This is a genomic window from Micromonospora sp. DSM 43699 (genome assembly GCF_055517075.1).
Genome location: NZ_JBTMMT010000010.1, coordinates 1 through 57,671, shown reverse-complemented (window position 1 = coordinate 57,671; position 57,671 = coordinate 1). Strand labels below are relative to the sequence as shown.

The 57,671-nt window shown below is 73.3% G+C and carries 42 protein-coding genes and 1 pseudogene (1 of these 43 running past the window's edge); 24 read left to right on the top strand and 19 right to left on the bottom strand.

Translation table 11 applies throughout. From position 1 onward, the window contains the following. Positions 1–870, bottom strand: the 5' portion of a protein-coding gene (locus tag AC0AIB_RS07825) for an NHL repeat-containing protein (RefSeq protein WP_465096318.1). The gene continues 261 nt to the left of window position 1, outside the view; 870 of the gene's 1,131 nt are visible here — the first part of the coding sequence; its start codon is at positions 868–870; its stop codon lies off the left edge, out of view. Between the two features lie 183 nt (positions 871–1,053). On the opposite strand from AC0AIB_RS07825, the gene AC0AIB_RS07820 reads away from it, so the two are divergent. From AC0AIB_RS07820 to AC0AIB_RS07810, 3 genes are all read left to right on the top strand, one after another. After that, entirely contained in the window at positions 1,054–2,787 is a 1,734-nt protein-coding gene (locus AC0AIB_RS07820; protein ID WP_442930722.1) for an ABC transporter ATP-binding protein, read from the top strand. Then, positions 2,784–4,517 carry an ABC transporter ATP-binding protein gene (locus AC0AIB_RS07815; protein WP_465096317.1) on the top strand — a complete coding sequence of 578 codons (1,734 nt, stop codon included), beginning with the start codon at positions 2,784–2,786 and terminating at the stop codon, positions 4,515–4,517. The genes AC0AIB_RS07820 and AC0AIB_RS07815 overlap by 4 nt, the downstream gene beginning before the upstream one ends. Before the next feature lie 86 nt (positions 4,518–4,603). After that, positions 4,604–5,308, top strand: a complete 705-nt coding sequence (locus tag AC0AIB_RS07810; RefSeq protein WP_328346866.1) for a VOC family protein — start codon at positions 4,604–4,606, stop codon at positions 5,306–5,308. Positions 5,309–5,414: 106 nt separating this feature from the next. Here AC0AIB_RS07810 and AC0AIB_RS07805 read toward each other — a convergent pair whose 3' ends face one another. Together AC0AIB_RS07805 and AC0AIB_RS07800 are read right to left on the bottom strand one after the other, a co-directional pair. Beyond that, entirely contained in the window at positions 5,415–5,723 is a 309-nt protein-coding gene (locus AC0AIB_RS07805) for an STAS domain-containing protein (RefSeq protein WP_328346864.1), read from the bottom strand. Continuing rightward, positions 5,720–9,829: a SpoIIE family protein phosphatase gene (locus AC0AIB_RS07800; protein WP_328346862.1), complete on the bottom strand. Its 4,110-nt coding sequence runs from the start codon at positions 9,827–9,829 to the stop codon at positions 5,720–5,722. The genes AC0AIB_RS07805 and AC0AIB_RS07800 overlap by 4 nt, the downstream gene beginning before the upstream one ends. Positions 9,830–10,419: 590 nt before the next feature. Here AC0AIB_RS07800 and AC0AIB_RS07795 point away from each other — a divergent pair. Beyond that, positions 10,420–11,436, top strand: a complete 1,017-nt coding sequence (locus tag AC0AIB_RS07795) for a LacI family DNA-binding transcriptional regulator (protein WP_328346860.1) — start codon at positions 10,420–10,422, stop codon at positions 11,434–11,436. 71 nt (positions 11,437–11,507) lie between these two features. Here the strand turns inward: AC0AIB_RS07795 and AC0AIB_RS07790 are convergent, their stop codons facing one another. Continuing rightward, positions 11,508–13,166, bottom strand: coding sequence for an FAD-binding dehydrogenase (locus AC0AIB_RS07790; protein ID WP_465096316.1), 1,659 nt, complete (start codon positions 13,164–13,166; stop codon positions 11,508–11,510). Between the two features lie 96 nt (positions 13,167–13,262). Between AC0AIB_RS07790 and AC0AIB_RS07785 the strand changes: the two genes are divergently transcribed. The 9 genes from AC0AIB_RS07785 to AC0AIB_RS07745 all read left to right on the top strand — a co-directional run bounded on the left by AC0AIB_RS07785 (position 13,263) and on the right by AC0AIB_RS07745 (position 25,467). Next, a complete protein-coding gene (locus tag AC0AIB_RS07785; RefSeq protein ID WP_465096315.1) occupies positions 13,263–14,531 on the top strand; it encodes a PucR family transcriptional regulator in 1,269 nt (422 codons plus the stop codon). 32 nt (positions 14,532–14,563) lie between these two features. Then, positions 14,564–16,201 (top strand): copper resistance CopC/CopD family protein, encoded by a 1,638-nt coding sequence (locus AC0AIB_RS07780; RefSeq protein ID WP_328346856.1) that lies wholly within the window; start codon positions 14,564–14,566, stop codon positions 16,199–16,201. Positions 16,202–16,305: 104 nt separating this feature from the next. After that, entirely contained in the window at positions 16,306–17,559 is a 1,254-nt protein-coding gene (kynU, locus tag AC0AIB_RS07775; protein WP_465096314.1) for a kynureninase, read from the top strand. A gap of 79 nt (positions 17,560–17,638) precedes the next feature. Continuing rightward, a complete protein-coding gene (locus AC0AIB_RS07770; protein WP_328346852.1) occupies positions 17,639–19,204 on the top strand; it encodes a Na+/H+ antiporter in 1,566 nt (521 codons plus the stop codon). Positions 19,205–19,344: 140 nt separating this feature from the next. After that, positions 19,345–20,583, top strand: a complete 1,239-nt coding sequence (locus AC0AIB_RS07765; protein WP_328346850.1) for a helix-turn-helix domain-containing protein — start codon at positions 19,345–19,347, stop codon at positions 20,581–20,583. A gap of 186 nt (positions 20,584–20,769) precedes the next feature. Beyond that, positions 20,770–20,937 (top strand): hypothetical protein, encoded by a 168-nt coding sequence (locus AC0AIB_RS07760; RefSeq protein WP_328346848.1) that lies wholly within the window; start codon positions 20,770–20,772, stop codon positions 20,935–20,937. Continuing rightward, positions 20,927–22,126 (top strand): helix-turn-helix domain-containing protein, encoded by a 1,200-nt coding sequence (locus AC0AIB_RS07755; RefSeq protein WP_465096313.1) that lies wholly within the window; start codon positions 20,927–20,929, stop codon positions 22,124–22,126. The genes AC0AIB_RS07760 and AC0AIB_RS07755 overlap by 11 nt, the downstream gene beginning before the upstream one ends. Positions 22,127–22,284: 158 nt before the next feature. Then, positions 22,285–24,012: a pectinesterase family protein gene (locus AC0AIB_RS07750; protein ID WP_465096312.1), complete on the top strand. Its 1,728-nt coding sequence runs from the start codon at positions 22,285–22,287 to the stop codon at positions 24,010–24,012. 69 nt (positions 24,013–24,081) lie between these two features. Continuing rightward, positions 24,082–25,467 (top strand): carbohydrate-binding protein, encoded by a 1,386-nt coding sequence (locus tag AC0AIB_RS07745; RefSeq protein WP_465096311.1) that lies wholly within the window; start codon positions 24,082–24,084, stop codon positions 25,465–25,467. Between the two features lie 146 nt (positions 25,468–25,613). Here AC0AIB_RS07745 and AC0AIB_RS07740 read toward each other — a convergent pair whose 3' ends face one another. The 3 genes from AC0AIB_RS07740 to AC0AIB_RS07730 form a co-directional block, all read right to left on the bottom strand. Next, entirely contained in the window at positions 25,614–27,443 is a 1,830-nt protein-coding gene (locus AC0AIB_RS07740; RefSeq protein WP_465096310.1) for a right-handed parallel beta-helix repeat-containing protein, read from the bottom strand. Positions 27,444–27,653: 210 nt separating this feature from the next. Continuing rightward, positions 27,654–29,849 (bottom strand): carbohydrate-binding module family 20 domain-containing protein, encoded by a 2,196-nt coding sequence (locus tag AC0AIB_RS07735; protein WP_465096309.1) that lies wholly within the window; start codon positions 29,847–29,849, stop codon positions 27,654–27,656. A 237-nt stretch (positions 29,850–30,086) separates the two neighbouring features. Beyond that, on the bottom strand, positions 30,087–31,526 hold the full coding sequence (locus AC0AIB_RS07730; RefSeq protein ID WP_465096308.1) for a pectinesterase family protein: 1,440 nt from the start codon (positions 31,524–31,526) through the stop codon (positions 30,087–30,089). A gap of 203 nt (positions 31,527–31,729) precedes the next feature. On the opposite strand from AC0AIB_RS07730, the gene AC0AIB_RS07725 reads away from it, so the two are divergent. The 7 genes from AC0AIB_RS07725 (at position 31,730) to AC0AIB_RS07695 (ending at position 38,289) form a co-directional block, all read left to right on the top strand. Next, a complete protein-coding gene (locus AC0AIB_RS07725; RefSeq protein WP_328346834.1) occupies positions 31,730–32,662 on the top strand; it encodes an STM4015 family protein in 933 nt (310 codons plus the stop codon). A gap of 6 nt (positions 32,663–32,668) precedes the next feature. Further along, a complete protein-coding gene (locus tag AC0AIB_RS07720; protein WP_328346832.1) occupies positions 32,669–33,619 on the top strand; it encodes an STM4015 family protein in 951 nt (316 codons plus the stop codon). A gap of 1 nt (position 33,620) precedes the next feature. Further along, complete coding sequence (locus AC0AIB_RS07715; RefSeq protein WP_465096307.1) at positions 33,621–34,718, top strand: STM4014 family protein; 1,098 nt, start codon at positions 33,621–33,623, stop codon at positions 34,716–34,718. Beyond that, positions 34,706–35,509, top strand: coding sequence for an STM4013/SEN3800 family hydrolase (locus AC0AIB_RS07710; RefSeq protein ID WP_465096306.1), 804 nt, complete (start codon positions 34,706–34,708; stop codon positions 35,507–35,509). Before AC0AIB_RS07715 ends, AC0AIB_RS07710 begins: the two co-directional genes overlap by 13 nt. Beyond that, entirely contained in the window at positions 35,503–36,831 is a 1,329-nt protein-coding gene (locus tag AC0AIB_RS07705; protein ID WP_465096305.1) for an STM4012 family radical SAM protein, read from the top strand. The genes AC0AIB_RS07710 and AC0AIB_RS07705 overlap by 7 nt, the downstream gene beginning before the upstream one ends. Beyond that, a complete protein-coding gene (locus AC0AIB_RS07700) occupies positions 36,828–37,850 on the top strand; it encodes an STM4011 family radical SAM protein (protein WP_465096304.1) in 1,023 nt (340 codons plus the stop codon). Before AC0AIB_RS07705 ends, AC0AIB_RS07700 begins: the two co-directional genes overlap by 4 nt. Positions 37,851–38,103: 253 nt before the next feature. Next, a complete protein-coding gene (locus tag AC0AIB_RS07695; protein ID WP_328346822.1) occupies positions 38,104–38,289 on the top strand; it encodes a hypothetical protein in 186 nt (61 codons plus the stop codon). Between the two features lie 110 nt (positions 38,290–38,399). Here AC0AIB_RS07695 and AC0AIB_RS07690 read toward each other — a convergent pair whose 3' ends face one another. The 7 genes from AC0AIB_RS07690 to AC0AIB_RS07660 form a co-directional block, all read right to left on the bottom strand. Continuing rightward, on the bottom strand, positions 38,400–39,893 hold the full coding sequence (locus tag AC0AIB_RS07690; RefSeq protein WP_328346820.1) for an MFS transporter: 1,494 nt from the start codon (positions 39,891–39,893) through the stop codon (positions 38,400–38,402). Next, complete coding sequence (locus AC0AIB_RS07685) at positions 39,890–41,674, bottom strand: IucA/IucC family protein (RefSeq protein ID WP_465096303.1); 1,785 nt, start codon at positions 41,672–41,674, stop codon at positions 39,890–39,892. Before AC0AIB_RS07685 ends, AC0AIB_RS07690 begins: the two co-directional genes overlap by 4 nt. Further along, positions 41,671–42,246: a GNAT family N-acetyltransferase gene (locus AC0AIB_RS07680; protein ID WP_465096302.1), complete on the bottom strand. Its 576-nt coding sequence runs from the start codon at positions 42,244–42,246 to the stop codon at positions 41,671–41,673. The genes AC0AIB_RS07685 and AC0AIB_RS07680 overlap by 4 nt, the downstream gene beginning before the upstream one ends. After that, positions 42,243–43,535: a lysine N(6)-hydroxylase/L-ornithine N(5)-oxygenase family protein gene (locus AC0AIB_RS07675; protein ID WP_328346815.1), complete on the bottom strand. Its 1,293-nt coding sequence runs from the start codon at positions 43,533–43,535 to the stop codon at positions 42,243–42,245. Before AC0AIB_RS07675 ends, AC0AIB_RS07680 begins: the two co-directional genes overlap by 4 nt. 46 nt (positions 43,536–43,581) lie before the next feature. Next, positions 43,582–45,111 carry a pyridoxal phosphate-dependent decarboxylase family protein gene (locus tag AC0AIB_RS07670; protein ID WP_465096301.1) on the bottom strand — a complete coding sequence of 510 codons (1,530 nt, stop codon included), beginning with the start codon at positions 45,109–45,111 and terminating at the stop codon, positions 43,582–43,584. 173 nt (positions 45,112–45,284) lie between these two features. Further along, the gene (locus tag AC0AIB_RS07665) at positions 45,285–46,529 is read right to left on the bottom strand and encodes an MFS transporter (RefSeq protein WP_465096300.1); all 1,245 of its coding nucleotides are present in this window, start codon (positions 46,527–46,529) and stop codon (positions 45,285–45,287) included. Further along, complete coding sequence (locus AC0AIB_RS07660; protein ID WP_465096299.1) at positions 46,526–47,236, bottom strand: siderophore-interacting protein; 711 nt, start codon at positions 47,234–47,236, stop codon at positions 46,526–46,528. The genes AC0AIB_RS07665 and AC0AIB_RS07660 overlap by 4 nt, the downstream gene beginning before the upstream one ends. A 58-nt stretch (positions 47,237–47,294) precedes the next feature. On the opposite strand from AC0AIB_RS07660, the pseudogene AC0AIB_RS07655 reads away from it, so the two are divergent. Together AC0AIB_RS07655 and AC0AIB_RS07650 are read left to right on the top strand one after the other, a co-directional pair. Then, positions 47,295–49,361, top strand: a pseudogene (locus AC0AIB_RS07655) (penicillin acylase family protein); the annotation flags it as partial. Positions 49,362–49,397: 36 nt separating this feature from the next. Beyond that, positions 49,398–49,958, top strand: coding sequence for a GNAT family N-acetyltransferase (locus AC0AIB_RS07650; RefSeq protein WP_465096342.1), 561 nt, complete (start codon positions 49,398–49,400; stop codon positions 49,956–49,958). Positions 49,959–50,060: 102 nt separating this feature from the next. On the opposite strand, the gene AC0AIB_RS07645 is transcribed toward AC0AIB_RS07650, so the two are convergent. Then, a complete protein-coding gene (locus AC0AIB_RS07645; RefSeq protein WP_465096298.1) occupies positions 50,061–50,825 on the bottom strand; it encodes an SDR family NAD(P)-dependent oxidoreductase in 765 nt (254 codons plus the stop codon). 54 nt (positions 50,826–50,879) lie between these two features. On the opposite strand from AC0AIB_RS07645, the gene AC0AIB_RS07640 reads away from it, so the two are divergent. Further along, positions 50,880–51,482, top strand: coding sequence for a TetR/AcrR family transcriptional regulator (locus tag AC0AIB_RS07640; RefSeq protein WP_465096297.1), 603 nt, complete (start codon positions 50,880–50,882; stop codon positions 51,480–51,482). A 97-nt stretch (positions 51,483–51,579) separates the two neighbouring features. Here the strand turns inward: AC0AIB_RS07640 and AC0AIB_RS07635 are convergent, their stop codons facing one another. From AC0AIB_RS07635 to AC0AIB_RS07620, 4 genes are all read right to left on the bottom strand, one after another. Continuing rightward, entirely contained in the window at positions 51,580–51,759 is a 180-nt protein-coding gene (locus tag AC0AIB_RS07635; RefSeq protein WP_465096296.1) for a hypothetical protein, read from the bottom strand. Positions 51,760–51,908: 149 nt separating this feature from the next. Further along, positions 51,909–53,681 carry a WD40 repeat domain-containing protein gene (locus AC0AIB_RS07630; RefSeq protein ID WP_465096295.1) on the bottom strand — a complete coding sequence of 591 codons (1,773 nt, stop codon included), beginning with the start codon at positions 53,679–53,681 and terminating at the stop codon, positions 51,909–51,911. Next, positions 53,678–55,588 (bottom strand): nSTAND1 domain-containing NTPase, encoded by a 1,911-nt coding sequence (locus AC0AIB_RS07625; protein ID WP_465096294.1) that lies wholly within the window; start codon positions 55,586–55,588, stop codon positions 53,678–53,680. The genes AC0AIB_RS07630 and AC0AIB_RS07625 overlap by 4 nt, the downstream gene beginning before the upstream one ends. Before the next feature lie 31 nt (positions 55,589–55,619). Further along, positions 55,620–55,982: a hypothetical protein gene (locus AC0AIB_RS07620; protein ID WP_465096293.1), complete on the bottom strand. Its 363-nt coding sequence runs from the start codon at positions 55,980–55,982 to the stop codon at positions 55,620–55,622. A gap of 36 nt (positions 55,983–56,018) precedes the next feature. Between AC0AIB_RS07620 and AC0AIB_RS07615 the strand changes: the two genes are divergently transcribed. Further along, positions 56,019–57,419 (top strand): DUF4153 domain-containing protein, encoded by a 1,401-nt coding sequence (locus AC0AIB_RS07615; protein WP_465096292.1) that lies wholly within the window; start codon positions 56,019–56,021, stop codon positions 57,417–57,419. Positions 57,420–57,671 lie beyond the last annotated feature (252 nt).

Here is a 57,671-nt window from a genome sequence, read left to right as displayed (position 1 = left end):
TCCGGGGGGCTGGTCGGCGGTCTCGGAGACGGTGAGCAGCCACCGGCCGTCCCCGGAGTAGCTGACCGACTCGCCCTGCGGCTCGTCGGGCAGCGCGACGACCCGGGGCGTACCGGTGGTCAGCGCGGCCACCACGTCGCCGTCGGTGACGTCGAACTCGAACGCGTCGGCATAGGTGCGCAGCACCACCCGCCGGCCGTCCGGCGCGGTGGCCCCGCCGGTGACCAGTCGACGGCCGAAGAACGAGTACGGGTTCGCGGTCGTGGTGGCCGGCAACCGCAGCTGCCCCGCACGCGCCAACGGCACCGTCACGCCGGCCCGCAACGGCCCGGTCGGGACGTACACACCTGCCTCTCCGCCCTGCTTGGTCACCACCACCGGCCGGCCGTCCCCGTCGACCAGCAGCGCCTCCGCGTCGTGCGCGCCGTCGGGGTACGTCAACCGGTGCAGCACCGGCCGGCGGGCCCCGGGGGACAGCTTCCACAACCCCACCGTCGCGCGGGTCCGGTCGTTGTCACCGATGTCGGCCACCCAGATCGTCCCGTCCGCGCCGACCACCAGGTCCTCGGTGTCGCGGGGCCGCGACGGGTAGGCCACCGTACGCACCACCGCGCAGCGGGCGTCGAGGAAGAAGATCCGCCGCCGGGACGCCTCGTCGGAGCCGTCGTTGACCATCACGAAACCGGATTCGGTGGCCACCATCCCGGAGATCTCGGTCAACCGCTCGTCGCGTACCTGGCACACCGGGGTCGCCGCAGCCGCCAGCGCAGGGCCCGGCAAGGCCGCCTGCGCAGGGCCCGGGACTACGGTGAGCGCGGCGAGCACGGTCGACCAGCCGGCCCGTGCGGGCGGCCATCCTCGCCTCGTCATCGATTTCTCCCCCGCCGCACCGGTGCCGGTGACCCGCCGCCGAAGATCCGCAGACAAGGAGCTTGTCCGCTCACCGTCCGCCCCGTCAACGTCTCCCCCGGGGCGATCCGCTGAGGCGTACGCCACCGCGCCGGAACACCGTACGGGCCGGTACGTGCGGCGGTCGGTGACTAGCCTGATGCGGTGCCCCCACACCTGCCCCACCCGGACCCCGGCACTCCGGACACGGCGGGGCCGCTGCGGTACATCTGGTGGCTGGTCCGCTGCCAACCGGGGCGGGTGCTGCGCGGCGCGTTCTTCGGGACGGTCTGGATGGTGGGGCTCTCGGTGCGGCCCTACCTGATCGCCCGGGCCGTCGACGACGGGCTGCGGACCGGCGACACCCGGGCGCTGCTGGGCTGGGTCGCCGCGATCGTCGCCGCCGGGGTGGCGGTGGCCTGGCTGGGCGTCATGCGGCACCGGACCATGACGTTCATCCGTGAGGACGCCAGCGCCCGTTCGGCAGCCGTGCTGCTGCGTCAGCTCGCCCGGACCGGTGCGGTGCTGCCCCGCCGGCTCGCCGCCGGTGACGTCGCCACCGTCGGCGGGTACGACATCGTGCGTACCTCCCAGGTGCTCACGATCACCGGTCCCGGGGTGGGCGCCGTGCTGGCGTACGCGGTCGCCGCCGTGGTGCTCTGGTCGATCGACCCGCTGCTGGCGCTGGTGACGCTGCTGGGGGTGCCGGCGGTCGCGCTGGCCATCGGGCCGTTGCTGCGCCGGTTGGAGCGGGCCGAGTCGGTCTACCGGCAGCAGCAGGGCGAGTTGACCACCCGGGCCGACGACATCGTGGCCGGTCTGCGGGTGCTCGCCGGGGTCGGCGGTCGGCACCTGTTCGCCCGCCGGTACGCCGCGCGGTCGCAGCGACTGCGGGCCGAGGGGTACCGGGTGGGCGCGGTACTCAGCTGGGTCGACGCGCTGACCATCGTCGTCCCCGGCGTCTTCCTCGCCGCGGTGGTGTGGCTGGCCGCCCGGATGGCCGCCGAGGGTGGGATCACCGTCGGGCAACTGGTGGCCGTCTACGGGTACGTGGCGGTGCTCGTGGTGCCGGTCTGGTTCCTGCTGGAGGGCAGCTACCAGCTGATCCAGGGGCGGGTCGCCGCCCGGCGGATCGTCGACCTGCTCCGGCTCACCCCCGACCCGGTGGGCGGCCCGGCGACCCGCGCCGCCCCGGACGGCCCGGCCGAACTGCACGACCCCGACAGCGGACTGACGGTCACCCCGGGTCGCCTGGTCGGCGTCGCCGCCGACGACCCGGCCGACGCGGTGGCCCTGGCCGACCGGCTGGGCCGCTACGTCACCAGCACGGTCACCTGGGGCGGGGTACCGCTGACCAGCGTCGGGCTCGACGAGGTACGGGCCCGGATCCTGGTCGCCGACCACGACGGGTACCTCTTCGCCGGCACGCTGCGACAGATCCTGCGTGGCCCGGACGACGCCGTCGACGACGTCCGGATCGACGCGGCACTGCACGTGGCGTCGGCCCGCGACGTCGCCGAAGGGCTGCCCGACGGCCTCGACACCCCGATCGGTGACCGGGCCCGTACCCTCTCCGGCGGTCAGCGGCAACGGGTCCGGCTGGCCCGCGCCCTGGTCGCCGACCCGGAGGTGCTGATCCTGGTGGACCCGACGTCGGCGGTGGACGCGCACACCGAGGCCCGGGTGGCGCAGCGCCTGCGGCAGGCCAGGGCCGGCCGGACCACTGTCCTGCTGACCACCTCGCCGGTGTTGCTCGGCCACGCCGACACGGTCGCCCACCTGTGCGGCGGTCGGGTCACCGGCACCGGCCCGCACACTGCGCTGCTGGCCGACGACGCGGGATACCGACGGCTGGTGTCCCGCACCGGCGGGACCGACGACGAGCCGGTCGTACGATGACGAAACTCCCGGTCGCGGGCCCGGCGGTGGTCCGGCGGGCCGCCCGCGACGTGCTCGCCGGCGACCGGTGGGCGGTCGTCGGCGTGCTGGCGCTGCACGGTGCCGCCGCCCTCACCGGACTGGCAGCGCCGTGGCTGATCGGCCGGATCGTCGACGAGGTCACCGCCGGCGCCGGCACCGGCGCGGTGGACCGGTTGGCGCTCGCCAACGCCGGTTGCGTGTTGGCCCAGGGGTTGCTCGCCCGCTACGCCCAGTACGCCGGGCACCGGTTCGGTGAGCGGGCCGGGGCCCGACTGCGGGAGGACTTCGTGACCCGGCTGCTCGGCCTGCCCGTCTCCGTGGTGGAGCACGCCGGCACCGGTGACCTGGCCACCCGGGGCTCGGTGGACGTGTCCACGGTGGGCACCATGCTGCGCGACGTGGTGCCGGTGCTGGTCATCGCGGGAACCCAGCTGACGCTGCTGTTCGGCGCGGTGTTCCTGCTGGACCCGTTGCTCGGCCTGGTCGCGCTCGCCGGACTCCCGTCGATCTGGGCGGCGTCGCGCTGGTACCTGCGCCGGGCCACCCCGGCCTACCTGACCGAGGGGGCGGCGACGGCGGAGCTGACCGAGGCGCTGACCACGACCGCCGAGGGCGCGCGCACCGTCGAGGCGCTGCGGTTGGGCGATGGCCGGGTCGCCCACGGCACCGCCCGCATCGGCACGGTGTGGGCCGCCCGCCGCGCCACCCTCGCCCTGCGGTCGGTGGTCTTTCCGGTGGTGGAGGGCAGCTATCCGCTCCCGATCGCGGCCGTGCTGCTCACCGGGGGCGTCCTGCTGTCCCGGGGACGGGTCAGCCTGGGCGAGGTGGTCGCCGCCACGCTCTACCTGCAACAGGCGATCGAACCGCTGGACCGGCTGTTGCAGTGGGTGGAGCAGGCACAGCGCGGCATCGCCTCGTTCGCCCGGGTGCTCGGTGTCGGGCAGGTGCCACCCGAGCCGCGCGGCCGGTCGGCCGTGCCCGCCGGCCGGGCGGTGGAGGTGCGCGGGGTGACCTTCCGCTATGCCGGCGGCCCACAGGTGCTGCACGGCATCGACCTGACGGTCGCCCCGGGCGAACGACTGGCCGTGGTCGGCCCGTCCGGGGCGGGCAAGTCCACGCTGGCCCGGCTGCTCGCCGGGATCGACGTGCCCGGTCAGGGTGTGGTGAGCCTCGGCGGTGTCCCGGTCACCGACCTCGACCCGGCCGAGCGACGCCGCCGGATCGCCCTGGTCACCCAGGAACACCACGTCTTCATCGGCTCGCTGCGCGACAACCTGGCGTTCGCCGCGCCGGGTGTCACCGACGCCCGGATGCGGGCCGCGCTCGCCACGGTCGGCGCCGACTGGTACGCCGACCTGCCGGACGGTCTCGACACCGCGCTCGGCGACGGGGTGCGGGACCTAGGCCCGGCCGACGCCCAGCAGTTGGCGCTGGCCCGGCTCGTCCTCGCCGACCCCGACATCCTCGTTCTCGACGAGGCGACCGCCGCTCTGGACCCGACGACCGCCCGACGTACCGAACGGGCGCTCGGTGCGGTGCTGGCCGGACGGACGGTCATCGCCATCGCGCACCGGCTCAACACCGCGCACGACGCCGACCGGGTGGCGGTGCTGGAGGACGGCCGGATCACCGAGATCGGCAGGCACGACGACCTGGTCGCCGCCGACGGCGACTACGCCGCCCTCTGGCACTCCTGGCACCGCCGCTGAATCGACCCCGCCCCCGCCCCGGACGCCCCGGCCCGGCCCGGCGCAATTCCCTTGTCGTCGCGCCGGGCCGTGTCTACGGTGCGGTGATGCTCTCGCGACCACTGACCGTGACCTTCGATGCGCACCATCCGATCCGACCTGCACGCTTCTGGGCCGGCCTGCTCGGCCGCGACGTCGTCGAGGAGGTCGGCGGCGGAGTCCTGCTGCCCGGCACGGACACCCAGCTCGGCCTGCGGTTCGTGTCGAGCGGGACGGAGCAGGTCGGTCCGAACCGGCTGCACCTGCACCTGACCAGCGCCGACCCCGACGACCAGCAGCGGCAGGTGGCGACCGCGCTGGATCTCGGCGGCACCCACCTCGACGTCGGCCAGCGCCCCGAGGAGGGGCACATCGTGCTGGCCGATCCCGAGGGCAACGAGTTCTGCGTCATCGCGCCGGGCAACCGCTTCCTGGCCGGCTGCGGCCTGCTCGGCGAGGTCTCCTGCGACGGCACCCGGGAGGTCGGTCTCTTCTGGAGCGAGGCGTTGGGCTGGCCACTGGTGTGGGACCAGGACCAGGAGACCGCCGTCCAGTCACCGCACGGCGGGACGAAGGTCGCCTGGGGTGGTCCGCCGGTGGCCCCGAAGCAGGGCCGGAACCGGCAGCGCTTCGACCTCGCGCCCGACGGTGACCCGGAGGCGGAGGTCGACCGGCTGGTCGCGCTCGGGGCCGCCCGGGTCGAGGTCGGCGCGGACGGCGTCGTCGTACTGGCCGATCCGGACGGCAACGAGTTCTGCGTGACGGCGGGCTGAGCGCCACCCGGCCGCCGGATGATCTCGACGGGCGGCCCGGGTCTCGTACCGGTGGCGGGTCCTTCCGGCGCGACGGGCCGGCGACCGACGCTCGGTCACCGGTAGATCAGGTTTGGGATCCCGACAGCGTCACCGTGGTGAGCTCGCGCAGACCGGAGATGGTCAGGACGCTGTCCAGCAGCGGATTCGCCACCACCTCGAGGCGGTCGACGTGGGCGAACAACGCCGCGAGCGCGGCGCTGTCCAGATACTCCACGGCGGACAGGTCCACGGTCAGCCGGTGCCCGTCGACGACGGCGTCGGCGATCGCGGCCCGGAACAGGTCGGCGTTGCTCATGTCGATCTCACCGACGACGGTCAGCACCGGGGTACCGTCCGCCTGGAGGCCGGTGACCAGGTCCAGAGGCGTGTTCATGCGGGAATCCTCGTGTGCAGCTCGACGGTGGTGCCGGCATCGGTGGTCTGGATCTCGACGTGCGCCATCAACGCACGCATCAGGTTGATGCCGCGGCCCCGGTCGTGATCGATCTCGGGCACCTTCCACCGACCGGAGTCGGCCACCCTGACGAACAGGTCGGCACCGGCGGCCACGGCGAGCAGGCGGATCAGCCCGGGTCGGGCGTCGCGGTGGCCGTGCTCGACCGCGTTCGCGCAGGCCTCACCGGTGGCCACGAGCACGTCCTGGGCCAGGTGCGGGTCGGCGCCGGTACGACGCAGCCACTGTCGCAGGGTGGACCGCACCGGGGCCATCTGCGACCGGTCGGCGGGAAACGACAGCTCCAGCGGCGCTGGATGACGGTAGAGCAGCAGCGCGATGTCGTCGTAGCCGCCCTGCGGGGTCATCCGGCTCATCACCCGGTCGGCGAGCTGCTCCACCCCGGCGGTGTGGTCCTCCCGCACCGCGGAGGCGGCCTGCGCGATACCGGTGTCGAGCGACTGGCGGCGCCGTTCCACCAGACCGTCGGTGTAGAGCAGCAGCACGGCGCGGGGTGGGACGAGGCTCGTCGCGTCGGGACGACCGCCCCGGGACGGAATCCCCAACGGGCTGCCCCGCCCCCCGGCCAGCAGCTCGGTACGACCGTCGGGGTGGGTCAGGATCGCGGGCGGATGCCCGGCGCTGCTGTACGTCAGCTTCCCGGTCTCCGGGTCGAGGATGCCGCAGAACATCGTGGTGCAGGCCGCCCCGGGCAGCATCCGGGCGAACCGGTCCAGCGCGGTGAGCACCTGCGCCGGGCTGGACGCCTCCAGCAGCAGCGCCCGGCAGGCACTGCGCAGTTGCCCCATCACGGCAGCGGCGGGCAGACCCCGGCCGACGCAGTCGCCGACGACGATGCCGATCCGACCGTCCGGCAGGTTCACCGCGTCGTACCAGTCGCCACCGACCTCGAGCGGGCGGGTCGCCGGCTCGTACCGGACGGCGAAGCCGTCGGGCAGGTCGGCTGGGCCGAGGATGGCGCGTTGCAACGCCACCGCCACCTCACGTTGCTGGTCGGCGGCGTGGGCCCGCTGCAACGCCTGCCCGAGTGCCCCGCACAGAAGCAGCAGCAGCATCTGGTCCTCGGTGCCGAACCCCCGCGCCGGGTCGAGTTCGAGCCAGATCACCAGCGGCCCCTGCGGCGAGTCGACAGTGGTGCCGGCACCGGCCGGTCGAACACCGGTGGCCGGGTCGATGGTGATCCGCAACGGCGGCTGCGACCGGAGAGCGGTGATCGTGTCGCGGACCGGGCCGGGGAGCTGCGCCCAGTCGGAGGCGGCCGTGGCGGTCAACGTCGGTGCACCGCTCGCTTCCCAGTGGGCGGCGAGGACCCGACGGGCCTGCCACAGATGGCGCAGCTCCTCCACCCCGGCGTGCAACACCTCGGTGGTGCTGGCTGCCCGGGACAACCGCTGGTTGAGTGCGCTGAGGGCGGTTTCCCGCTGCACCGCGTACCGTTCGGCGGTGACGTCGCGGATGGTGCCGACCACCATCCGCCGGCCGTGGTCGTCGGTGACCGCGTTGAAGGCGACGGCCGTCCAGAGCCGGTGGCCGTCACGGTGTCGCAACGGCACCACGAAGGAGCCGTGGGGCACCGTCATGGCCTGGGCGAACGCGTCGGCCACCAACCGGTTCGCCGACGGGTCGGTCGTGCCGTCGGGCCACCACGGATAGCGCGGACGGTACGGCACGCCCTCCGGGCCGTACCCGAACAGGTCGGCGAAGGCGGTGTTCATCTCGACCAGCGCGCCGTCGGCGTCGAGGACGAAGAAGCCCTCCTGCAACGAGTTGATCATCGCGGCCCGCCAGTTGGCGTGGTGGTTGCGCAACCGGGCCAGGTCGACGTTGGCCCGGACCCGGGCCAACAGTTCCTCGGCGGAGAAGGGCTTGACGAGGTAGTCGTCGGCACCGGCCTCCAACCCCTCGACGGCTGCCTCCTGGCCGGCGCGGGCCGACAACAGCAGCACCGGCACCCCCATGGTGCGGGGCTCCGCGCGGAGCGCGGCGACCAGTTCGAGGCCGTCCAGGCCGGGCATCATCACGTCGCTGACGATCAGGTCGGGCAGCTCGGTCCGGGCGCGGGCCAGGGCGGCGTACCCGTCGCCCACCGCGGTGACGTCGTAGCGCGAACGCAGCAGGCGGTGCAGGTACTCGCGCATGTCGGCGTTGTCGTCGGCGATCAGCACCCGGGGCCGGTCGGCGCCGGCGTCGTCGGGCCGGTGCGGGTCGGGCAACGGCCGGTCGCCGGTGTCGTCGGCGGGCAGCCAGCGCAGCGCCTCCCGGACGAACGGTTCGGCGCTGTCCGACGTCGCCGGCGTCGCGGTGCCGGTGACGACGTGCTCGGCGGGCAGGTGGGCGACGCCGAACGGGAGCCGGACGGTGAAGGTGGTGCCCACGTCCGGGGCACTGTCGACGGTGATCGTGCCGCCGTGCAGGCCGACCAACTCCTTGACCAGGGCCAGTCCGATACCGCTGCCCTCGTGGGACCGGGACCGGGCCTGCGGCACCCGGTGGAAGCGCTCGAACAACCGGGGGATCTCGTCGGCCGGCACCCCGATGCCGGTGTCGGCGATCTGCACCGCCGGTATGCCGTCGTGCTCGGCCACCGAGACCCGGATGCCACCGTGGAAGGTGAACTTCAGGGCGTTGCTGAGCAGGTTGAGGACCACCTTCTCCCACATCGCCCGGTCGACGTGGACCGGCCGGGACAGTGGTGGGCAGTCCACGTCGAGGGTGAGGCCGGCACGTTCGACCGCCGCCCGGAACACGCTGGCCAGCTCGGCGGTGAACCGGGCCAGGTCGACCGGCTCGTAGCTGGCCTGCATCCGGCCGGCCTCGATGCGGGAGAAGTCGAGCAGCGCGGTGACCAGCTTGCCCAGCCGCAGCGCGTTGCGGTTGATGACCTCCAGCTCGGCGCGAACCTGCTCGTCCTGGTCGCCCAGGCGGGCGCGCAACTCCTGCAACGGTCCGTTGATCAGGGTGAGCGGGGTACGGAACTCGTGGCTGATGTTGGAGAAGAACGCCGTCTTCGCCCGGTCCAGCTCCACCAGCTCCTCGGCCCGCTGCTGCTGCACCTCGTAGGCCACCGCGCCGTTGATCAACGCGGCGGTCTGCTGGGCCACCAGGTCGAGGAAGGTGCGGTAACCGTCGTCGAGCGCCCGGCCGGCGCTGGCGGCCAGGACGATGACGCCGATGTCCTCGGCACCGGTCTCGCCGTGCAGCGGCAGCACCACCGCCTCGGTCGGTGCGGTCTGCCAACCACCGGTAGGCAGCTCACCGACGCTGGTGAGGACGTCGGTGAGCTGGGCCGGCAGGCCGTCAGCGAGGACGGTGGCCACCGGCCACACCGGCGGAGCCGCCCCGGTGGACCGGTCGACCTCACCGGCCAGGGTGCTGGCGGCCAGACTCAGGTCACCGTCACCGGTACGCAGGTGCACCGCCGCGTACGGCACGTCGACCCCGGCCCGGCCGAGCGAGGTGGCGACCAGTTCACACGCCTCCCCCACGGTGCGGGCGGTGCCGGCCTGCGCGCCCAGGTCCTGCAACGCGGCGAGCCGGCGTTGGCCGATCACCCGCTCGGTGGTGTCGCTGACCGCGGTGAAGACACCGCGTACCACACCGTCGTCGTCGTGCAGCGGGCTGTAGGAGTACGTCCAGTAGGTCTCCTCCCAGTACCCGTGCCGGTTCATCGGCAGCAGCAGGTCCTCCGACCAGGTCGCCTCGCCGGTCTCCACCACGCCGCGCAGCATCGGCCCGATGATCTCCCAGATCTCGGGCCACACCTGGTCACCCGGCTTGCCCAGCGCGGGGTGTTTGCTGCCGAGCAGCGGGCCGTAGGCGTCGTTGTAGATGAACCGCAGCTCCGGCCCCCACCACACGATCATGGGGAAGCGGGAGGTCAGGCAGATCCGGGTGGCCGTACGCAGACTCGCCGGCCATTCGTCGACCGGGCCGAGCGAGGTGGCGGACCAGTCGAAGGCACGCATCCGCGCCGCCATCTCACTGGTGCCGGTGAACACGGAACGCCACGCCTCAGCTTCGGCCATCGCCGCCCTGTCCTCCCGCACGTCTCGCGCAGGGACGACCCCGTGTCCGCAGGTCGTCGCCGGCCACCGGCAGAGTCTCCTGCCGTTGCGGCACAGCATGCCGTATGAGCAGCCGGAGCAGAAATCGGGCACCGCCCCCGGCGGGGTCGAGCGGGGAACCCGATCCACCGACCGTTGGTCCGCCCGATGGCAGCCGACCGCGCCGCCGGGCCGCGCCGCGCCGCGCCGCGCCGCGCTCGATCCACGATGTAGTGGGATCCGAAGGGGCCGAGGCCACTACATCCTGGATCGAGCGCGGTGGCGCAGTGGGCGCGGTGGCGCAGTGGCGCGGTGGCGCGGTGACGCGGTGACGCGGTGACGCGGTGACGCGACATCTGCCTGGCGCCGGCGTCGGCGTGCCCGACCGGCCGGCGGACAGTCGTTTCGGGAAAGTTTCGAATTCCCCACCGTCCGGCGGTACGCCTCGACACCGCCGCACGGCGAACGGCGGGCGCGGACCGGCCGAACCGCCGATCCGGCCAGGCCGACCCCCGACTTCCGAAACTTTCGGGCTATGCTGCCCGCGGGCGCGTGACTGTGAGGAGATGGGCATGGCGGAGGACCGGGCGACGCTGTCGGAGATCGCGACGGCCGCGGGGGTGTCCGTCCCCACCGTCTCGAAGGTGCTCAACGGTAGACCCGACGTCGCCCCGGCGACCCGGCGTCGCATCCAGGACCTGCTCGACAGGCGGTCGTACACCGCCCGCCGGGCGCCCTCGATGCCCGGTGCCGCCGGCCTCATCGACCTGGTCTTCCGGGATCTCGGCAGCCCCTGGGCGATGCAGATCCTCGACGGCGTCGAGGAGTTGGCCTACCGGGCCGGCGTCGGTGTGGTGGTCTCCGCCGTGCACGGCCGCAGCCGCAGCCGCCCCGACCGACGGTGGATCGAACAGCTCTCCAAGCGCCGCTGCGACGGGGTGCTGCTCGTGCTCTCCGACCTGTCCCCCAGCCAGCAGGGTCAGCTCAACGAGCTCGGCATCCCGGTGGTCATCATCGACCCGGCCGGCCAACCCGGCGCCGGCATCCCCTCGGTGGGCGCGACCAACTGGTCCGGGGGCGTGGCCGCCGCCGAACACCTGCTCGACCTGGGCCACCACCGGATCGCCGTGATCGGCGGGCCACCGACCGTGCCGTGCAGCCGCGCCCGGGTCGACGGGTACCGGGCCGCGATGAACGCCGCCAACCGCAAGATCCCCGCCGGGTACGTCCGGCACGGCGACTTCACCTCCCCGTCGGGCTATCGGGAGATGAACGCCCTGCTTGACCTCGCCCAACCGCCCAGCGCCGTGTTCGCCTGCGCCGACGAGATGGCGTTGGGCGCCTACGAGGCGCTCTACGAGCGCGGCGCCCGGGTTCCCGACGACATCAGCATCGTCGGCTTCGACGACCTCGACTCCGCCCGCTGGGCCGCCCCGCCGCTGACCACCGTCCGCCAGCCGCTGGCCGAGATGGCCGGCATGGCGACCCGGATGCTGTTGTCGCTGATCGCCGGGGAGGGGCTGGACAGCCATCGGATCGAGCTGGCCACCCCGCTGATCGTCCGGCACAGCACCCGACGCCTGCCCTGATCCCACCCGCGCCGAAACCGCAACGCCACGACCACGTCGAAAGCGCAACGCCACGCCTGGAACGCCGACGGTCAGCCGGCCGTCGCCGCCGCGGCCCGACCGGCGGTACGGCCGGAGAAGAGACAGCCGCCGAGGAAGGTGCCCTCCAGCGCGCTGTAGCCGTGCATGCCCCCGCCACCGAAGCCGGCGACCTCGCCTGCGGCGTACACCCCGCCCAGCGGTTCCCCGTCCGGGCGCAGCACCCGGGCGGACAGGTCGGTGTGCAGCCCGCCGAGACTCTTGCGGGTGAGCACGTGCAGCTGGACCGCGATCAGCGGGCCGGCCGCCGGGTCGAGCAGCCGGTGCGGGGCGGCCACCCGGATCAGCCGGTCACCCCGGTAGCGACGGGCCCCCCGGATCGCGGTGAGCTGGGCGTCCTTGCCGAACGGGTGGGCGACCTCGCGGTCGCGCGCCTCGACCAGGGCGGTCAGCGCGGTGGTGTCGAGTTGCGGTCCGCCGGTCTCGGTGGCCAGCTTGTTCATCCCGGCCACCAGCTCCGGCAGGGTGTCGGCGACGACGAAGTCGGCCCCGTGCCGCTTGAACGCCTCCACCGGCCCGGGTGCGCCCGGCCGGACCCGTTGCAGCACCTGCCGTACGCTGCGGTTGGTCAGGTCCGGGTTCTGCTCGGAGCCCGACAGCGCGAACTCCTTCTCGATGATCTTCTGGGTGAGCAGGAACCAGCTGTAGTCGTGGCCGGTGGCGCGCAGGTGCCGCAGGGTGGCCAGGGTGTCGAAGCCGGGGAACAACGGCGCCGGCAGCCGGGCCCCGGTGGCGTCGAGCCACAGTGAGGACGGGCCGGGCAGGATCCGGATGCCGTGTTCGGGCCAGACCGGGTCCCAGTTGCGCAGCCCCTCGGTGTAGTGCCACATCCGGTCCGGATTGATCACCTGCCCACCGGCGGTCTCGGTGATGGCGAGCATCCGCCCGTCGACGTGGGCGGGGACCCCGGCGACCATCCGGGTCGGCGGGGTGCCGAGCCGGGCCGGCCAGGCCTGCCGGACCAGGTCGTGGTTGCCGCCGATGCCACCCGAGGTGATGATCACCGCCTGCGCGCCGTGGCTGAAGTCGCCGACGACCTCCCGGGAGCTGCTGCGCCCGCGCGGCGCGTCGTCGGGGGCGAGGACCGCGCCGCGTACCCCGGTGACCACGCCGCCGGTGGTGACGAGTTCGTCGACCCGGTGCCGGAACGCCAGCGTCACCCGGCCCTGCGCGACGGCGTCGTGGACCCGCCGGGCGAACGGCTCGACCACGCCGGGGCCGGTGCCCCAGGTGACATGGAACCGGGGTACCGAGTTGCCGTGCCCGTGGGCCGCTCCCCCGCCCCGCTCCGCCCAGCTCACCACCGGGAAGACCCGGTGACCCATCGACCGCAGCCAGGCCCGCTTCTCCCCGGCGGCGAAGTGCACGTACGCCTGCGCCCAGCGGCGCGGCCAGTGGTCCTCCGGCCGGTCGAACGCGGCGCTGCCGGTCCAGTCCTGCCAGGCCAGCTCGACCGAGTCACGGATGCCCATCCGCCGCTGCTCGGGCGAGTCGACGAAGAAGAGCCCGCCGAACGACCAGAAGGCCTGCCCACCGAGGTTGTCCGCCGATTCCTGGTCGAGCAGCTGCACCCGACGGCCCGCGTCGGCGGCCTCGACGGTGGCGACCAGGCCGGCCAGGCCGGCACCGATCACGATGACATCCGTGTCCATCCGCCGACCCTACGTACGAGGGTGCCAAAATTATCAGTGCCGGGGCGCAGAATCCGCCTCCGTAGTTGTCACCTGGATGACAAAGGGAGGCCGTCCGTGTCGGATGCCCTGCTCGACATCGCGCCCGGCCTCGCCGGTCTCGCACCTGCAGTCGGCGACCACCTGCGGGGGCTGCGCGGGCCTCTGCACGAGCGGATCCTCGGCACCGTCCGGGCCGCGATGGCTGCCCAGGGCCGGTCGCTGACCGGTGGACAGGGGCAGGGGCTGGCCCTGGGGGTGCAGACCGCCGTCGACACCTTCGTCGACGCGGTCGCCGACCCCGGCCGGGAGCTGACCGGCACCCGGGAGGTGTTCCACGCCCTGGGCCGCACCGAGTACCGCGAGGGCCACCGGGTGGACGCGCTACGCACCGTGCTGACCCTCGGGGCCCGCGACATCTGGGCCTTCCTGGTGGAACACGCCACCGCAGCGACCCGGGTCGCCACCCGGCAGGCCGGGCCCGCCACCGCGCCGACCGGCGGGGGCATCGGCCCGGCACCCGCCGACCTGTATGTGATCGCCGGGGCGCTGTTCGGCTACGCCGACGCGCTGGCCGGTGCCGCCGCCGAGGGGTTCCTCGACGAGCAGCGGGACACCGCCCAGGACTGGGCCACCATCCGACGTCGCCTGGTCACCCTGCTCGTGCAGCCCGATCCGCCGACCGAGGCGGTGCTGCACGCCGCCGCCGACGCGGCCCGCTGGCCGTTGCCGGCGACCGTGGCGGTGCTCAGCGTGGACGGCACCGACGCCGAGCACCTGGCCCGGGGCATCGGTGCGGGCGCGGTGGCCGCCGTCATCGGCGACGCCGTCCGGGTGGTGCTGCCCGATCCCGGTACCCCGGGTCGGCTCGACCGGGCCCGGCAGGCGCTGGCCGGGCGGCGGGCGGTGCTCGGGCCGGCGGTGCCGCGGCACCGGGCGCGGTTGTCGTACCGGCTGTCCCGCCGGGCGTTGACCCTGCACCAGCAGGGCGCGCTCGGCCCGGAGCCGGTGGTGTCCTGCGACGACCAGCTGCTCACCCTGCTCACCGCGTGGGAGCCGGGCCTGGCCGGACACCTCGCCGACCTCGTGCTGGCCCCGCTGGCCGGGCTCCGACCGTCCACCCGGCAGGCCCTGGCGGAGACCCTGCACGGCTGGTTGCGCCGGCAGGGGCAGGTGGTCGCGGTCGCCGAGGACCTGCACACCCACCCGCAGACGGTCCGTTACCGGATGCGGCAGCTGCGCACCCTGTTCGGTCCGGCCCTGGACGACCCGGACGCCCGCCTCCTGCTGACCCTCGCCCTGCACCAACGACCGACCGGCGAGGCAGATCATTCCACCGCCGGTTGAACCATGTGATCACGAAATACGAACCACTGTGTGTGCGTACCACCCGTTCCGCCGTGCTGCTGGGGTTGCTCCTCGCGCTGCTGTCCGTACCGCTGACCCCGGCGACGCCGGCCGCCGCCCACGCCGCGCTGGTCGCCACCAGCCCGGTCCGGGACGCGGTGATCGGTGCCCCACCCGGCGAGGTGGTGCTGGTCTTCAGCGAGGCGGTCTCCCCGGTCGTCGGCCGGGTGCAGGTGCTCGGCCCGGACGGGCGACGGGTCACCGCCGGGGATCCGGTCGCGCAGGGAGCCACGCTGCGGATCCCGGTGCGGGTGCCGGACCGGCCGCTCGGCACCTACCTGGTCAGCTACCGGGTGATCTCGGCCGACAGCCACCCGGTCGCCGGCAGCTTCGCCTACTCCGCCGGTGCGCCGTCGGCGACTCCCCCGGAGCCGGTGGCCGTGGACGAGCGGCCCGCCGGCGCGTGGACGCCCGCCGCCCGGTTCGTCGGCTACCTGGGCCTGGTGCTGGCGGTCGGCCCGACGCTGCTCGGTGCCGCACGCTGGCCCCGCCGTCGTCGCCGGCGCGCGGTGACCACCACCGGGTACGTCGGCCTGGCCCTGGTGGCCGTGGGCACCGCCGGGTCCTGGGTGGCGCAGGCCGCGGACATGGTCGGGGTGCCGGTCGGCGGCCTGTCCCGCGGCGACCTCACGGCGGTGGCGGGCAGCGACATCGGGCCGGTGCTGGGTGCCCGGCTGGCGCTGACCGGCCTCGCCGCCGTGCTGCTGCCGGCGGTGGCCGGCGGGCGGGCCGGTCGCGGCCGGCGGGCGGTGCTGGCGGTGGTGGGCCTGGTCGGGCTGGTCACCTGGCCGCTGGCCGGGCACCCGGTGGCCTCACCACTGCCGCCGGTGAGCATCCTGGCCGACGTGGTGCACCTGGCCGGGATGAGCGTGTGGTTGGGCGGGCTGTTCACCCTGGCGGTGTTCCTGCTGCCCGGCACCCACCGGCGGGTGCTGGCCCGGGTCCTGCCGGCCTGGTCGCGGTGGGCGACCATCGCGGTCGGGTGGCTGGTCGCCTCGGGCGTGGGGCAGGCCGCGATCGAACTCGGCCGGCCCGCGGCGCTGTTCGGCACCGGCTACGGGCGGCTGCTCTGCGCCAAGGCGGCGCTGCTCGCCGCCGTGCTCGGCGTCGCGGCCGGGCAGCGGCGGATGGTGCGCGGCGGTCGGGCCGCCGACCGACCCCGCCGGGTGGCGCGGGCCGCCGGGGTGGAACTCGCCGTCACGGCGGTGGTGCTGGCACTGACCGCCGTGCTGGTGCAGACCCCGCCCGGCCGGACCGCCGACACCCAGGCCGCCCGCGCCAGCCGCGAGGGCGTCGCCCAGACCCTCACCAGCGGTCACTACACCCTCCAGTTCGACATCTATCCGGTACGGGTGGGCGTGCCGAACTCGTTGCACGCCTACGTCTACACCCCGCAGGGGCAGCCGCTGCCGGTGGTCCAGTGGACGGTCAGCCTCGCCCTGCCGTCGGCCGGGATCGAACCGATGGCCGTACCGGTGGAGAGCCCGGAGCCGCACCACGGCAGTGCCGAGATCAGCCTGCCGGCGCGCGGTGAGTGGACGATCCGGTTCACCGTCCGGACCAGCGACATCGACCAGGCCACCGTCACCGCCACCGTCCCGGTCGGCTGACCTGGCCGGGGTACGGGGTGGGCGGCCCACCGGCCGTTACCGGGTCGACGGGCCGATCGGCTAGCCTGCATCGACCCGGGTGACCCCGGCGGAGGGAGGACACCATGGCCGAGCAGACGTCCCGACAGGTCGTGCAGGAGTGGGACGCCGCCGACCCGATCGCCGGACTACGCGACCGGTTCGTGGTGGACGACCTGCTCTACCTCGACGGCAACTCGCTGGGCCGGCTGCCGGCCGCCACCGCCGACCACCTGGCCGGCCTGGTGCGTGGCGGCTGGGGCACCGAACTGGTGCGGAGCTGGCCGACCTGGATCGAGTGGCCGCGCCGCATCGGCGACCGGATCGCCAGCCACGCGCTGGGCGCCCGGGAGGGTGAGGTGATCGTCTCCGACTCCACCTCGGTCAACCTCTACAAGCTGGCCGCCGCCGCCCTCGACGCCCGGCCCGGCCGGCGGACGATCCTGGCCGACGCCGAGGAGTTCCCCACCGACCGGTACCTGCTGGAGGGGTTGGCCGCCCAGCGCGGGCACACCCTGCGGCTACTCCCCTCCGACCTGGACGAGGGGCTGGACCAGGACACCCTGACGGCGGCGCTGACCGAGGACGTGGCGCTTGTGGTGCTGTCGGCGGTGTCGTACCGCTGCGGGGCGCTGCTGGACGTGGCGGCGGTGACGGCCGCCGCCCGCCGGGTCGGCGCGTTGGTGCTGTGGGACCTCTCGCACGCGGTCGGCTCGGTGCCGCTGGACCTGACCGCCGCCGGTGCCGACCTCGCGGTCGGCTGCACCTACAAGTACCTCAACGGCGGCCCCGGCGCACCGGCCTTCCTCTACGTCCGGCGGGAGTTGCAGGAGTCGCTGCGGCAGCCGATCTGGGGCTGGTTCGGCCAGCGCGACCAGTTCCGGATGGGTGCCGGCTACGATCCCGCGCCCGGCCCGGAACGGTTCCTGGTGGGCACCCCGCCGGTGCTCGGGATGGCCGCCCTCGACCCGGCCCTGGATGTGCTGGCCGACGCCGGGATGGACCGGGTCCGGGAGAAGTCGGTACGGCTCGGTGAGCTGATCATCGAGCTGGCCGACGCCTGGCTCGTCCCGCACGGCTTCCGGCTCGCCTCCCCCCGGGATCCGCGCCGACGCGGCGGGCACGTGTCGCTGCACCACCCGGAGGCGCTGCGGATCTCCCGCGCCCTGGTCGACGCCGGGGTGGTCGGCGACTACCGGGTGCCCGACCGGCTGCGGCTCGGCCCGGCGGCGCTCTACACCCGCCACGTCGACGTGTGGGACGCGATGGACCGGCTGCGGGACGTCGCCGAGCGGCGGGCCTGGGCCGAGCTGCCGGCGGAGCCGTCCCGGGTCACCTGAGCCACGGCGGGTAGATCCCGGATTCCCCCGCGTCGCCGCCGACTTCGTACCAGCATGTCGGGTGGAGGCGGGGGGTGCCGTGGAGGTCCTGGTCCTGATCGTGGTGCTGGCCGCCACCGTGCTGGTCGGCACCACCATCGGCGGCCGGTACCGGGTGGCCCCGCCGGTGCTGCTGATCACCATGGGTGGGCTGCTGGCGCTGCTGCCGCCGCTGTCGGAGGTGGTGCTGGCACCCGAGGTGGTGCTGCTGCTCTTCCTGCCGGCAGTGCTCTACCGGGAGAGCCTGGTGATCAGCCTGCGGGAGATCCGGTCGAACCTGCTGGTGATCGCCTCGCTGGCGGTGGCGCTGGTGGTGGTGACCATGGTGGCGGTGGCGCTGGTCGCCAAGGCGCTGGGGATGAGCCCGCAGGCCGCCTGGGTGCTGGGCGCGGTGCTCGCCCCCACCGATGCGGCGGCGGTCGCCGGCCTGGCGAAGCGGATGCCCCGCCGGATCCTGACCACGTTACGGGCGGAGAGCCTGGTCAACGACGGCACCGCGCTGGTGCTGTTCTCGGTGACGGTCGGGCTGATCGTCGGCGGCACCGCGCCGGGGGTGCTCGGGTTCCTGGGCCGGTTCGTCGGCTCAGCCGGTGGTGGGATCGCCGCCGGGTTGGCCGTCGGCCTGGTGGTGGTGCTGATCCGCCGCCGGCTGGACGACCCGCTGCGGGAGGGCGCGTTGAGCGTGCTCACCCCGTTCGCCGCGTTCCTGGCCGCCGAGGTGGTGCACGCCAGTGGGGTGCTCGCCGTCGTGGTCGCCGGGCTGCTGCTGTCGTACGCCGGGCCGAGGGTGATCCGGGCCCGGTCCCGGGTGCTGGCGTACGCCTTCTGGGACCTGTCCACATTCCTGATCAACGGCGCGCTCTTCGTGTTGCTGGGGATGCAGATCCCCCGGGCGGTGAACCACGTGACCAGCACCTCGCTGGTGCGGTCCGTGGCCATCGCCGCCTCGGTGACCCTGATGGTGGTGGTCGTCCGGCTGACGTGGCTGCAACTGTTCTCGTACGGCCTGCCGGTGGTGGGCCGGGGGGCCGAGGTGAGCCGGCGGGTCCGGGTGGCGGCCGGGTGGGCGGGTTTCCGGGGTGCGGTGTCGCTGGCCGCCGCCCTCGCGGTGCCGGTCACCACGGCCACCACCCACGCGCCGGTGCCGGAACGCGATCTGATCATCTTCTGCACCGCCGTGGCGATCGTGTCGATCATGCTGGTGCAGGGCACCACCCTGCCTGTGGTGGCCCGCTGGGCCGGCCTGCGCGGCGACGAGGCACGCGGCGACGAGGTCCGGCACGCCCACCGCCGGGCCACCGAGGCGGCGTTGACCGCGCTGCCCCACGTCGCCGCCGACCTCGAGGTCGATCCGGAGATGGTGGACCGGTTGCGCGCCGACTACCAACGGCACCTGGACCTGGTGACGGCGGCCGGCGGCGGGCAGGAGGCCGACCGGGCACAGGAGTTGGACGCCCAACTGCGGCTGGGGGTGCTGGAACACAAGCGGCGCGAGGTCACCCGGCTGCGCGACGACAACGAGATCGACGACACCGTGCTCCGGGAGGTGCAGGCGACCCTGGACATCGAGGAGATCCGCCTGCTCGGCCCCCAGACCGAGGACTGACCGCCACGTCGACAGACCCAGAGGATGGACGCGGAGGGTAGGCACCCGGACACTTCCTGCGCTCGACGCTGGGTGTACCGTCCGAACTGGCAGCCACCGGGCGAGGCTGGCGGCTGCTCGTTGCGTTGGCGGGAGAGGCCATGGCCATACCGACGGTGGGTGAGCGGCTCGCGGGAATCCGGCGTGAGTCGAGGCTGACCCAGGAGCAGCTTGCCGAGCGGTCGGGCGTCAGCGTCGAGGTGATCCGGAAGCTGGAGCAGGGCAGCCGCGGTGCGGCCCGACTCGACACGCTGCATGCCCTCGCCCGCGCCCTGGAGGTGTCGACGTCCGCGCTGCTGGGTGACGCGTCACAGGCCGCCGCGCAGGGCGAGCCGGGTCACCGGCAGTTGTCGTTGGCGGAGATCCGCCGCGTGGTGGCCCCGGTGCGTGGGATCGACGGCACTCCCCTCGTGCTACCGATGGACGAGCCGCCCGACCTCGACACGCTGCGCCGGAACCTGCACGCCGCCGATCGGGTATACAACGCCGGTGACTACGCGGTCGCGCTGCGGGTGGTGCCGCCGTTGCTGGTGAACGTGCACGCCGCCGTCGGTCTTGCGGGCAGCGAGCGGCAGGATGCCGCGTATGACCTGCTGGCCCGCACCCAGCACGTGGCGGGTGGTCTCCTGATCCAACTGCGGGCCGACGACCTGGCGCAGACGGCGTTGTCGGGAGCGCTCGACGCCGCCCGGCGGTCCGGGGACCGGGTGGTGGCTGCCACAGTCATCCGGACGATGTGCTGGCTGCTGATGCGCCAGGGACGTATCGGTGAGTCGGCCGAGTTGGCAGTGGCGACCGCCGACGAGGTGGAGCCGCGACTGTCCCGGGCAACCCCGGCCGAGCTGGCCGGCTGGGGGTGGCTGCTGCTGAGTGCCGCCGCCGCGCAGGCGAGGGACAACCGACCGGACGAGGCGGCGGACCTGATCGGCGTCGCCGCTGCCGCCGCGGCACGGATCGGCGAGCGGGTGCCGGCGTCGGATCACCTGATGCTGGTGGGCGGCTTCGACACCGCCAAGGTGCAGATGCAGCGGGCGGAGGCCGCGGCCGTGGCGGGGGACGCGGGCCGGGTGCTGGAACTGTCGGCCCTGGTGCCGCCCGTGCCCACTATCAGCACCTCGGCCTGGCGGCGGCATCGACTCGATCTGGCCTGGGCCTATGCGCAGTTGCGGCGGTATGGAAAGGCGACGGCGGTGCTGTCGCAGTTGCGGGACACCGCGCCCACCTGGCTGCGGCAGCAGCGGTACGCGGGGGACATCGTGGACACCATCGTCGCGGGTCGCCGTCGCGCGATGACTGACGAGTTGGCGGAGCTGACCAAGCTGATGGACGGCGCACGCTGACTGGTACGGCGCGTCCGAGGTGGCGAGAAGCGATCTACGAATCGCACCATTCGCACCTGTGAAACTACCCTGAGTCACTACAGCCTGTGTTTCGGTCACCTGCTCGTTGAAGTGGGTGACCGACGCAGGACGCGGCGTGATGTCATTCCAGGAGCGTGCCGCCGCGCCCCTATCGATGGAGGCAGCATGCGGGATCAGGGCGACAAGCCGGTGGCGAGCCGGGGTGAGCAGATCCAGGCGGCGGAACATGAGGAAGCAAAGCAGCGGCTTCTCGCGCAGGCCGAGGCCGAACGGATACCGGCCGAGGAGACCACCCGGGCGGTGCCCGACCGGCGGTGGCGTCGTGGACAGTAGCGAGGTGTTGCCGGTGGGTCGGCGGGTGGCGTACTGGCGGGGGCGGCGCAACCTGTCGCAGCAGGTGTTCGCCGACCGGCTGGGCAAGTCGAAGAGCTGGGTGGACAAGGTGGAGCGGGGTGTCCGCACACTGGACAAGATGTCGACGCTCCAGGAGATCGCCGCCGTGCTGCGGATCGATCCGGCGGTGCTGCTCGGTCGGGACGTACAGCCGGCCGAGGTGACCGGGCGGGCGGCGGACGTCGCGCGGATCCGGGTGGCCCTGTCCCGGTACGACGTTCCGCTGGCCCGACCGGCGGGCGGGCGGCCGGTGCCGCCCGTCGGCCAGGTGGCGCGGCAGGTCGCACACGCCTGGACGACCTTCCAGCATGCCCGGTACCCCGAGCTGGCAGCTCTGCTGCCTGGGCTGCTGGCCGACGTCGAGCGCAGCCACGCGGCGGATCCGGCGGGTCGGGCGGCACTTGTGGAGACGTACCGGATCACCGCATCGCTGCTGGTCAAACTGGCCGTACCGGACCTGGCCTGGCTGGCGGTGGACCGGGCGATGAGCGCCGCCGCCGGTGACCCGGCCCTGGTCGCCGCCGCAGCGGTGCAGCTCGGCCAGGTGCTGCGCGCGTCCGGCCAGGCCCGGGTGGCGAAGTCGGCGATGCTGGCTGCCGCGTACCGGATCGCCCCGCCGGAGATCGAAGGCGGCGCACCCGCGGAGCTGTCCCTGTGCGGGACGCTGCTCCTCCAGGCGGCCATGGCTGCCGCCAGCCACGGGGACGGCGCGGCGGTGGTCGACCTGCTCGACGAGGCCGCCACCCTGGCCGCCCCCGTCGGCGACGGGCAGGACCACCACCGGACCGGCTTCGGGCCGACCGCCGTGGCGGTGGCGCGAGCCGCCGCCGCTGTCGAACTGGGCGACACCCACGGCGCGGTGACCCGGCACGAGGAGGTCACCCGGCGCGACGGCTGGCGGTGGCTACCCGTCGAGCACCGGGCCGCGCACCTGGTCGACGCGGCCCGCGCCTACCTCCAGGGTGCGGACCCGGTCAGCGCAGGCCGGGTCCTGGTCGACGCGGACCGGATCGCCCCCGCCGAGATCCGCCACCGGCCGGCGGGCCGGGACGTGCTCGCCCGGGTCGCCCGGGAGCCCGCCGCCCCGGCGAGCCTCGTCCGCCTCGCCGCCGCCCTCGGCGCGGACTGAGGAAGACCTCCCAGCAGGAGCGTGCAGGCCCTGGACGGCATCTCTCCCCCGACCCCGAACGCATTGACAGTCGTGCGTGGGCGGGGTTACGGTGCGCCAGGAAAGCGCTTTCACGCACCGTTGCCCACCTCCACCCCGTCCCCGGAGGTTCATCCGCCATGCGCAGAAGCCGCCGCCTGCTCGCCGCCGCCGTCGCGGCGCTCACCACCACGCTGCTGGCCCTCACCCCGCTCGGCGGGGCACAGGTCGCCCACGCCGCCACCCTGTTCAGCGACGACTTCTCCGGCGGCGACCTCGCCGGCTGGTCGCGGTCCGGCGGCACCTGGTCGGTGGTCTCCGACGACAGCCCGGCGTTGCAGCAGGCCAGGGACGGCACCGACGCCCGACTCTTCGCCGGCGACGCGTCCTGGGCCGACCAGGCCGTCCAGGCCCGGGTGAAGCCGCTGACGCTGCCCGGCAACGGCCTGGTCGCGCTGCTCGCCAGGGCCAGTGGCGCGACGAGCTACTACCGGCTCGCCGTGCTCCCCGGCGACCAGGTCCGGCTGGAAGCGGTACGCAGCGGCCGGGTCACCCCGCTGGGCACGGTGTCCCACCCGGTGACGGTGGGGAGCTGGCACACCCTGCGGATCGAGGTGGCCGGCACGGTGGTACGCGGCTGGGTCGACGGCGTCCCGGTCGGCACCGGCACCGGCACGCTGACCGCGACCGGCCGGATCGGCGTACAGACCGCGTACGCCACCGCCCGGTTCGACGACGTGGTGGTGACCCGGGGCGACACCGCCCCGACCAGCGCGCCGCCGACCCCCACCGCCACCCCGACCGTCGCCTCGCCGAGCCCGACGGCCTCGCCGACGGACACCGCGCCGCCCAGCAGCCCGCCACCGACCAGCCCGACGCCCACGCCGACCGGCACCGCGCCGGGCGACGGGTCCTCGGTGGTCGCCCCGGACGGCAGCGGGGACTTCACCAGCGTGCAGGCGGCGGTGGACGCGGTGCCGACGGGCAACACCCGCCGACACACCATCACCATCGAGCCGGGCACCTACCGCGAGGTGGTGTCGGTCCCGGCCAACAAGCCGTACGTGTCGTTCGTCGGGTCGACAGGTGACGCCCGCGACGTGGTCATCGTCTACGACAACGCCTCGGGCACCCCGAAGCCGGGCGGCGGCACCTACGGCACCTCGGGCAGCGCCACGGTGACCGTCGACGGCAACGACTTCACCGCCCGGCACCTGACCTTCGCCAACGACTTCGACGAGGCGGCGCACGACTACAGCGCCGAGCAGGCGGTGGCCGTGCTCACCCGGGCCGACCGGCTGGTCTTCGACGACGTGCGGTTCCTCGGCAACCAGGACACGCTCTACCACAACAGCGCCAGCGTCGACGCAGTCGGCCGGGCGTACTTCCGCGACTGCTACGTCGAGGGCGACGTCGACTTCGTCTTCGGCCGGGGCACCGGGGTCTTCGACCGCTGCGAGATCCGGTCGCTCGACCGGGGTTCGACGAGTAACAACGGGTACGTCACCGCCCCGTCCACCATGATCGGCAACCCGTACGGCCTGCTCTTCACCGGTTGCACGCTGACCACCGACTCGGCGGCGGCGCAGAGCGTGCACCTGGGTCGGCCGTGGCACCCGAGCGGGAACGTCGACGCGATCGGGCAGGCGGTGTTCCGCGACAGCGTTCTGGGCGCGCACGTGAAGGACTCCCCGTGGAGCGACATGTCCGGCTTCTCGTGGCGTGACGCCCGGTTCTTCGAGTACCGCAACAGCGGCCCCGGGTCGACGGTCACCACCGACCGGCCACAGTTGACCGACGCGCAGGCCTCGACCTACACCCCGCAGCGGTACCTGGCCGGCACGGACGGCTGGAACCCGGTCCCCTGACCGGCAGTCAGGCATTTACTTTTAACAAAGTTAACTGATAACCTCCCGCCATCGACGAGGAGGTATGTCATGCGACTTCGACCTGCGACGACGGCCGTGCTGGCCGGTGCGGTACTGCTCGCCGCCGCACTGCCCGTCACGAACGGTTTCGCCGCGCCGACCACCACCACGGGTAACGCCGGCGCCCTGGTGGCCTGCTCCGCACCGGCCTGGGCCGAGGGCGTCAGCTACCCGGCCGGCACCCGGGTCAGCTATCTCGGCCGTCTCTACGAGTCGCTGGTCACCCACACCCCGCCGGCCGGCGCCGGCTGGAACCCGGCCGCCGTCCCCGCGCTCTGGCGTGACCTGGGCGCCTGCACCGGCACCCCCTCCCCCACCCCGTCACCCACCGTCGTCCCCACCCCGTCGCCGACCCCCACCGCCACGCCCACCCGCCCGCCGACCCCGACATCCACACCCACCGCCACCCCCGGCACGACGACACCGCCGCCCGACGGCACGGGCTGCGCGCTGAAGCCCCGGCCGACCGGCAAGGTGCTCCAGGGCTACTGGGAGAACTGGGACGGCGCGGCGAACGGCGTCCACCCGCCGCTGGGCTGGATCCCCCTCACCGACGCGCGGATCACCGGACACGGCTACAACGTGGTCACCGCCGCCTTCCCGGTGATCCGCGCCGACGGCACGGTGCTATGGGAGGACGGCATGGACGCCACCGTCAGGGTGCCCACCCCCACCGAGATGTGCCAGGCCAAGGCCGCCGGTCTGACCGTCCTGCTGTCGATCGGCGGGGCCACCGCCGGCATCGACCTCGGCTCGGCGGCCGTCGCCGACCGGTTCGTCGCCACCGTGGTGCCGATCCTCAAGCGGTACCACTTCGACGGCATCGACATCGACATCGAGACCGGGCTGACCGGCAGCGGGGACATCACCCGGCTGTCCACCTCGCAGGCGAACCTGGTCCGCATCATCGACGGCGTGCTGGCCCAGATGCCGGCCGGCTTCGGCCTGACCATGGCCCCGGAGACCGCGTACGTAACCGGCGGCAGCGTCACCTACGGCTCCATCTGGGGCGCGTACCTGCCGGTCATCAAGCGGTACGTCGACAACGGACGGCTCTGGTGGCTCAACATGCAGTACTACAACGGCAGCATGTACGGCTGCGCCGGTGACTCGTACCCCGCCGGGACGGTGGCCGGCTTCACCGCGCAGACCGACTGCCTCAACGCCGGCCTGGTCGTCCAGGGCGTCACCATCCGGGTCCCGTACGACAAGCAGGTGCCCGGCCTGCCCGCGCAGCCCGGTGCCGGCGGCGGCTACCTGGCACCGGCCTCGGTGGCCCAGGCGTGGAACACCTACCGGGGTGGCCTGAAGGGGCTGATGACCTGGTCGGTGAACTGGGACGGGTCCAAGGGCTGGACGTTCGGCGACAACGTCCGCACCCTCCAGGGACGCTGAGCCCCGCCTCAGGGACACCGGCCGACCGCGCCGCCCCTACCAGGTGGCCCCGACCACGCCGACCGGAACCGGTGGACCGGTCCCGGTCGGCGGGCGGGGCGGCCGGGCTCCCGACGGTGCGGGCGGGGGCACGGCCGACAGGTGGCTCAGAGTCGGGCGCCCACGTCGGCACCGTTGGCCGGGCGCAGGAAGTTAGACGGCGGGATGGACCCGTCGGCCGCCCGGGGACCGGTGATGGTCGACGGGTCGGTGCCGACCAGCGGCCAGCTGCCGCCGAGGTTCCAGGAGTTGTCGGCCCCGGTCGAGGAGCCGAGCGACACGTCAGGGGTGTTGCCGACCGCCAGGTTGCGGCGGAGCTGGGAGGTCGAACGGGACACGTCGAAGCCGGCTTTGCCGTTGCGCCACGCGGTGTTGCGCTCGAAGACCAGCGTGCCGGGGTTGCCGTTGTCGATGAATCCGCCGGCCGAGTTGCCCCAGGCCATGCTGTTGCGGGTGACATGGTCGACGGCCGGACGCGGGTCGTTGCCGCCACCGTGCTTGAAGCCGTTGCCGTCCCCGGCGTAGTCGGGCAGGTTCCAGTAGTTGTAGCCGTTGTCGTAGGCGGCACTGTCCTCGATCAGGATCGGCGACAGGAAAAGCCAGGCGTCGAACCCGTCGTCGGAGTTGCGCCAGAGCCGCGCGCCGCGCACCACGTTGCCGGTGCCGGAGCCCTCCTTGATGGCCAGCCCGTCGGCGCTCTCGCCGTTCTTGCGGGGGTCGCGGTTGCCGTAGCTGTCCAGGTCGATGATCTGGTTGTCGCTGGACGCGCCCTGCAGGTGCAGCCCGGACTCGTAGTTGTCCCTGGTGATCAGGCGCTCGTAGCTGCCGTGGTTGGTGTCGACGCCGAAGATCCCGTACGGACCGTGGACGATCTCCAGGCCGACGAACCGCCACCAGTCGCCCTCGACGTGCAGCGCACCCCGGTCGGCCCGGGGGATGCTGGAACCCACCGCGCCCGGGGTGTACGGCATGTTCTCGCCGTCGATCACCACCTTCTCCCCCTGGTAGCCGGTGAGGGTGATCGGTTGGCCCGGGGTGCCGTCCTTGAGGATCTTGATGGTGCTGGTCGGCGCGTAGGTGCCGCCGCGTACCGCGATGGTGGTGCCGGGCTCGGCCAGGTCGTGCGCGCGCTGGATGGTGCGTAGCGGCCGGGCCGGCGTGCCGGGGTTGGCGTCGTCGCCGTCGGTGGCGACCACCAGTACGACGGCCCCGGCCGGCGGCGTGGTGGCCGGCGGGGTCACGGGCGGGGTGGTGGCCGGCGGGGTGGGGCTCGGTGGCGGGGTGTGGGTGGGGGCCGGCGGTGTGGTCGGCGGGATGTCGGCGTTCCTGACCAGGACGTCGTCGAAGGACGCCGACGAGTACGCGGTCTGCAACCCGATCCGGCCGGCCCCGATCAGCGAGCTGGCGACCTCGCCGACGAAGACCCCGTCGACGCGGCCCCGCACGGTGCCGCCGGTGACCTCGACGGCGAGGGTGTGCCAGGTGCCGGTGGCCACGGGGTGGGAGATGCCGGCCAGCACGGTGACCGCGCCGCCGTTCACCGCCTGCAACTGCACCTGGTCGCCGGGCAGCAGCGCCAACCGGTAGTAGCGCGTCGACCCGGCCGCGCGGGCCAGCAGGCCGACCTGGCCGCCGGGGCCGAGGCTGAGCGGTTTCACCCTGGCCTGGACGAGGTAGTCGGTCCAGCCGATGCTGCCGGTGAAGAGCCGGGCGTTCTCGCTGCCGACGTTCGACTGCCGGACGGCCGGGGATCCGTCGGTGACGACTCCCCAGGTGCCGCCCGACTTCGACCAGCCGGCGGTGTCCCCGTCGGTGAAGTCGTCGCTGAACAGGGTGGCGGCGGAGGCGGTGGCGACCGGTCCGACCAGGAGGGCGGTCACGGGAACGAGCACCGCGGCGAACAGCAGGGCCAGCCGACGCTGGCGGGACGGTCGCATGAGGCTGTACCTCCGACGGTGGGCGGTGGGGGTGGCGGCGGAGAGAAAGCGCTTTCCTGGACGATACGAGCATGCATCGACGTCCGTCAACCTCGTATCCCCGCCGATCCGGCCGTACCCCACCGCCGTCGGCGCCGGACCGGCGCCCCGGCACCGACGGCGCGACGGCCGACCCCCGGGAAGGGGACCGGCCGCCGCACCCGCCCGACGTCACCACCAGGTGTCGTTGGCGCTCCAGGCGCCGGTGGACCCGGTGGTGGCGCTGCGGTTGCCACCGGACTCCCAGGTCACCGTCCCGTCGGGGTTCTTCTTCAGGTACTTGTACTCGACAGTGGTGTTCGGCGGCAGGGTGACCGTGGCCCGCCACAGCGGGTAGGCGGCCGAGGAGAGCGCCACGGCGTTGGCCGGGTTCCACGAGCCCAGCGCCGCGATGCTGCCCACCAGGTAGACGTTCTGCCCGTACGAGGTGGTGGCGTTGACGGTGAACGACGCGCCCGCCGCGGTGCCGGCCGGGTCACCCCGGAAGGTGTCGGTGACCGTCGCGGTGCCGCCGGTCGGCGTGGTCAGCGTCCGGTTGCTCCCCGACTCCCAGGTCACCGCGCCGGCCGTGGTCTTCTTGACGAACTTGAACTCCACAGTGGTGGCCGCCGGCAGGTCGACCACCGCCCGGTAGACCCCACCGCCCTGGGCGGTCAGCCTGACCGCGCCGGCCGGGGCCCACGAACCCAGCGCCGGGACGCTGCCCACCACGTAGGCGTCCTGGTCACCGGCGAGGGACGCGGTGACGGTGAAGGTGGTGGCGACCGTACCGGCGGGGGCGGTCGGGGTCGGCGTGGCGGTGGGCGTGGGTGTCGCGGTCGCGGTGGGCGTCGGCGTGCTGCCGCCCTTCGCGTTGACGTGCAGCGCCACCGCGCCGTTGGCGGGGATCTGCACGGTGGCCCGGCCGCCGGTGACGGTCACCGTCGTTGCGGTGCAGCCGGCCGCGCCGCGCGCCCCCGAGATCACGTCGCAGTACGACCCGTCGGCCAGGCCGGTGGTGAAGGTGGCGGTGCTGGCCGAACCGGAGTCGTTGATCCCGATCCAGGCCCGGTCGCCCCGGTGGAAGCCGATGACGTTGCTGTTCACCACGGTGAAGTCGGAGACGGTCCGGACCGACCTCGCGGCGTTCGCCCAGCCGACCATGCCCTTGATCCCGGTGGACCGGGTCAGGCAGTTCCAACTGCTGCCGCAGACGGCGTCGGCGACGAAGCCGTTGCCGTCGGCAGGCGGCGACTGGTTGCGGTTGGACCAGGAGAAGCTGTCGTAGACCGACGGCTTGCCGTGCGGGTAGGCAAGCGCGAAGTAGTTGGCCAGGACGTAGTCGCTGCCGTCGCGGTAGGACAGCACCACCCCGTCGCGCTCCAGGTCGTGGTTGGTGACCATGGCGAACACGTTCGCGCTCGGCGCGTCGAGATTCCAGCTCCCGACGTTGGCCAGGTTGGCGATCGAGCCCTGGAAGGCCGACTTCAGGCCCTTGGCGTACCCGAAGTCGAGCACGTCGCCGTTGCCGATGAAGGCGCGGGCCTTGAGAGCGTCGTTACCGGCGCCGTCGAAGATCTCCTGGGCGACGTACGGACGCTTGTTCTCGGCGGTGGTGTTGCGCAGCTTGCCGAGGATCGCGGCGAAGTCGTCCTTCTTGACGTGCTTGACCGCGTCCACCCGGAAGCCGTCGACGCCGAGGCCGATCAGGTCGTTGAGGAAGCCGGCGATCTTGGTGCGGACGCTGTCCTTCTCGGTGTAGAGGTCGGTCAGGGACAGCAGCTCGCAGCTGGTCACCTGGGCCTCGTTGTTCCAGTCGTTGATCGCGCCGGAGGTCGGGCAGTTGTCACCCGGGCGGTGGAAGTCGCCGGTGCCGTAGGGCACGGCGGGGAAGCTGTAGCCGGGTCCGGAGAAGTCGGTGCCGGCGTAGCCGACTACCGACTCGGGGTTGTTGGCGCCGGCCATGTGGTTGACCACCGCGTCGACGTACACCCGCACGCCGGCGTCGTGGCAGGTGGTGACCATGTCGGCGAACTGCTGGCGGGTGCCGAACCGGCTCTCCAGCCGGTAGGAGACCGGCTGGTACACCTCGTACCACGGGTGTACGCCGTCGGGGCTGGTGGGCAGGCTGACCGACTCCTGCGGCGGGGCGACCTGGACCGCGCCGTAGCCGGCCGGGCCGAGGTGGTCGGTGCAGGCCGAGGCGACGGAACGCCAGTTCCATTCCCAGAGGTTGGCGGTGACCTCGCTGTCGTTGAGGGCGACGGCGGCGGTCGCGGGGGCGGCGGCCGGCAGCGCGCTCAGCGCGGCGAGGGAGGAGGCGGTGACAGCGAGGGCGAGGAGACCCCGTCGCAGACGGGTTCCCCGGGGGACGCGGGGTGTGGACATCAGGAGTGGACCTGCTTCCGGGGGTCGAAGAGGCACTGGTGGGTGTGGACGACTGTCCGGTGGAGAAGACGATGCAGGACGCCTGCAAGATTCTGCAATACCTTGCAGCAAACTTTCTGCAATCCCTCGGAACCATCCACACCCACCCACTGCCAACCCCGGCTCGACGCGTTGATCAAGAGGTTCACGTCATCCACCGTGATCAACTTGACGTAAACCTCTTGATCAACGGCTCTGTTAGAGGGGGTTCCAGCCGTCGGTGCCGGCCAGGTAGCGCTGCGGGGTGTAGGTGGTGGCCTGGGCGTCGGTGAGCTGGGGGCGGTTGCCGTTCGTGCCGGCGCCGGGGCCGGTGTTGCGGTACTCGCGGAAGCGGGCGTTCTGCCAGACGTTGCCGGACATGTCGATCCAGGGCTGGGCGGTCTTCATGGTCGCGCTGAGCGACGACTCCCGGTAGAGGACCTGGGCGTCGGGCCCCCACGGACGACCGAGCTGGGTGGTGTTGTTCGTCGCTCCGGTGATCGTCGAGCGGTAGATCAGCATCCCGTACGTCTTGCTGGCCGGTGTCCGGGCGGCGGTGATCGGCCCGCCCGTCGACCGCTTCTCGTAGATCGAGGTGCTGTCGATGACGATCGTGCCACCGCCGAAGATGAAGTCGACGGTGCCCTCCACGTAGGAGTTGACCACGTACGCCCGGGTCTTGTCGTTGACCAGGAAGGTGTCCTGGTCACCGAGCAACCGGACGTTGCGCAGCACCGCCCGGTCGGCGTTGAGGTGCAGCGCGACCGCCTGCTGGTCGACCCCGGAGGAGTTCTCCACGAAGTCGTTGGAGATGGTGAGGTTCTCGGCGACGAAGTTCGCGCCGTCGACGAACATGCTGGCGCTGTTGAAGGTGCCGTAGGTCGTCCCGTCCGGCTTCCGGGTGCCGGCGGAGTTGTGGTAGACGAGCACCACGTTCGACGGCGACGAGCCGAGCCCGCGCAGGGTGATGTTGGGCTTGTTCGAGGCCACCCGGACGACCTCGCGGTAGGTGCCGGCCTTGATGGTGATGGTGACCCGGCTCGAACTGTTCGCCGGCACGGCGTCGATGGCGGCCTGGACCGTGCGGTACCTGCCGCTGCCGTCCGCCGCCACCGTCGGCGTCTCCGTCGCCGGGGGCGTGGTCGGCGGCGGGGTGGTCACCGGCGGCGTCGTCGGGGGTGGCGTGGTCGGGGGCGCAGTGGTCACCGGCGGGGTGGTGGGCGGCGCAGCCGTGGTGGGGGTGGTCGATCCGGTGCAGGCGGTGCCGTTGAGCGTGAAGGCGGTGGGGCTGGGGTTGCTGCCGGTCCAGGTGCCGTTGAACCCGACGTCGATGCTGCCGTTGGTGGCGATGGCGGCGTTGTAGTCGAGGTTGGTGGCGACCACGTTGCCGCTGGCCGGGCTCGCGGTGAAGCCCCAGGCGCTGGTGACGGTCTGCCCGGCCGGGAAGGTCCAGCCGAGACGCCAGCCGTCGACGGGGTCGCCCAGATTCTTGATGGTGATGGCGGCGGTGAAGCCGCCGGCCCACTGCGCGCCGACCTGGTAGGTGACCTGACAGCCGGCGGCGGCCTGGGCCGAGACGGCGGTGACGACACCGGCGACGAGGGTGGTGGTGACGGCGGTGGCGACGATGGACGCCGCCCACCGGGTGCGATTTCTCACGAGAGGACTCCCCGGGTATCCGAGCATGGACAGCCGTGGGAGCGCTGACACGACAGTTGCACACCCGGCCCTGTCTGTAAAGCGTCACCGGCCGGGCACACCCGGTGGCCCGCGGACGATCCGGCTCCACCGGCGCTGATCATCTTGTCGGGCGGCCCTGTTACGGTCGCGCCGCTGTCGCACCAGTCGAGCCGGAGGTAGGCGTGATCCGTTCGCACATGTCGTCGTTCGCCGGAATGCCGGTGGTCCCCTTCACACCGGGGATGACGCTGCCCGACGACCCGTCGGCCGTCGCCTGGCGGCTGGAGGTCGAGGACTTCGAGGCCGACCCGGAGGAGTTCGCCGGCCTGGTCGCGGCGCTGCGGGCGGAGGTTCCCGGCGAGGCGGTCCGCGCGCTGGTCGTCGGCGAGTGGGGCTCGGCGTACGAGCGGGCACTGCCTGTCGACCTGCTGGCCGACGCGGCGAAGGACTGGACCGCCCTGCGCGCGGTGTTCCTGGCCGACCTGGTCAGCGAGCAGTGCGAGATCTCCTGGCTCACCCACGGCGACCTCACCCCGCTGCTGACCGCCTACCCCGAGCTGGAGGTGCTGTGGGTACGCGGGGGCAACGAGCTGAGCCTGCAACCGGTCCGGCACACCCGGTTGCGGGAGCTGGGCTTCCAGACCGGCGGCCTGCCGGCCGGGGTGACCCGCGCGGTGGGCGACTGCGACCTGCCCGCGCTGCGCCGGCTCGACCTGTGGCTGGGCCGGCAGGACTACGGCGGCGACACCGGCACCGATGATCTGGCCGCCATCCTGGCCGGTGACCGGTTGCCGGCGCTGCGGCACCTGGCGGTCTGCAACGCCGAGTTCGCCGACCTCGTCGCGCAGGCGGTGTCCGCCGCCCCGGTGGTGGCCCGGCTGGAGGTGCTCGACCTGTCGATGGGGGTGCTGACCGACCCCGGCGCCGAGGCGCTGCTGGCCGGGCAGCCGCTGACCCACCTGCGCCGCCTCGACCTGCACCACCACTTCCTCTCGCCCGAGGTCGCACAGCGGCTGGTGGACGCGCTGCCCGGCGTCCAGGTCGACCTGGACGACCCGCAGACGCCCGACGAGTACCACGGCACGATCTACCGGTTCACCGCGGTCGGGGAGTGAGCGCCGATGAGCTTCGGTTCCCACGCAGAGACGTTCGCCGGCCGGCCGGTGGTCGAGTTCCCCGCCGACGGGCCGCTGCCCGTCGTCAACGGCGAGGTCTGCTGGCGGATCGCCGACTGGCACTTCGACGGGAACACCCGGCAGGACACCCTGTCGGCGCAGTTCCGGGACCGGTTCGACCGGTTCGTCGAGCAGGTCGGTGACCGTGTCGAGGCGCTGGTCGTCGGGGCCTGGGGATACGCGGCGTTCCACCACGCCCCGATCGCCCAGCTCTGCGCGGCGGCCCCCCGGTTGCCCCGGCTGCGGGCCCTGTTCCTCGGCGACATGACCTCCGAGGAGTGCGAGGTCTCCTGGATGCGGGTCGGCGACGTCAGCCCGTTGCTGACCGCGTACCCGCAGTTGGAGGTGCTGCGGGTACGCGGCGGGGAGGACTTCACCTTCTCCCCGGTGCGCCACGACCGGCTGCGCAGGCTGTCCGTGCAGACCGGTGGGCTGTCCCGGGAGTTCGTCGGCGCGGTGCTCAGCTCGGAGCTGCCCGCGCTGACCGACCTGGACCTGTGGCTCGGCACCGACGACTACGGCGGGAACACCACCGTGGCCGATCTGGAACCACTGCTGGCCGGCAAGGTCTTCCCGGCGCTGCGCCGGCTCGGGCTGCGTAACGCCGACATCACCGACGATCTCGCCGCCGCGCTCGCCACCGCCGCCGTGGTGCCCCGGCTGGAACGGCTCGACCTGTCGTTGGGCACCCTCGGCGACGACGGGCTCGCCGCGCTGCTGGCCGGGCAGTCCCTGACCCACCTGACCGCCCTCGACCTGCACCACCACTACCTGTCGGAGGAGGCCGCCAACCGGGTGGTCGCCGCGTTGCCCGGCGTCGAGGTCGACGTCTCCGAGCCGCAGGAGCCGGACGAGGACGACGGCGAACTCCTGCGCTACACGGCGGTGTCGGAGTGACATGCGACTGACCGTGGTGGGCAACCCCGACAACCGGCGGGTCGCGCTGTTCCGGCGGGCCGTGCGCGACACGGGGTTGCCCGATCCGGCGGTGCTGCCCTGGGCGCGGGTGCTCACCGGGGCAGCCCCGCCGGACGTCGACACCCTGGTCCGGGTCGACTCCCCCGGCGAGGACGCGGAGGTGGACCGACTGCTGCGCGGGGCGGCCACCCAGGCAAGGCACGGTGAGCTGGTCGGCCTCGCCGACACGTACGCCGGGCTGGTGGCCGGGATGGGCCGGGTGGCCGCCGGCGGCGCGACGCTGCTCAACCACCCGGACGACGTGGCGGTGCTGTGCGACAAGCGGCGTTGTCACGCGCTGCTGTCGGCGGCCGGGGTGCCGGTGCCGGCGGCGCTGCCCCCGGTGGAGGGCTATCCGCAGATGCGGGCGGCGATGGCGGCGGCCGGCTGGAGCCGGGTGTTCGTCAAGCCGGCGCACGGCTCGTCGGCGGCCGGGGTGATCGCCCTCGCGGTCGGGCCGCGCCGGGTGCAGGCGGTCACCACGATCGAGACCACCCCGGACGGGTTGTTCAACTCGTTGCGGCTGCGCCGTTACGACGACGAGACGACCGTGGCGGCGCTCGTCGACCGGCTCGCCCCGCAGGGGCTGCACGTGGAGCGGTGGCTACCCAAGGCCGGGCTGGCCGACCGGGTGGTCGACCTGCGGGTGGTGGTGGTCGCCGGTCGGGCCACCCACGCCGTGGTCCGGGCCGCCCGGGGACCACTGACCAACCTGCACCTGGGCAACGCGCGGGGCGACCTGGACGCGCTGCGGGCGGCGGCCGGGCCGACGGCCTGGGCGGCGGCGATGCGGACCTGCGAACGGGCGGCGGCCTGCTTCCCCCGGTCGCTGCACGTCGGGGTGGACCTGATGTTCCTGCTGGGTTGGCGGCGGCACGCGGTCGCCGAGGTCAACGCGTTCGGCGACCTGCTACCCGGGGTGCTGGCCGACGGCCGGGACACCTATGCCGAGCAGGTGCACGCGCTGACCAGCGGCCGGTGGGACCGGTGGCGGGCCACAGTGGCGGCGGAGCGGGAGACGGTGGGATGCGTACGCTGATCGGCAGTCACGACATCTGCCTGGTCACCCTGGACACCTTGCGCTTCGACGTGGCGTCCGAGCTGGCCGGGGCGGGGCGGACACCCAGGCTGGCCCGGGTGCTGCCGGGTGGGCGGTGGGAGCGACGGCACTCCCCCGCCAGCTTCACCTACGCCGCGCACCACGCCTTCTTCGCCGGCTTCCTGCCCACCCCGGTCGGTCCGGGCCGGCACGAGCGGCTGTACGCGGCGGCGTTCCCGGGCAGCGAGACGGCCGGCGCCGACACCTGGGTCTTCGACACCCCCGACCTGCCCACCGCGCTGGCCGGGGCCGGTTACCACACGCTCTGCCTGGGCGGGGTGGGCTTCTTCAACCGGCGCAGCCCGCTCGGATCGGTGCTGCCCGGCCTGTTCGCCGAGGCGCACTGGGAGCCGGCGTTCGGGGTCACCTCCCCCACCTGCCTGGACGCGCAGCTCGACCGGCTGGCCGAGGTGCTGCCCGGCCAGCCGCCCGACCGGCCGTTGTTCACCTTTCTCAACGTCGCCGCCCTGCACCAGCCCAACCGGCACCACCTGCCCGGTGCCGAGGACGACAGCCGGGACAGTCACGCCGCCGCCCTGGAGTACGTCGACTCCCGGGTCGACAGGCTGTTCGCCCTGCTCACCGGGCGGGGGCGACCGGTGTTCACGATCATCTGCTCCGACCACGGCACCGCGTACGGCGAGGACGGCCACACCGGCCACCGGATCGGCCACGACGTGGTGTGGACCGTCCCGTACGCCCACTTCACTCTGCGACCGGGGGAATGGTGACAAGCACCGGCACGGGCCTCGACGGCTCGCCGTACCAGCAGTACCTGTACGCGTACCCGCACAAGACCTCGTACCGGGCGCTGCGGCCCCGGCCGCTGCTGGCCGACGTGTGGCGGGCCGAGGCCCGGGACACGCTCTTCCTCTACGTGCACCTGCCGTTCTGCGAGATGCGCTGCGGCTTCTGCAACCTGTTCACCCGGGCCAACGCGCCGCAGGAGCAGGTGACGGCCTACCTGCGGCAGCTGCGCCGGCAGGCCGAGCGGGTCGCCGACGCGCTCGGCGACGACGCCGGGTACGCCCGGGTGGCGCTGGGCGGCGGCACCCCCACCTACCTGACCGCCGACGAGCTGACCGAGCTGTTCGACATCGTCACGGGCACCTCGGGGGCCCGGCTGCCGGGCGTACCGCTGTCGGTGGAGACCTCGCCGGCCACCGCGACGCCGGACCGGCTGGCGGTGCTGGCGGCGCACGGGGTCAGCCGGGTGAGCATCGGGGTGCAGAGCTTCCTCGACGTCGAGGCGCGGGCCGCCGGCCGGCCGCAGCGGCGCGACGAGGTGGAGGCGGCGCTCGGCGCGATCCGGGACGCGAGGGTCCCGGTGCTCAACATCGACCTGATCTACGGAATCGACGGGCAGACGGCGGCGACCTGGCGGGAGAGCCTGGACGCGGCGCTGGCCTGGCGGCCGGAGGAGCTCTACCTCTACCCGCTCTACGTACGCCCGCTGACCGGGCTGGGTCGGCGGGCGCACGGCCGGGCCGACTGGGACGCCCACCGGTCGGCCCTCTATCGGCAGGCGGTGGAGGTTCTCGGTGCGGCCGGCTACCGGCAGGAGTCGATGCGGCAGTTCCGCCGGGCCGACGTGCCGGATCTGGACGGCCCCGACTACTGCTGCCAGGACGACGGTATGGTCGGGCTCGGGTGCGGGGCGCGCTCCTACACCACCGCGCTGCACTACTCGTTCGACTACGCGGTCGGGGTGTCGCAGGTCCGGGCGGTGCTGGCCGACTACCTGGCCCGCCCGGCCGACGACTTCCGCCACGCCGAGTTCGGTTTCGCCCTCGACGGCGCCGAGCAGCGCCGCCGCTGGCTGCTCAAGTCGCTGCTGCGCGCCGAGGGGGTAGACGCGGCGGCCTACGCCGCCCGGTTCGGCCGGCCGCCGGCTGTGGACTTTCCCGAGCTGGGGCGGCTGGTCGCCCGGGGCTGGGCAGCCCCCGACGGGTTGCGGCTCACCGCGTCCGGGTTGGCCCGCTCCGACGCGATCGGCCCGTGGCTGACCTCCGCCCGGGTCCAGCAGGCGATGACCGGGTACGTGCCCCGGTGACTCCCGCCGCCCGGCCGCCGACGCCGTTGCCGCACCCCGCCGTCCGGTCGCCGACGCCGTTGCCAGATCCCGCCGTCCGGTCGCCGGCCACGCTGCCGGCGCACCCGGCCGCGTCGCTGCCGGTGCGGCGGGACGAGCCGGTCGCGGAGCTGGCGGTGCTCTACCGGGGGCCGCTGGCGAGCTGCAACTACGACTGCCCGTACTGCCCGTTCGCCAAGCGGGTCGACCCACCGGAACTGCTGCGGGCGGACCGGACCGCGCTGGGGCGGTTCACCGACTGGGTGGCGGCCACCACCGACCTGCGGCTGTCGGTGCTGTTCACCCCGTGGGGCGAGGGGCTGACCCGCAGCTGGTACCGGGACGCCATGGTGTCGCTCTCCCACCTGCCGCACGTCGGGCGGGTGGTCATCCAGACCAACCTGGCCGCCCGGGTGGAGTGGCTGGCCGACGCCGACCGGGCGAGCGCGGCACTGTGGACGACGTACCACCCGGGGCAGGTCACCCGGGGCCGGTTCCTCGCCCGCTGCGCACGCCTGTCCGAGCTGGGCGTCCGCTACTCGGTCGGGGTGGTCGGCCTGCCCGACCACCTGGCCGAGGCGCGGGCGCTGCGCGCCGCCCTGCCCGACGGGGTCTACCTGTGGGTGAACGCCGCCGACGGGCACCGCTACTCCGCCGAGGAGGAGGCGACCTGGACGGCGCTGGACCCGTTGTTCGGCTGGAGTGTCCGCCCGCACCCGTCGCGCGACCGGCCCTGCCACGCCGGGGAGACGGCGATCTCCGTGCTCGGCGACGGCACGGTACGCCGCTGCCACTTCCGGCCCGCCCCGATCGGCAACCTCTACGACGGGTCGTGGCGGGCCGCCCTCAAACCCCGGGCCTGCGATGCCGCGCTCTGTGACTGCCACATCGGGTACGTCCATCTCAAGCCGCTCGGGCTGCGCGACGTGTTCGCCGGTGGGGTGCTGGAACGGATTCCGGCCGCCTGGCCGGTGCGGAGCGTGTCCGGCCCCGGTCGCTGAGGAGGGGTCACCGGCCGGTTCGTCCAGAGTGGACTTCCACATCCGGACCGGACCGCCCGCCGTTGGCGTGCCCTCAGTACGATCGTCGATCGGCTGCCCGCGTGGGATGTTCGGCGTTCCACGCGGGCGGCACGGCACCACCGCCGTCCGCCAAAGCGCCCGGGGGACCCTGAATGTCGACGTCCGTGCTCGACCGGGTTCGTGAAGCCCACCGGCTGGGCAGTACCGTGCTGTCCCCGGCCGGACGAGCATCGTGCCGAGCGGCAGCGACCCACCGCCCCGGCTGGCGTTCTCCGCCTCGTCGGACGCCGATTTCCGCAGGAACCAACTGACCGGTTTCCGGGCCGTCCGCGAGTTGTTGCTCGCTCTGGAGCCGGCGCGGGACTTCGCCGGTCTGCGTCGGGTGGTGTCGGAGTCGGGTGACTACCTGTGGGTCTGACCCGAGCACTATCCGATCTACGACCCGGCCTGCCCCGACTCTGACCGTCCGGCCGGCACGGTCGGTGGCAGGGTAAACCCTGTCGGCACCGCTCGGTGGGGCACGACAGATCAGCGGGTGCGCTCGGCGCGGCGCAGCATTCCGGCGGCGAGCAGCCCACCGGCGAGCACCGCCACCGCCCCGGCGGTCTGCCCGGTGACCAGCGCGGACGCGAACGCGTCGGTCACCTGCGCGCGGTCGGCGTCGCCCCCGGCGGCGGCCAGCGCGGCCGGGTACGACGCGGCACCGGCCACCGCGACCGGGGCCAGCGCGGCGAACCGGGCGTTGAGCACCGCCCCGAGCACGGCGATGCCGAGGCTGCCCCCCACCTCGGCCATGGTGCCGTCGATCCCGGCACCGACCCCGGCCTTCGACGGCGGGATGGCGCTCATCACCGCCTCGACGATCGCGGGATTGGCCAGGGCACAGCCGAAGCCCATCACCAGCAGCCCGGTCAACAGCACCGCGTAGCCGTCGGAGCGGACGTGGGTGATCAGGGTCAGGCCGGCGGAGAGCAGCACCATGCCCAGCGCGATGGCCCCGGGCACCCCGAGCCGGCGGATCAGCCGGGCGGCGACCCCGCCGAGGTTGAGCAGCACGATGGACAGCGCGAACGGCACCATCCGCAGTCCCGCCTCCCAGGCCGGGTAGCCACGGACGAACTGGAGGTGCTGGGTGAGCAGGAACAGCGCCCCGGTGGACCCGAAGGTGATCAGGACGACCCCGGTGACCGCACCGACGAACCGGCGGTCGGTGAAGAAGTGCATGTCCAGCATGGGGGCGGCGATCCGCCGTTCCCACCAGACGAAGGCGGCCAGCAGCAGCACGCCGACGCCGGCCGCGCCGAGGATGGCCGGTGCGGTCCAGCCGCGTTCGGGGCCGTCGATGATCGCCCAGACCACACCGGTGAGGCCGGCGGTGGACAGCAGCACCCCGCCGACGTCGGGTCGCCCGCCGACCGGGTCCCGGGACTCCGGCACCAACGCCCGGCCGGCCACCAGGCAGACCAGCACGATCGGCACGTTGACCAGGAAGATCGCACCCCACGGCAGGTGGGCGAGGATGATCCCGCCGATCGGCGGGCCGGCGGCGTACCCGAGGGCGCTGGTGGCCGCCCAGAGGCCGATCGCCCGGGATCGCTCGGCCCCGTCGAAGACCTGCATGGCGACGGCGAGGGTGGCGGTGACCAGCAGCGCCCCGCCGATGCCCATGCCGGCACGGGCGGCGATCAGCTGGTCGCCGGAGCGGGCCAGCCCGGCGGCCAGCGAGCCGATGCCGAAGAGCACCAGGCCGGCGACGAGCATCCGGCGGCGGCCGTACCTGTCGGCGGCGCTGCCGGCGGTGAGCAGCAACCCGCACTGCACCAGCGCGTAGGCGTTGATCATCCACTGGATGTCGGTGGTGCTGGCGCCCAGCTCGGTGGTGAGCACCGGCACCGCCACGGTGAGCACGGTGTTGTCGAGCACCACTGTCAACTGGGCGAGGCAGAGCACCGCCAGGATCAGCCAACGGGACCGCAGTGGTGTCGCCGGGGCGGGCGGCGCGGCGGACAGCGCGGTGCTCATCGCGGCGGGGCGTAGCGGGCGAGCGGGTTGGTCAGGGTGCCGGCGAACTGGAGCGCCGCCGACGGGTCGGCCAGGTCGACCATCTGCTGGTTGTTGCGCAGTTGCAGCCGGTTGAGGCAGGACAGGGTGAACTCCCCGGCGAACAGGTCGTGCCGGCGCAGCCGGTCGGCCAGGTGCGGCACGCGAGCGGCGTAGTCGGTCGCGCAGTCGGCGACGGTACGCCAGAAGTCGTCCTCGTCGAGCACCCCCTCGCCGGCGAGCACGGCGTTGAGGTGCCGGAAGAAACAGTCGAAGACGTCGGTGAAGATGGTCAGCAGCTGCTCGTCCTCGGGAATCACCGCGCGGACCCGCTGCACGGGCGGCGGCAGGTCGGCGTCCGGGTCCATCACCACGATCTCCTCGGCGATGTCCTTGAAGATCACCCGCTCGACCACGCCGTCGTGCAGCACCAGGATGACGTTCTCGCCGTGCGGCATGAAGGCCAGCCGGTGGGCGTAGAAGCTGTGCAGCAGCGGCACCAGGTAGGCATCGAGGTAGCGGCGCAGCCACTCCTGCGGGGGCAGGCCCGACTCGGCGATCAGGGCGGCGGCGAGCGACCGCCCGTCGCGGTCGGTGTGCAGCAGGGCGGCCATGGTGGACAGCCGTCGGCCGGGGGCCAGGCCGGGCACCGGGCTCTCCCGCCACAGCGCCGCGAGCATCTTGCGGTACGGCGAGTAACGGTCGGTGGCCGCCTCGTACTGCGGGTGGCGGTAGCCGACGGCGGCCCGCTCCCGGATGATCGTCAGTCCGCTGCCGGCGAGCACCGGGTCGCCGGCGACCAGGTCGACGAGCCAGTCGTTGATCGCCGGGGTGGCCTCCATGTAGGCGGCCGACAGGCCCCGCAGGAAGCCCATGTTCAGCACGGACAGCGCGGTCTTGACGTAGTGCCGGTGCGGGGCGGTGACGTTGAAGAAGGTCCGGATGGACTGCTGCGGCAGGTACTCGTCGGGGGCCTCGCCGAGGCAGACCAGACGCCGCCGGGCCACCTCACCGGCGAAGGTGACGGCGAGCCGGTTCCACCACTGCCAGGGGTGCACCGGGATGAACAGGTAGTCGTCCGGGTCGAGACCGGCGTCGGTCAGGGTGGCGGTGAACCGGGCCAGGGTGTCCGGGCCGAGTTCGGTGCGCAGCAGGGTGGGGTAGTCGAGGTCGGCGGCGCTGCTGAAGGTGGCGTGATCGCGGTGCGCGGCGAGCCAGACCAGCCGGACCGGTCGACCGGCCTCCGGGGCGTACGCGTGGTATTCGTGGACGCCGAAGCCGATCCGGCCGTTGTTGGCCACGAAGCACGGGTGGCCCTCGGTCATGCCGGTCTCGATGGCCTGGAAGTCGGCTCTGGCCAGCTCGGTGGCGCTCACCGCCGGCCGGTCCAGCTTGTACGCGGTGCCGGCCAGGGTGGAGGTGATCTCCTCCAGATAGACGGGGAGCACCTGGTCGGTGAGGCCGAGGGCGGCACGCAGTTCGAGGCAGAGGTCGACGGCGTCGGGCGGCAGGTCCTCGTCGCCGCGCCGCCGGGTGATGCTGTCCGGGTCGACCCGCCAGTGGTCGAGGGCGAAGCGGCGGGCGGTGAAGCCGTACTCCACGGTGTCGTCGTCGGTGCGGACGGCCCACCGGCCGTCGCCGGTGGGCGCGGGCTCGACCAGGCGTTCGTGGGCGAACTCGGCAAGCGCCTTGGCGACCAGCAGCCGGTTGGCGCGGGCCCAGGTGGCGGGGGTCAGGTGGGCCACGGATGCGGCGGGGTTCACGCGGGCACGTCTCCTCGGGTGGCGGCCAGGAACTGGTCGCGGGTGCAGACGCTGAGCAGGGCGTCCTTCTCGGGTTTGCGGATCGGGCCGACGACGGTGAAGCCGACGGCGGCGTTGAGGGCGTGCACTGCGGTGTTGCGCACGTCGGGTTCGACCACCACCCGTCGGGTGGCCGGGTCGGCGAAGAGCCAGTCCAGGACGGTGGTGATGACGGCCCGGGTGAAGCCGTGCACCGGCCGGTCGGTGGGCGCGCACAGGAAGTGCATGCCGACGTCGCCGTCGACCGGGGGGTAGAGGCCCACCAGTTCGACCCGGGCCGGGTCGTAGCGTTCGGCGAGGAACGCCGGCTCGCCGCGCCAGAGCCCGAGGTACGCGTCGTGGTGCGGGTGGTCGGCGATCCGCCGGTACTCCCGGGCGACCCGGTCGACGTCGGCGTCCTGCATCAGCCAGAACGCCGACTTCGGGTGGGTCACCCAGCCGTGCAGCAGCCCGGCGTCGCCCTCCGGATCGAGGGTACGCAGCGCGAACCCACCGAGTGCGGGGTGGTGGCGGCGGTACACGACGTCGGTCACGAGGTGCCTCCGGTCGGGACGCCGAACTCCTGGAAGGCGATCCGGTCCTCGATCGGGTAGTGCTCGCGCCCGGTCAGCTCCCTGATGATCCAGGAGTTGCGGTACGGGCCCATGCCCAGGTCGGGTGAGGTGATGCTGTGGGTGTGGGTGCCGGCGTTCTGGAGGAAGACCCCCCGCCCGGTGTGGTCGATGCTGTAGTTGCGGGCCACGTCGAACCGATCGTGGGAGTCCCAGCGCAGCCGGTCGCGGATCGGGGCGAGGAACTCCGGCACCCGGTAGTGGTAGCCGGTGGCCAGCACCAGCGCCTCGGTGTCGAGGGTGAGGTCCCGCTCCTGCTCGACGTTGCGCAGCCCGAGGGTGTAGCGGCCGGCGACCTCGTCGTAGCGGGCGCTTGTCAGTTCGGTGTTGGTCAGCAGCCGGGTCGGCACCGGCCCGTGCACCCGGTGGGCGTAGAGCAGGTCGAAGATGTCGTTGATCAGGTCGGCGTTGATCCCCTTGAACAGGTTCTTCTGGGTGCCCTCCAGCCGGTAGCGGGTCGCCTCGGGCAGGGCGTGGAAGTAGTCCACGTAGTCCGGTGAGGTCATCTCCAGGGTGAGCTTGGTGTATTCGAGGGGGAAGAAGCGCGGCGAGCGGGTGACCCAGTTGAGCTGGTAGTCGTGGGCACCGAGGTCGGTCAGCAGGTCGTGGTAGATCTCGGCGGCGCTCTGTCCGCTGCCGACGACGGTGATGCTGCGCCTGGTGCGCAGCGCCGCCCGGTGTTCCCGGTAGCGGGAGTTGTGGACGACGTCGCCGCCGAGGCCCTGGCAGGCGTCCGGGACGTGTGGCGGGGTGCCGGTGCCGAGCACCAGGTGCCGGGCCCGGTGGGTGACCCGTTCGCCGTCGACCTCGGCATGCACCACGTACCGCTCGTCGGCGGGGTCGTACTCGACCGAGGTGACCCGGTGACCGAAGCGCACCGAGGGCAGTTTCGCGGCGGCCCACCGGCAGTAGTCGTTGTATTCGTGGCGCAGCGGGAAGAAGCTCTCCCGGATGTAGAACGGGTAGAGCCGGCCGACCTCCTTCAGGTAGTTGAGGAAGGAGTACGGGGAGGTCGGGTCGGCCAGGGTGACCAGGTCGGCGATGAACGGCGTCTGCAACCGGGTGGCGTCCAGCAGCATGCCGGGGTGCCAGTCGAAGTCGTCGCGGGCTTCGAGGAACAGGCCGTCGAGGTCGTCGAGCGGCGCGGTCAGGCAGGCAAGCCCGAGGTTGTACGGGCCCAGCCCGACGGCGATGAAGTCGTGGGTCGACACAGGGGTTTTCTCCAGGGCGGGGTGGTCAGCCGACGGGGCTGGACAGCTAGGCGGTGGCGCGGGTGCGGGCGTACCAGCCGGCGTGTTCGGCGATCAGGTCGAGCACGTGGGCGATGTCGTCCACTGTGGTCTCGGGGTTGAGCAGGGTGAGCTTGAGGTGGTGGGCGCCGTCGACCTTGGTGCCGGCCACCAGGGCCGCGCCGGAGGCGGCGAGCGCCTCGCGGGCGTACAGGTTGGCGTCGTCGACGACGTCGCGGCCGGCGCCGGGGGGCAGGTAGCGGAAGACCACGGTGCTCAGCTGCGAGCGGGTGACCACCTCGAAGCGGGGGTCGTCGGCGAGCAGCCGCCAGGCGGCGGCGGCGAGGTCGACCACCTCGTCGAAGAGCGCGCCGATGGCGTCCGGCCCCATGATCCGCAGGGTGAGCCAGAGCTTGAGGGCGTCGAACCGGCGGGTGGTCTGCAGGCTCTTGTCGACCTGGTTGGGGATCCGCCGCTCGGCCATCCGGGCCGGGTTGAGGTAGTCGGCGTGCCAGGTGGCGTGCCGCAGCACCCGCTGGTCGGCGACGACCAGGGCGCTGGAGCTGACCGGCTGGAAGAACGACTTGTGGTAGTCGACGGTGACCGAGTCGGCCCGTTCGATGCCGGTGAGCAGGTGCCGCCGGGTGGGCGAGACCAGCAACCCGCAGCCGTACGCGGCGTCGACGTGCAGCCAGACCCCGGCGGCGGTGCAGATCTCGGCGATCCGGTCCAGCGGGTCGATGGTGCCGAAGTCGGTGGTGCCGGCGGTGGCGACCACGGCGAGCACGGTCTGACCGTCGCGGCGGCACCGGTCGAGGGTCGCGGCCAGGTCGTCGGTACGCATCCGCCGGCCGGCGTCGGTGGCGATGGTGAGCACCGCGTCGGCGCCGAGGCCGAGCAGCTTGGCGGCCTTCTGGACGCTGAAGTGGCCGGCGGTGGAGGTGACGATCCGCATTCGGGACAGCACCTCGGGCCGGCTGGGCCGGTCGCTGCCGCCGCCGACGATCCGGGCGTACGCCTCCTCCCGGGCCAGCAGCAGCGCCTGCAGGTTGGACTGGGTGCCACCGCTGGTGAAGACGCCGTCGGCGGCCGGGCCGAAGCCGATCCGCCCGGCGGTCCAGTCGACCAGCCGGCGTTCGATCAGGGTGCCACCGGCGCTCTGGTCCCAGGTGTCCAGGGATGAGTTGACCGCGCTGAGCACCGCCTCGCCGAGCAGGGCGGGGATGACCACCGGGCAGTTGAGGTGGGCCAGGTAGCGGGGGTGGTGGAAATAGACCGCGTCGCGCAGGTAGACGTCGTGCAGTTCGTCGAGGGCGGCGGCAGTGTCGGCCAGCGGCCGGTCCAGGTCGATGCCGGCGACCCGGGGGGCCAGCGCATCGGGGGTGATGCCGGTGCCGGGCCGGTCCACGGCGGCCACCCGGGCCGCCACCCGGTCGATCCCCTCGGTGACGGCCCGGCGGTAGTCCTCGACGGTGCCGGCGGTGAGCAGGTGGGCGCGGGGCGGGGTGGGACGCGTCCCGGTCACGGGGGCCTCGACTGTGGATCCGGGCAGGCTCATGGGCAGTCCTCGACGGTCGGTGACGGGCGCGGGCAGGGACGTTGGGCGTGCCAGGTCGTCCCGTCGACCCAGTTGATCTCACAAGTTAGGCTATCCTAACCTAAGTTGTTGTCAACGCCGACACCCGGTGTGGTCGGGATCGAGTGGCCGGGGCCGCAGCAGCCGGGATCAGGTCAGCCGGGCACGGTGACCGGCGGGGCCACCCGCTCGGGTGGGCCGACCCGGACGGCCGGGAACCGGCGTTGGTGCCCCAGCCCCACCAGCACGCCGAGGGTGACCAGCACGATCGAACCGATCGCGACGGCGGGATACCCGAGCCGGTCGGCCACGGCCAGCCCGAGCGAGGCCGCCAGGAACGAACAGATCAACCCGAACGACGACAGCACGGTGAAGTCCGTCCCCCCGGTGCCCACCCGCGAGTAGTCCATGTTGACCACGTAGAGGACCACGTTGGCGACGGTGTACGCGGCCATGAAGCAGCACAGCGCGACCACCGTCGTCACCAGCGGGGCCCGCCCGTTCATCAACGGCAGCAGCAGCGCGGTGGAGACCGCGAGGGCCGCTCCCCCGACGACGAGCAGCCGCCCCCGGCCGAACCGGTCGACGCCGATCCCGGCGAGCAGGCCGGCGACGATCGCCGGGGCGCTGATCACCACCCCGGTGACGACCCCGATGCGGGCCAGCGACCAGCCCGCGTCGACAAGCGCCGGGGTGACCAGGGCGTAGGCCGCGCCGGCCCCGGTGTAGACCAGCGGCACCACGCCGAAGGTCCACAAGCGACAGCCGGGCTGGCCGAACACCGACAGCAACGCCCGGTACGCCTGCCCGGCACCGGCCACCCGGGCGGTCCGGGCCGGCTCCCGCAGCCGCCACACCACGAGCAGACCGACGGCGGTCAGCGCGACCAGCAGCCCGATCGCCGGCACCCAGCCGTACCTGTCGTAGACCAGCACGCACGCGCCACCGCCGAGCAGGTTGCCCAGGTAGCTGGCGGCGACCTGGATGCCGTTGCCGGTGCCCCGGATCCCCTCGGACAGCACCCGTACGGCGACCGCGTCGACGGCGATGTCCTGGGTGGCGGAGAGGAACACGTAGGCGGCGCAGATCGCCACCACCGGGCCGAGTTGCCGGGTCGGGTCGGCGAACGGCAACAGCGCCAGCAGGGTCAGCACCAGCCCGGCCTGCAACGGCAGCAGCCAGGACCGGTAGTGGCCGTGCCGACGGGAGCCGTACCTGTCGACCAGCGGCGCCCAGAGGAACTTGAGCGGCCAGACCAGGCCGACGAACTGGAGCAGGGCCAGGGTGTCCAGCGAGGTCCCGCCGTCGCGCAGGATGGCGGTGAGCCCGACGGTGATGAACCCGATGCCGAGGTACTGGGTGACGTAGAGCGTGGTGAGCGTGCCGAGGCGTCCCTTCACCTGGCGCTCCAGTAGCCCAGCGCGGTGAGCTGCTGCTTGCCCACGCCGAGGGTACGCCGGACGTGCCGGGTGAGGGCGCGGGTGCTGGCCGCCTCACCGGCCACCCAGTAGTGGGCGTCCGGCGCGGCCGGCAGCGCGGCGCGGACGGCATCCAGGAGTTGCCGCCCGTCCTCGCCGCGTGGGACCCAGGTGACCCGGTGGTGGTCGCGGGCGCGCGGGGCGAGCGTCCGTTCCCCGTCGTGGGCGTACTCCAGCCAGACCGTGGCGGGGATCCCGGGGGCGGCGTCGAGCAGGCTGTTCACCGCCGGCAGCGAGGAGGCGTCGCCGACCAGGTAGAGGTGGGCGGGTGCCGGGTCGGGCAGGGCGAAGGCGCTGCCCTGGAGGGTGGCGACGATGGTGTCGCCGACCTGCGCGCTGCTCGCCCAGCGGGCCGCGCAGCCGTCGTGCAGGGCGAACTCGAGGGTGAACCGGCCGGCCGCCGGCTCCGGGTCGACCAGGGTGTACGCCCGCTGGTGCGGGCGGCCGGCGTCGTCGAACCAGAGTCGGATCCACATGGTGGGGTGCACCTTGCCCGCCGCCAGCAGGCCGCCGTCGTCCATCAGCAGACGCTTGTAGTGCCCGCCTACCGACTCCGTGCCCCGCACGGTCAGCCGGAAGTCCCGGCCGCCCATGGCCTTGAGCACCAGGGCCTCCCAGTTCCGTTTCACACGCCCTCCAGGTAAGGTCCGCCTAAGTTAGGCGAGGGTAACTTATCTAGGGAGTCCTGTGGAGAGTGGGACCGGCACCCCGCCGGGCGGGCGTCCGGCCGTCGGCGTACGCCGCGACCGGTGGGGCGTACCGCACCTGTGGGCGGAGACCGTCGACGAGCTGGCCCGGTGGCAGGGGCGGGTGGCCGCGACCGACCGGGCCTGGCAGGTGGAGGTCGAGCGTTGGCGGGCCGAGGGCCGGCTCGCCGCCCACGTCGGCCCCGCCGAGCGCGACTGGGACCGGTTCGCCCGGCGGGCCCGCCTCGACGACACCGCCCGGCGCTGCTTCGACCGGCTCACCCCGGCCACCCGGCGCTGGGTCACCGCGTACGCCGACGGGGTCAACGACGCGCTCCCCGCCGGCGCGGCGGCGGCACCGGAGTTCGCCGCCACCGGCAGCACCCCCGGCCGGTGGCGGCCCTGGTCACCGCTTGGCGTCTTCGCCGTCCAGCACATCCTGTTCGGCACCTTCCCGCAGAAGCTGTGGCACGCCCACGTCGCCGCCACCCTCGGCCCGGCCGCCCGTGACCTGTTCGCCGTCGAGGGGCCGGGTGGCTCGGGCAGCAACGCCTGGGCGCTGCCCGCCGACCCGGTGACCGGCCGCGCGCCGGTGATCGCCGGCGACCCGCACCGGCTGCTCGAACTGCCCGGCATCTACCAGCAGATCCGGCTGGCCTGCCCCGAGTTCGACGTGGTCGGACTGGCCTTCCCCGGGGTGCCCGGGCTGCCGCACTTCGGGCACGCCGGCGACGTCGCCTGGGCGGTCACCAACGCGATGGCCGACTACCAGGACCTCTACCGCGAGCAGCTGCGCCGCGACGGCGACCGGGTGCTGGTCCGCGACGCCGACGGCTGGGTGCCGGCCCACCGGCACGTCGAGCGGATCGAGGTACGCGGCGGCGCGACCGAGACCGTCGAGATCATCGAGACCCCGCGCGGCCCGGTGATCGACCACGACCGGCACACCGGGGAGGCGCTCAGCCTGCGCACCCCGGCCCGGGTGACCGGGAGTCTCGGCTTCGACGCGCTGCTGCCGTTGCTGCGGGCCCGGACCGCCGACGACGTCGCCGACGCGCTGCGCGGCTGGGTCGAACCGGTCAACAGCGTGCTCGTCGCCGACCGGCACGGGACGGTGCAGCAGCTCGTCGCCGGTCTGGTGCCCCACCGCGACGACAGGTGCCGGCGGGAACCGGTGCCCGGCTGGGACCCCCGCTACCGGTGGCGCGGCGACTACGCCGCCACCAAACCGGTCGCCGTCGGTGGACCGGCGGTCTGCGCCAACGACAGGCGTGACGACGTGGCCGACCTCGGTGTCGACTTCGCCCCGCCACACCGGGCCCACCGGATCCGCGAGCTGCTCGCCGAGGGCGTCGCCGCGCCCGCCGTACACATGGACACCCGGCGGGGGTCGACGGTGCTGCGCGGTCTGCTCGACCGGCTCGACCCGGGACCGCTCAGCGGGCCGGCCCGGCGGCTGCGGGACCGGCTGACCGGCTGGGACGGCCGGATGGACCCCGACAGCGTCGACGCCGGGGCGTTCGCCGCCTGGCGGGCCGCGCTGGTCCGCCGGCTCGCCGCGCACCCGGCCCTGGCTCCCCTGCACGCCCCCGGCGGCTACGACCCGCTCTTCACGCCGTGGACCGACCCGCTGGCCCGGATCGGGCACGCCGTGGAGGGGGTGGTCGCCGGGCTTCCCCGCCTCGGTGGCGCGGTCGAGCCGCTCGCCGCCGCCGCGCTGGAGGAGGTCGCGGCCGGTGACCCTCCCGACGCCTGGGGACGGCGGCACCTGCTGCACCCGCTGCACCTCGGGGTGTCCCCGGCGGTCGCGGACCGGGTCGCCGCGATGCGCGACGGCACCGCCCTCGGCGGCGACACCGACTGTGTGCTGGCCACCTCCAGCGTGCCCGGGGTCTCCGACGCGTGCTGGCGGGGGCCGGTCGCCCGGTACGTGTGGGACCTGACCGACCGGGCGGCGAGCCGGTGGATCGTCCCCTTCGGTGTCTCCGGCCGCCCCGACGACCCGCACTTCGCCGACCAGCTCCCGCTGTGGGCCACCGGTGGGCTGATCCCCGTCGAGACCGACTGGCGCACCCTGACCCGTTCCCCCCGAGACGAGGACCCCGTGACCTACCAGGAGAAGATCCCCGGCTTCGGTGAGCTGACCCTCACCGTGGTCGACCCGGCCGCCCACGCCGCGCTGCTGCACGGCTGGGTGACCGAGCCCCGCGCGGCGTTCTGGGGCATGGGGTCGCACACCGTCGAGGAGGTACGCGAGACCTACACGTTCGTCGACGGGCTGAGCACCCACCATGCGTACCTGATCGAACTGGACGGCACGCCGGTCGGCCTGTTCCAGAGCTACCAGCCGGAGGCCGACCCGGTCGGCGAACGCTACCGGGTGCGTCCCGGCGACATCGGCATGCACCTGCTGCTCGCCCCCGGGCGTCGCCCGCCGCGCGGGCTCACCGCCGCGATCGGTCCGGCGCTGGCCCGGTTCCTGTTCCGCGACCCCACCCGCCTGCGGATCGTGGTCGAGCCCGACGTACGCAACCGGTTCGCACTGCACCGGCTGCAGCGGGAGGGGTTCACCTTCGCCGACGAGATCGACATGCCCGACAAGCGGGCCCAGCTGGCGTTCCTCACCCGGGAACGGTTCGAGGCGGACCACCCGGCCCCGGCCTGAACCGACCGGCGGGCCAACAACCAACCGGCGGCCAGGCGGCCGGGTGGGCGAGCCCCGACCACACGGCCGTGAGGCACGCGGCGAGCCACGACCGGGCGGTGGTCAGGCGCGCGGGCCCAGGAAGAGACCGCCGCTGGCGTCGACGACCTGCCCGGTGACCCAGCGCGCGGCGTCGGAGGCGAGGAACGCGACCACGTCGGCGACGTCATCGGGCTCACCCAGCCGGTCCAGGGCCGTCATCGAGGTGATCAGCTCGGCCAGGCCCGGGGTGGCGAAGACCGGCCCGTTGGTCGCCGTCCGGGTGGCGCCGGGTGCGACCGCGTTCACCGTGATGCCCCGGGCACCGAGCTGGTGGGCCAGGGTCCGGGTCATCGTCTCCACCGCACCCTTGGTCATGGCGAACGACGTCTGGCCGGCGTTGGCCATCCGGGTCGCCACGGACGAGATCGTGATGATCCGACCACCGTCGCTGAGCAGGGGCAACGCCCGTTCGATGACGAAGTACGGCGCGCGGACGTTGACCGCGAACAGGTGGTCGAAGGCGGCCCGGGTGGTGGCACCGAGCGGGCCTGCGGGTGGCGCCGCCGCGTTGTTGACCAGGACGTCCAGTGGCCGTCCGGCGAGTCTCGCCTCGACCCCCGCGAACAGCGTCTCGACGTCGCCGTCCACACCCAGTTCCGCGCCGACGGTGTACGCCGTTCCGCCGGCCCGCCCGATCCGGTCGACGGTTGCCGTCGCGCCGTCGCGGTCGGTGCCGAAGTGCGCGACGACGACCGCTCCCCGCGCCGCCAACCGGATCGCGATCGCCTGTCCGACGCCCCGCGACGCGCCCGTCACCAGGGCCGTGCGGCCACTGAGGTCACTCATGCTGTTAGTTACTCCCAAGTTGGTAGTCACTATCACTGCGGTAGTGTCTACCACATGAGTGAACGGCACTCCACCCTGCGGGACCAGCGACGGGCTGAGACGCAGCGCATGATCCAGACGCATGCGGTGCGGTTGTTCACCACGCGCGGCTACGACGACACGACGGTGAACGACGTCGCCGCGGCTGCCGGCGTGTCCCCGATGACGGTCTACCGGCACTTCCCGACCAAGGAGGACCTCGTCCTCGCCGACCGGAACGGGCCACTGGTCGCCGAGCGGCTCGCCGCGACACCGGCCGGGCAACCCCTCGTACACCGGATCGGCAGCGCGCTCGTCGACTCGGCACGTACGCTGACCGCCTGCGACGACCGGTTCCTGCTGGCCCGCCTGCGATTGATGATCTCGACGCCCGCCCTGCGCGCCCGCCACCTGGACAACCACCACCTGCTGCAACAGGCCATCGTGGACGGTCTCGGGGACGACGCCGCCGACCCGGACGCGGCCTTCCGGGCCACGGCGGCAGCTGGCGCCTGCCTGGCCGTCATGCACACCGCGCTGGTGCGATGGGCAGCCGACGACGGGCGCACCGAGCTACCCGACCTGATCGCCACCGCGCTCGCGGCAACCTTCGGCGACGCCACGCCCCGACCGGATTGACCAGGGGCCCGGCCGGGCCCACGAAGCCGACGACCGTCGTGCCGCCGGGGCGGCAGCCGGATGCCATCGGCCGGGGCAACAGGCCACAGGACCGGGTTCAGCAGGTACGGATCCTGCCGTTGTGACCGGCCGGCACGAGCCGTCCGGCGTAAGTTCGTCCCTGCAACGGATCGGACGGCTGGGACGAGCGCATGTCGTCACCGGGATCGAGTTTCGGCCAGTGGATCTTGATCCATACCCCCGGCACGTCGTCGTCCAGCACCGGATCGAAGTTCACGGCCGCGGATCGGACCGTATGCGCCTGACCGGTAGCCGGGTTCATCCGGGGGAGGCAGCCACCGCAGCCCCGGCCACCATGGCCACCATCCGCTCCGCTGGGAAACCCGTGAAGAAACTCCGCACCGGTTGCCACGCACGCCGGATCAGTCAGCCACTGGCGGAAGGCCAGAGGTCGGGGTAGGTCAGTGCGGACGCGGTGGGGTCGGCTCCCTGGCCGGAGGGTAGCTCGGGGCAGAGACGCCGGTAGGGCTCCGACCCGACGTGGTAGGCCCATTCGCCGTCGGTCAGGTTCCGTCCCGCTCGGCGGCAGAGCTCGGCGGGCCAGGTGTCCGGGGTGGGGGTGAGGCGGGCGGTGTGGTCCCAGGAAGTGGTGGCCAGCGTCCTGCCGTCCGGGCTGAAGGCCACCGCCGTGACCCAGCCGACGTGACCGGTGAGACCGACGATCGTCCGGCCACGGTCGCGGTCCCACAGGCGGGTGGTGCCGTCCCGACTGCTGGTGGCGATGGTCTGCCCGTCCGGGCTGAACGCGACGGCGTTCACCTCTGCGGTATGTCCGGTCAGGACGGACGCCACCCGACGGGCGGCAATGTCCCACAGCAGGGCGGTGCCGTCGGCGGGGGCGATGGCGAGGGTCCGGCCGTCCGGGCTGAACACCACCGCGTTCAGGTGGCCGGTCCTGGGCGCCAGGGTGACGATGGTGCTGCCGACGTCAGAGTCCCAGAGCCGGACCGTGCCGTCGGTCGAGGCGGTCGAGGCGGTGCTGCCGTCGGGGCTGAAGTCCACGGCGTCCACCCAGCCGGTGTGGCCGGTCAGCACGGCGGACGCACGGCGGGTGGTCAGGTCCCACAACCGGGCCGTTCCGTCGGTGGACGCGCTGGCGAGGAGCTGGCCGTCGGGGCTGAAGGCGACGGAGGCGACGCCGTCGGTGTGCCCGGTGAGGGTGGCCTTCTGTTGGCGGGTGCTGGTGTCCCAGAGTCGGATCCGGCCATCCTTGTGCCCGGTGGCAAGGGTCGTACCGTCCGGGCTGAACGCCACGGTGAAGACGAAGCCGGCCCTGGCGTCGAGGACGGCGAGCTGACCGTGCCGGGCGGTGTCCCACAGGCGGACGGTGCCGTCCCTGCTTCCCGTGGCGACGGTCCGGCCGTCCGGGCTGAACGCCACCGCGTCGACGTAGCCGGTGTGGCCCCCGAGCGTGGCGACGGACCGGCTCGTCCTCGTGTCCCACTTGCGGGCGGTGCCGTCCCGGCTGCCGGTCACGACGGTCGTACCGTCGGGACTCGTCCCTACGGCGAGCACCTCGTCGGTGTGGCCGGCGAGGGTGGCCAGGGGCTGGTGCGTGGTGGTGTCCCAGATCCGCGCGGTGCCGTCCCAGCTTCCGGTCACCACGGTGCGGCCGTCGGCCCCGAACGCCACGGCCCGCACGACGCGGGTGTGCCCGACGAGGCTGGCCCGGGACTCGTGGGTCGTGGTGTCCCAGATCCGCGCGGTGCCGTCTGCGGAACCCGTGACGAGGGTCGTGCCGTCCGGGCTCAGCGCGACCGCGAAGACCTCGCCCGTGTGGCCGGAGAGGATCGTCGTCTGGCGGGTCGCCGTGTTCCACAGCCGGGCGGTGTTGTCGTCCCCGCCGGTGGCCAGGATCAGCCCGGTGCGGTCGAAGGTCACCGCGTTCACCGGGCCGTCGTGGCCGACCGGCACGGGCCGGGAAAGGCTGGTGCGGGTGTCCCAGAGCCGGACGGCACCGTCGGCGTGCCCGGTCGCGATGGTCGTACCGTCCGGATGGAAGGCCACCGCGTTGACTGCGGCGCGACCAGTCAACGTGCCGAGGGGTTGGTGGGTGGTCGCGTCCCACAGTCGCACGGTGCCGTCGACTCCCCCGGTCGCCAGCAGGCGTCCGTCCCGGGTGAAGGCGATCGCCGTCACGGCACTGCCTGGGCGAGCGCGGCGGTCGGGCCGGCGGTCCACAGCCGTACGGTGCCGTCGTCGCCGCCGGTGGCGACGGTGCCGCCGTCGGGGCTGTAGCCGACGGCGGTCACCGCGCCGGAGTGCCCGATCAGTGGCCGCGCGACGTGCATCGGGGCCGAGAGTGCCGCCTGCGCGCTGGCCACGGTCTGCGCCGTCACGGAGTGGCCGAGCCCGGCCAGCGCCAACAGGTTCGCCAGGTCAGGCTGGGTCGCCAGCACCGCGCGCGACTGGGCGGCCAGACTGCTGGCGACGGCGAGGTCGCGTTGGGCATTCGCCGTGACGGTCTGTACCACGGCGAGGACGGCCAGCAGGCTGACCGTGACCAGGCCCGCGACCAGGCTGCCGATGGTGACCCGCAGCCGCCGCCGGCGGCGGGCGTGGTCGCGGGTCTGCCGGGCCAGGCTGGCGGCGAGGAAGTCGCGTTCGGTCCCGTTGAGGGCTTCGGTGTCCCGGTCGGCCCAGCCTGCGAGCAGACTGCCCCAGTACAGGAACGCGTCGTCCTCGCCGTGCGTCGCCCAGTCGGTGGCGGCACCGGTGAGGCGGCGGTGGGCGCGTAGCGACTCGCGGTCGGCGGCGAGCCAGTCCCGAAGCGTCGGCCAGCCCCGGATGAGCGCCTCGTGGGCGATCTCCACGGTCTCCTCGCCGATCGTCACCAACCGGGCCGCCGCGAGGCGTTCCAGGACGTGCGCGGTGACGGCGTCGTCGCCGAGCTCCGCGCGGGCGACTCGCCGGCGGGTGTCTTCGGTGCCGTCGCCCAGCGCGGTCAGCCGCAGCAGGATCCGCCGGACCGCCCGGCGGTGCTCCTCGTCCAGCTCCCCGAACACCCGATCGGCCGACTGCGCGAGCGCGCCGTCCAGGCCGCCGGCCGCCTCGTAGCCGGCCAGGAACAGGCCGGCGCCCCGCCGCCGCCGCCAGGTCTCCCGCAGGGCGTGGGAGACGAACGGCAACACCGCCGGCCGGGACGCCGCCTCGGCGATGATCGTGGCGACGAGGGTCTTCTCCACCATCAGCCCGGTCCGGGCCGCCGGTTCGGTGACGGCGACCGACAGCTCCTCGGGCGTCATCGGGCCGACCAGCAGCTGCGCGTCCTGCAGCGCCGCCACCAGCTCGGGCAGGCGGGTGCAGTGCGCGTAGAAATCGGCCCGCAACCCGATCACCACCCGGGTGCGGCCACCCACCTCGCCCGCCACCGCGAGCAACGCGCGGATGAAGGTCTCCCGCTCGGACTCGTCCGCACAGAGGGAGAACACCTCCTCGAACTGGTCGACGATCAGCAGACCGTCGGCGCCCGGAGCCACCGGGTTGTCCGCCAGCTCCCGCACCGGGTGGGCACCGGGGGTGATCACCGCGGTCGGCAGATCCTCGTTCGCGCACCAGGCCGGCAGCAGCCCGGCCCTCAGCAGGGACGACTTACCCGAGCCCGACGGCCCGACCACCGCGACGAACCGGTGCCGGGCCAGCCGGTCCGTGAGGTCGGCGACGAGGCGGTCCCGACCGCAGAACAGGTCCGCGTCGTCGGGTCCGTAGGCGGCCAGGCCCAGGTACGGCGGCCGGTCCCCGGCCTGGTCGTGGGCACCGGTCGCCGGTGGCGCCGCAGCGTCCAGTTCCGCGACCGCATTCCGCCAGCGGGTCGTCCACTCCTCGGGGTCGCCATCGCAGGCGCGGGCGTACGCCACCGCCACCGCCAGGGTCGGCAGCCGGTCACCCGCAGCGGCCTGCGCCAGCGCGGTCGCCGAGTAGTGCGCCCGCTTGGCCAACACGCGGTACGTCGGATTGCCCGCTGACTGCCGCAGCTCCCGTAAGGCGACGGCGAACCGCTGCGCCGGCCCCTCGCCCGGATCCACCGGACGCTCCGGACGCGGCATTTCCCACCCCCAACGACAGATGCGAATGCTATCAGCGGCCGTCGTCGAATGGCCTGGTCGACGGTTGTTTAGTTCCCACATCCGGAAACCGGACAACCTCGATCCACAGAAACGGCCGAATCGGTTGTCCACTGTTGTTTGTCCATACCGCACTTCCGAAGCCGGACAACCCGCCGCCCACTAGACACAGATCCGCAAGCCGCGTCACCGCGTCCGAAGGGAATCTGATGTCGTCGCCCGACACGACCGCCACGCCACCACCGAGCGAGCCACCCGAGCCGTCGTCCTCAGCGTCGTCCTCGCCCGAGCCTTCGTCGCCAGCGTCGTCGTCGCCCGAGTCCGGGCCGCCCGACGCCACGCCCGCGCCACGGCCCCGAGCGGCGATCACCGCCACCGCGGGCGCCGCGATCGTGGCGGCCGTCGCGCTGTCGTGGGACCGGCCGGGCATCGGGTGGCTGTTGACCGCTCTCGCCGTCGCCGCCGCGATAGTGGTCTCGGCCGGCAGCGGTTATGCGTGGTCCGGTCGTACTGCGGTCCGGACCGGCGAGGCCGTGGCCGTGGTGGCGCTGATCGCCGTGGGCGCGGTGCGCGCGGCGGAGTGGCTGTTCGTCCTGTGCATGCTTGCCGCTGGGGTGCTCGGCTGCGTGGCCCTGGCCGATCGCTGGTCGGCTGGCAGCCTGGTGGCCGCCCCGCTGCGGGGGTCGGTTCGGCGCCGGCCGCGCTGCGATGGCTGCTCAAGGACGCGATCAGGATCCGCGTTCAGGATCGGGGCGCGGCCCGGCGGACCACCATCGCCGGGCTGGTGGCGGTGGCGTTGCTGGCCGTGTTCGGGTTCCTGCTGGCCGAGGCGGACGCGGCGTTCGCCGAGGTGTTGTCCGTGCTGATCCCATCGGTCGACGGCGCCACCTCGGTGCAGTGGCTGGGGTCGGCGGTGGCCGCCGTCGTGGTGACGGCGGTCGCGGCTTACGGCCTGCTGACCGGCACGACCGTGCCCGAACCGGGGTCGCGGCTGGGACTGGTCCGCCGGGTCGAGTGGGCCCTTCCGGTCGGCGGACTGGTCGCACTGTTCGCGGGCTTCGTCGCGGTCCAGGCGACGGTCCTGTTCGGCGGCGGTGAACACGTGGCGAAGACCGCCGGGCTGACGTACGCCGAGTACGCCCGGGCCGGCTTCTGGCAGCTACTGGTGGTCACCGGGCTCACCGTGATCGTGGTGGGCGTAGCGGCCCAGATCGCGCCCCGGGCCACGGTGTCCGACCGGGTGCTGCTGCGCACGCTGCTGGGACTGCTGTCGGCCCTGACCCTGGTCATCGTCGCCTCGGCCCTCTCCCGGATGGCGGCCTACGAGCAGGCGTACGGGTTCACCCGGCAACGGTTGCTGGTGACCGTCGGCGAACTGTGGCTGGGAGTGCTCTTCCTGCTCACGCTGGTGGCCGGGATCAAACTGCGGGGACGATGGGTGCCCCGGGCCGCCCTCGCCGCAGCCGTCGGCGCGCTGATCGGCCTGGCCGTGCTCAATCCCGACGCGTTCATCGCCCAACAGAACGTGAACCGGTTCGAGAAGCACGGGATCGACGTGTACTACCTCAGCACCCTGTCCGCCGACGCCGTTCCGGCGTTGCAGAAGCTGCCGGAGCCGTACCGCTCCTGCGTGCTGGCCGCGATCACCAACGAACTGACCGGCGGCTCGGCACCCTCGTCGGGGTCCAACCGGGGCGACGCGTGGCAGGAGTGGAACCTGGGCCGCGCCACCGCCCGGACCCACCTCGACGATGACGCCCCGGGTCCGTGTTCGGCGGCGTACGGGCGGTACGACTTGCCTGACGCTGACTGAGCTCCCAGTAGTCGAGCGACCGCTCGGGGGTATGTGGGCGCGATCGGGTCTGTCAAACACGAACGCCACACTCCCTGCGCCAAGCCCTCGCCCCCGGCGGGAGTAATCGGATGAAACGCAGGTTCACTGGACGTTTGTTTCGCGTTCGGGGCAGTAGTGGCCGATTCATGTTTGGACATCGGTAGCGCGATATGTCCGAACCGGTCCAGTAAGAGCGCATAAAGGCAGACGCGCACCTGCCCGACTTCAGTG

Coding starts and splice junctions, on each gene's coding strand:
- AC0AIB_RS07640 (WP_465096297.1), top strand. CDS start 50,880: ATGAGTGAACGGCACTCCACCCTGCGGGACCAGCGACGGGCTGAGACG.
- AC0AIB_RS07815 (WP_465096317.1), top strand. CDS start 2,784: ATGACGAAACTCCCGGTCGCGGGCCCGGCGGTGGTCCGGCGGGCCGCC.
- AC0AIB_RS07765 (WP_328346850.1), top strand. CDS start 19,345: ATGGCCATACCGACGGTGGGTGAGCGGCTCGCGGGAATCCGGCGTGAG.
- AC0AIB_RS07810 (WP_328346866.1), top strand. CDS start 4,604: ATGCTCTCGCGACCACTGACCGTGACCTTCGATGCGCACCATCCGATC.
- AC0AIB_RS07795 (WP_328346860.1), top strand. CDS start 10,420: ATGGCGGAGGACCGGGCGACGCTGTCGGAGATCGCGACGGCCGCGGGG.
- AC0AIB_RS07760 (WP_328346848.1), top strand. CDS start 20,770: ATGCGGGATCAGGGCGACAAGCCGGTGGCGAGCCGGGGTGAGCAGATC.
- AC0AIB_RS07690 (WP_328346820.1), bottom strand. CDS start 39,893: ATGAGCACCGCGCTGTCCGCCGCGCCGCCCGCCCCGGCGACACCACTG.
- AC0AIB_RS07715 (WP_465096307.1), top strand. CDS start 33,621: ATGCGACTGACCGTGGTGGGCAACCCCGACAACCGGCGGGTCGCGCTG.
- AC0AIB_RS07800 (WP_328346862.1), bottom strand. CDS start 9,829: ATGGCCGAAGCTGAGGCGTGGCGTTCCGTGTTCACCGGCACCAGTGAG.
- AC0AIB_RS07740 (WP_465096310.1), bottom strand. CDS start 27,443: ATGCGACCGTCCCGCCAGCGTCGGCTGGCCCTGCTGTTCGCCGCGGTG.
- AC0AIB_RS07790 (WP_465096316.1), bottom strand. CDS start 13,166: ATGGACACGGATGTCATCGTGATCGGTGCCGGCCTGGCCGGCCTGGTC.
- AC0AIB_RS07645 (WP_465096298.1), bottom strand. CDS start 50,825: ATGAGTGACCTCAGTGGCCGCACGGCCCTGGTGACGGGCGCGTCGCGG.
- AC0AIB_RS07670 (WP_465096301.1), bottom strand. CDS start 45,111: ATGAGCCTGCCCGGATCCACAGTCGAGGCCCCCGTGACCGGGACGCGT.
- AC0AIB_RS07735 (WP_465096309.1), bottom strand. CDS start 29,849: ATGTCCACACCCCGCGTCCCCCGGGGAACCCGTCTGCGACGGGGTCTC.
- AC0AIB_RS07745 (WP_465096311.1), top strand. CDS start 24,082: ATGCGACTTCGACCTGCGACGACGGCCGTGCTGGCCGGTGCGGTACTG.
- AC0AIB_RS07720 (WP_328346832.1), top strand. CDS start 32,669: ATGAGCTTCGGTTCCCACGCAGAGACGTTCGCCGGCCGGCCGGTGGTC.
- AC0AIB_RS07805 (WP_328346864.1), bottom strand. CDS start 5,723: ATGAACACGCCTCTGGACCTGGTCACCGGCCTCCAGGCGGACGGTACC.
- AC0AIB_RS07750 (WP_465096312.1), top strand. CDS start 22,285: ATGCGCAGAAGCCGCCGCCTGCTCGCCGCCGCCGTCGCGGCGCTCACC.
- AC0AIB_RS07710 (WP_465096306.1), top strand. CDS start 34,706: ATGCGTACGCTGATCGGCAGTCACGACATCTGCCTGGTCACCCTGGAC.
- AC0AIB_RS07625 (WP_465096294.1), bottom strand. CDS start 55,588: ATGCCGCGTCCGGAGCGTCCGGTGGATCCGGGCGAGGGGCCGGCGCAG.
- kynU (WP_465096314.1), top strand. CDS start 16,306: ATGGCCGAGCAGACGTCCCGACAGGTCGTGCAGGAGTGGGACGCCGCC.
- AC0AIB_RS07705 (WP_465096305.1), top strand. CDS start 35,503: ATGGTGACAAGCACCGGCACGGGCCTCGACGGCTCGCCGTACCAGCAG.